The 57,671-nt window shown below is 63.8% G+C and carries 48 protein-coding genes (1 of these 48 running past the window's edge); 19 read left to right on the forward strand and 29 right to left on the reverse strand.

Annotated features, from left to right (window positions below; all coding sequences use genetic code 11):
- Positions 1–160: 160 nt before the first annotated feature.
- From GCT13_RS01805 to GCT13_RS01825, 5 genes are all read right to left on the reverse strand, one after another.
- The gene (locus GCT13_RS01805) at positions 161–853 is read right to left on the reverse strand and encodes a CBS domain-containing protein (protein WP_152755077.1); all 693 of its coding nucleotides are present in this window, start codon (positions 851–853) and stop codon (positions 161–163) included.
- Between the two features lie 534 nt (positions 854–1,387).
- On the reverse strand, positions 1,388–2,140 hold the full coding sequence (locus GCT13_RS01810) for a carbohydrate ABC transporter permease (RefSeq protein WP_227746702.1): 753 nt from the start codon (positions 2,138–2,140) through the stop codon (positions 1,388–1,390).
- A gap of 134 nt (positions 2,141–2,274) precedes the next feature.
- Positions 2,275–3,207 (reverse strand): carbohydrate ABC transporter permease, encoded by a 933-nt coding sequence (locus tag GCT13_RS01815; protein WP_152755079.1) that lies wholly within the window; start codon positions 3,205–3,207, stop codon positions 2,275–2,277.
- A complete protein-coding gene (locus tag GCT13_RS01820) occupies positions 3,204–4,241 on the reverse strand; it encodes an ABC transporter ATP-binding protein (protein WP_152755080.1) in 1,038 nt (345 codons plus the stop codon). The genes GCT13_RS01815 and GCT13_RS01820 overlap by 4 nt, the downstream gene beginning before the upstream one ends.
- A gap of 89 nt (positions 4,242–4,330) precedes the next feature.
- Complete coding sequence (locus GCT13_RS01825; RefSeq protein WP_152755081.1) at positions 4,331–5,725, reverse strand: ABC transporter substrate-binding protein; 1,395 nt, start codon at positions 5,723–5,725, stop codon at positions 4,331–4,333.
- Between the two features lie 298 nt (positions 5,726–6,023).
- On the opposite strand from GCT13_RS01825, the gene GCT13_RS01830 reads away from it, so the two are divergent.
- Positions 6,024–6,209, forward strand: coding sequence for a hypothetical protein (locus GCT13_RS01830; RefSeq protein WP_152755082.1), 186 nt, complete (start codon positions 6,024–6,026; stop codon positions 6,207–6,209).
- Between the two features lie 334 nt (positions 6,210–6,543).
- Complete coding sequence (locus GCT13_RS01835) at positions 6,544–6,951, forward strand: zinc ribbon domain-containing protein (protein WP_152755083.1); 408 nt, start codon at positions 6,544–6,546, stop codon at positions 6,949–6,951.
- A gap of 355 nt (positions 6,952–7,306) precedes the next feature.
- Here the strand turns inward: GCT13_RS01835 and GCT13_RS01840 are convergent, their stop codons facing one another.
- Positions 7,307–8,080 carry an SDR family NAD(P)-dependent oxidoreductase gene (locus GCT13_RS01840; protein WP_152755084.1) on the reverse strand — a complete coding sequence of 258 codons (774 nt, stop codon included), beginning with the start codon at positions 8,078–8,080 and terminating at the stop codon, positions 7,307–7,309.
- A 160-nt stretch (positions 8,081–8,240) separates the two neighbouring features.
- Here GCT13_RS01840 and GCT13_RS01845 point away from each other — a divergent pair, with 160 nt between their 5' ends.
- Together GCT13_RS01845 and GCT13_RS01850 are read left to right on the forward strand one after the other, a co-directional pair.
- Positions 8,241–8,831 carry a TetR/AcrR family transcriptional regulator gene (locus tag GCT13_RS01845; RefSeq protein ID WP_152755085.1) on the forward strand — a complete coding sequence of 197 codons (591 nt, stop codon included), beginning with the start codon at positions 8,241–8,243 and terminating at the stop codon, positions 8,829–8,831.
- A gap of 141 nt (positions 8,832–8,972) precedes the next feature.
- Positions 8,973–9,317 carry a hypothetical protein gene (locus GCT13_RS01850; protein WP_152755086.1) on the forward strand — a complete coding sequence of 115 codons (345 nt, stop codon included), beginning with the start codon at positions 8,973–8,975 and terminating at the stop codon, positions 9,315–9,317.
- An 18-nt stretch (positions 9,318–9,335) separates the two neighbouring features.
- Here the strand turns inward: GCT13_RS01850 and GCT13_RS01855 are convergent, their stop codons facing one another.
- The 5 genes from GCT13_RS01855 to GCT13_RS01875 form a co-directional block, all read right to left on the reverse strand.
- Positions 9,336–10,187 (reverse strand): carbohydrate ABC transporter permease, encoded by an 852-nt coding sequence (locus GCT13_RS01855; RefSeq protein WP_152755087.1) that lies wholly within the window; start codon positions 10,185–10,187, stop codon positions 9,336–9,338.
- A gap of 10 nt (positions 10,188–10,197) precedes the next feature.
- Positions 10,198–11,148, reverse strand: coding sequence for a carbohydrate ABC transporter permease (locus GCT13_RS01860; protein ID WP_321574162.1), 951 nt, complete (start codon positions 11,146–11,148; stop codon positions 10,198–10,200).
- Positions 11,149–11,236: 88 nt separating this feature from the next.
- Positions 11,237–12,508 (reverse strand): ABC transporter substrate-binding protein, encoded by a 1,272-nt coding sequence (locus GCT13_RS01865; RefSeq protein WP_152755089.1) that lies wholly within the window; start codon positions 12,506–12,508, stop codon positions 11,237–11,239.
- Between the two features lie 51 nt (positions 12,509–12,559).
- Positions 12,560–14,542: a beta-galactosidase gene (locus tag GCT13_RS01870; RefSeq protein ID WP_152755090.1), complete on the reverse strand. Its 1,983-nt coding sequence runs from the start codon at positions 14,540–14,542 to the stop codon at positions 12,560–12,562.
- Between the two features lie 11 nt (positions 14,543–14,553).
- The gene (locus GCT13_RS01875) at positions 14,554–15,705 is read right to left on the reverse strand and encodes an ABC transporter ATP-binding protein (protein ID WP_152755091.1); all 1,152 of its coding nucleotides are present in this window, start codon (positions 15,703–15,705) and stop codon (positions 14,554–14,556) included.
- Between the two features lie 234 nt (positions 15,706–15,939).
- Between GCT13_RS01875 and GCT13_RS01880 the strand changes: the two genes are divergently transcribed.
- Entirely contained in the window at positions 15,940–16,968 is a 1,029-nt protein-coding gene (locus GCT13_RS01880) for a LacI family DNA-binding transcriptional regulator (protein WP_152755092.1), read from the forward strand.
- A gap of 124 nt (positions 16,969–17,092) precedes the next feature.
- Here GCT13_RS01880 and GCT13_RS01885 read toward each other — a convergent pair whose 3' ends face one another.
- Positions 17,093–17,695, reverse strand: coding sequence for a lipocalin family protein (locus GCT13_RS01885; RefSeq protein WP_152755093.1), 603 nt, complete (start codon positions 17,693–17,695; stop codon positions 17,093–17,095).
- A 253-nt stretch (positions 17,696–17,948) separates the two neighbouring features.
- Here GCT13_RS01885 and GCT13_RS01890 point away from each other — a divergent pair, with 253 nt between their 5' ends.
- Positions 17,949–18,944 carry an aldo/keto reductase gene (locus tag GCT13_RS01890; RefSeq protein WP_152755094.1) on the forward strand — a complete coding sequence of 332 codons (996 nt, stop codon included), beginning with the start codon at positions 17,949–17,951 and terminating at the stop codon, positions 18,942–18,944.
- Positions 18,945–19,001: 57 nt separating this feature from the next.
- Here GCT13_RS01890 and GCT13_RS01895 read toward each other — a convergent pair whose 3' ends face one another.
- The 8 genes from GCT13_RS01895 to GCT13_RS01930 all read right to left on the reverse strand — a co-directional run bounded on the left by GCT13_RS01895 (position 19,002) and on the right by GCT13_RS01930 (position 29,667).
- A complete protein-coding gene (locus tag GCT13_RS01895) occupies positions 19,002–19,493 on the reverse strand; it encodes a YbhB/YbcL family Raf kinase inhibitor-like protein (protein WP_227746708.1) in 492 nt (163 codons plus the stop codon).
- 199 nt (positions 19,494–19,692) lie between these two features.
- The gene (locus GCT13_RS01900) at positions 19,693–20,490 is read right to left on the reverse strand and encodes an ROK family protein (protein ID WP_152755096.1); all 798 of its coding nucleotides are present in this window, start codon (positions 20,488–20,490) and stop codon (positions 19,693–19,695) included.
- Positions 20,491–20,550: 60 nt separating this feature from the next.
- Complete coding sequence (zwf, locus tag GCT13_RS01905) at positions 20,551–22,152, reverse strand: glucose-6-phosphate dehydrogenase (RefSeq protein WP_152755097.1); 1,602 nt, start codon at positions 22,150–22,152, stop codon at positions 20,551–20,553.
- Between the two features lie 178 nt (positions 22,153–22,330).
- On the reverse strand, positions 22,331–25,096 hold the full coding sequence (locus GCT13_RS01910) for an MGH1-like glycoside hydrolase domain-containing protein (protein WP_152755098.1): 2,766 nt from the start codon (positions 25,094–25,096) through the stop codon (positions 22,331–22,333).
- Between the two features lie 34 nt (positions 25,097–25,130).
- Positions 25,131–27,134, reverse strand: a complete 2,004-nt coding sequence (locus GCT13_RS01915; protein ID WP_152755099.1) for an amylo-alpha-1,6-glucosidase — start codon at positions 27,132–27,134, stop codon at positions 25,131–25,133.
- Positions 27,135–27,248: 114 nt separating this feature from the next.
- The gene (locus GCT13_RS01920; RefSeq protein ID WP_152755100.1) at positions 27,249–28,604 is read right to left on the reverse strand and encodes an ATP-binding protein; all 1,356 of its coding nucleotides are present in this window, start codon (positions 28,602–28,604) and stop codon (positions 27,249–27,251) included.
- On the reverse strand, positions 28,601–29,314 hold the full coding sequence (locus tag GCT13_RS01925; RefSeq protein WP_152755101.1) for a response regulator: 714 nt from the start codon (positions 29,312–29,314) through the stop codon (positions 28,601–28,603). The genes GCT13_RS01920 and GCT13_RS01925 overlap by 4 nt, the downstream gene beginning before the upstream one ends.
- Positions 29,315–29,373: 59 nt before the next feature.
- On the reverse strand, positions 29,374–29,667 hold the full coding sequence (locus GCT13_RS01930) for an EF-hand domain-containing protein (RefSeq protein WP_152755102.1): 294 nt from the start codon (positions 29,665–29,667) through the stop codon (positions 29,374–29,376).
- A gap of 342 nt (positions 29,668–30,009) precedes the next feature.
- Here GCT13_RS01930 and GCT13_RS01935 point away from each other — a divergent pair, with 342 nt between their 5' ends.
- The 6 genes from GCT13_RS01935 (at position 30,010) to GCT13_RS01960 (ending at position 38,095) form a co-directional block, all read left to right on the forward strand.
- On the forward strand, positions 30,010–30,396 hold the full coding sequence (locus GCT13_RS01935) for a hypothetical protein (protein WP_321574146.1): 387 nt from the start codon (positions 30,010–30,012) through the stop codon (positions 30,394–30,396).
- Between the two features lie 98 nt (positions 30,397–30,494).
- Positions 30,495–30,968: a ferritin-like domain-containing protein gene (locus GCT13_RS01940; protein ID WP_152755103.1), complete on the forward strand. Its 474-nt coding sequence runs from the start codon at positions 30,495–30,497 to the stop codon at positions 30,966–30,968.
- A gap of 327 nt (positions 30,969–31,295) precedes the next feature.
- Positions 31,296–32,891 (forward strand): efflux transporter outer membrane subunit, encoded by a 1,596-nt coding sequence (locus GCT13_RS01945; RefSeq protein ID WP_152755104.1) that lies wholly within the window; start codon positions 31,296–31,298, stop codon positions 32,889–32,891.
- A 193-nt stretch (positions 32,892–33,084) separates the two neighbouring features.
- Positions 33,085–34,236: an efflux RND transporter periplasmic adaptor subunit gene (locus tag GCT13_RS01950; protein ID WP_152755105.1), complete on the forward strand. Its 1,152-nt coding sequence runs from the start codon at positions 33,085–33,087 to the stop codon at positions 34,234–34,236.
- 11 nt (positions 34,237–34,247) lie between these two features.
- Positions 34,248–37,301 carry an efflux RND transporter permease subunit gene (locus GCT13_RS01955; RefSeq protein ID WP_152755106.1) on the forward strand — a complete coding sequence of 1,018 codons (3,054 nt, stop codon included), beginning with the start codon at positions 34,248–34,250 and terminating at the stop codon, positions 37,299–37,301.
- A 143-nt stretch (positions 37,302–37,444) separates the two neighbouring features.
- Positions 37,445–38,095 carry a LysE family translocator gene (locus GCT13_RS01960; RefSeq protein ID WP_152755107.1) on the forward strand — a complete coding sequence of 217 codons (651 nt, stop codon included), beginning with the start codon at positions 37,445–37,447 and terminating at the stop codon, positions 38,093–38,095.
- A 75-nt stretch (positions 38,096–38,170) separates the two neighbouring features.
- On the opposite strand, the gene rarD is transcribed toward GCT13_RS01960, so the two are convergent.
- Positions 38,171–39,058, reverse strand: a complete 888-nt coding sequence (rarD, locus tag GCT13_RS01965; protein ID WP_152755108.1) for an EamA family transporter RarD — start codon at positions 39,056–39,058, stop codon at positions 38,171–38,173.
- A 352-nt stretch (positions 39,059–39,410) separates the two neighbouring features.
- On the opposite strand from rarD, the gene GCT13_RS01970 reads away from it, so the two are divergent.
- The gene (locus GCT13_RS01970) at positions 39,411–40,199 is read left to right on the forward strand and encodes a sulfite exporter TauE/SafE family protein (protein ID WP_152755109.1); all 789 of its coding nucleotides are present in this window, start codon (positions 39,411–39,413) and stop codon (positions 40,197–40,199) included.
- A gap of 58 nt (positions 40,200–40,257) precedes the next feature.
- Here GCT13_RS01970 and GCT13_RS01975 read toward each other — a convergent pair whose 3' ends face one another.
- The 3 genes from GCT13_RS01975 to GCT13_RS01985 form a co-directional block, all read right to left on the reverse strand.
- Positions 40,258–40,512 carry a hypothetical protein gene (locus GCT13_RS01975; RefSeq protein WP_152755110.1) on the reverse strand — a complete coding sequence of 85 codons (255 nt, stop codon included), beginning with the start codon at positions 40,510–40,512 and terminating at the stop codon, positions 40,258–40,260.
- 275 nt (positions 40,513–40,787) lie between these two features.
- Positions 40,788–42,914 (reverse strand): D-(-)-3-hydroxybutyrate oligomer hydrolase, encoded by a 2,127-nt coding sequence (locus tag GCT13_RS01980; protein WP_152755111.1) that lies wholly within the window; start codon positions 42,912–42,914, stop codon positions 40,788–40,790.
- A gap of 585 nt (positions 42,915–43,499) precedes the next feature.
- A complete protein-coding gene (locus tag GCT13_RS01985; RefSeq protein ID WP_152755112.1) occupies positions 43,500–43,856 on the reverse strand; it encodes a BON domain-containing protein in 357 nt (118 codons plus the stop codon).
- Between the two features lie 585 nt (positions 43,857–44,441).
- Between GCT13_RS01985 and GCT13_RS01990 the strand changes: the two genes are divergently transcribed.
- From GCT13_RS01990 to GCT13_RS02000, 3 genes are all read left to right on the forward strand, one after another.
- Positions 44,442–46,013, forward strand: coding sequence for a TAXI family TRAP transporter solute-binding subunit (locus tag GCT13_RS01990; protein ID WP_152755113.1), 1,572 nt, complete (start codon positions 44,442–44,444; stop codon positions 46,011–46,013).
- Between the two features lie 156 nt (positions 46,014–46,169).
- The gene (locus tag GCT13_RS01995) at positions 46,170–46,814 is read left to right on the forward strand and encodes a DsbA family protein (protein WP_152755114.1); all 645 of its coding nucleotides are present in this window, start codon (positions 46,170–46,172) and stop codon (positions 46,812–46,814) included.
- Positions 46,815–47,137: 323 nt separating this feature from the next.
- Positions 47,138–48,088, forward strand: coding sequence for a LysR substrate-binding domain-containing protein (locus tag GCT13_RS02000; protein ID WP_152755115.1), 951 nt, complete (start codon positions 47,138–47,140; stop codon positions 48,086–48,088).
- Between the two features lie 119 nt (positions 48,089–48,207).
- Here GCT13_RS02000 and xdhC read toward each other — a convergent pair whose 3' ends face one another.
- From xdhC to xdhA, 3 genes are all read right to left on the reverse strand, one after another.
- Entirely contained in the window at positions 48,208–48,798 is a 591-nt protein-coding gene (gene xdhC / locus GCT13_RS02005; protein ID WP_152755116.1) for a xanthine dehydrogenase accessory protein XdhC, read from the reverse strand.
- 21 nt (positions 48,799–48,819) lie between these two features.
- Complete coding sequence (xdhB, locus tag GCT13_RS02010) at positions 48,820–51,183, reverse strand: xanthine dehydrogenase molybdopterin binding subunit (protein WP_152755117.1); 2,364 nt, start codon at positions 51,181–51,183, stop codon at positions 48,820–48,822.
- Positions 51,184–51,244: 61 nt separating this feature from the next.
- On the reverse strand, positions 51,245–52,762 hold the full coding sequence (gene xdhA, locus GCT13_RS02015; protein WP_152755118.1) for a xanthine dehydrogenase small subunit: 1,518 nt from the start codon (positions 52,760–52,762) through the stop codon (positions 51,245–51,247).
- Between the two features lie 398 nt (positions 52,763–53,160).
- Here xdhA and GCT13_RS02020 point away from each other — a divergent pair, with 398 nt between their 5' ends.
- The gene (locus GCT13_RS02020; RefSeq protein ID WP_152755119.1) at positions 53,161–54,372 is read left to right on the forward strand and encodes an MFS transporter; all 1,212 of its coding nucleotides are present in this window, start codon (positions 53,161–53,163) and stop codon (positions 54,370–54,372) included.
- A 77-nt stretch (positions 54,373–54,449) separates the two neighbouring features.
- Here the strand turns inward: GCT13_RS02020 and GCT13_RS02025 are convergent, their stop codons facing one another.
- Both GCT13_RS02025 and GCT13_RS02030 read right to left on the reverse strand, forming a co-directional pair.
- Positions 54,450–55,694 (reverse strand): pyridoxal-phosphate-dependent aminotransferase family protein, encoded by a 1,245-nt coding sequence (locus GCT13_RS02025; RefSeq protein WP_152755120.1) that lies wholly within the window; start codon positions 55,692–55,694, stop codon positions 54,450–54,452.
- Complete coding sequence (locus tag GCT13_RS02030) at positions 55,691–55,954, reverse strand: hypothetical protein (RefSeq protein WP_152755121.1); 264 nt, start codon at positions 55,952–55,954, stop codon at positions 55,691–55,693. Before GCT13_RS02030 ends, GCT13_RS02025 begins: the two co-directional genes overlap by 4 nt.
- 556 nt (positions 55,955–56,510) lie before the next feature.
- Between GCT13_RS02030 and GCT13_RS02035 the strand changes: the two genes are divergently transcribed.
- Positions 56,511–57,497, forward strand: coding sequence for a LysR family transcriptional regulator (locus GCT13_RS02035; protein WP_152755122.1), 987 nt, complete (start codon positions 56,511–56,513; stop codon positions 57,495–57,497).
- Between the two features lie 51 nt (positions 57,498–57,548).
- Positions 57,549–57,671, forward strand: partial view of a 2-hydroxyacid dehydrogenase gene (locus GCT13_RS02040; RefSeq protein ID WP_152755123.1) — the beginning only. It continues 882 nt past the right edge of the window; the window shows 123 of its 1,005 coding nt (coding positions 1–123); the start codon lies at positions 57,549–57,551; its stop codon lies off the right edge, out of view.

A 57,671-nucleotide genomic window follows, 5' to 3' on the forward strand; every position in this document is an offset into this window, starting at 1 on the left:
GAGCCGCAAACCGAGCGGGTTGAAACATGCCGGTCTTTGCGGAACATGGCGGGCGCAGTCCGTCGGGAGCGGCCCGCCGGTTTGAATGTCGCCGTCACTATCCCCGACGTCGTTCTCCGCGTGCGAATCGACCTGCGCGCAGCTTGCGACGGCGTGCGGACTACAGCGTTGGAATCACGCTCGGGAACTCCAGGTGGCTCTCCACGCGCTTGACGCCGGGCACGGCCTCGGCCGCAATGCGGATCGCGCGCTTTTCCTCCTCGGACTCAATCACGCCCCATAGATGCGCGACGCCGTCCTTGACGAGTACGCCCTGTTTCGGCAACCCCCAACGCTTCCCGYGCATTTCCAGGACTATCGCATCGCGCAGACTCGCATCGTCGTGCGAAGCCGAATCCACGGGCGGCGTGACGCTCGCGAGTGCGCGGATCAGGTTCGAGCGGCTCACGATGCCGACCAGCTTGCCGTCCTTCAGCACCGGCACGCGTTTGAGATGCCGGCGCTCCATGAGGTCTGCGATCTGATCGAGCGGCATGTCCTCGGATATCGAAATCACCTGGTCGCACATCACGTCGCCGACGACATGCCCGTGCTCCTTCACATACCTCGCGGCCTGCTCGCGGGGCGTTGACAACAGAAATTCGAGCCACCACGGACGCTTCCCGTAGCCGGTGTTGTTTTCCACGCGATGCAGCAGATCGCCCTGGCTGACAATGCCGACGACCTGTCCGTTCGCGCCGACGACGGGCATCCCACTGATACGGTGGTCGACGAACAGTCTTGCCGCGTCGTAGATCGTCATGTCCGGTGTGGCGGTGACGACGGACGGAGTCATGATGTCGAGTGCGCGCATGGTCGCCCCCTCAGCGTGACGCGACGGGTCCCCATCTGTCGCACTCGTCGCATGATTTCGGCAGACGCACCGGCGGCGGGCCGCGCGGTGCTGAGGCGCCTGAATCCAGTACTCTACAAAGGCTCGCGCCGTCAGGGATTCACGCACATGACGGACGTTGCCCTCTTCGCTGCGCAGCGCGATCGTGGCGACAAGTCTGCGCACGCCGTGCCTCGACAACATCCGCAATAGCGTGACCAGGCCTTCCCCGGGAATACGCCCGGGCTTGTTGCGAAATGCGCTACGCACTGAGTTTAGGTTAACTATTCCKAAAGGTGTGCCAGGCGCCGCGTACTCCGGGTGCACCGGATTGTAGTTGCGACGTAGGTCGAAACGGGGCGAATTTATATCCAGGCAAGTGGCGAAGCGAGCGGCTTCCGAGCAGGCGTGGAGGTCCCATGCGGCGGAAGTGCCTCCGAAGGGGTCCTTCGCTGGCGGCCTACCTCATGCCTGGTTCGAGGCACGATGGCGATCCAATGGCRCGTCACGGCACCGCTACTTCACAGCACCCTCGGTAAAAGCGGCCACGAAGCGGTCAAGGAAGACGTTGTAGAGCAGCGCGACCGGCACGCTGACGACAAGACATGCGCCCATCAGCGAGCCCCAGAAGTAGACGTCGCCGCGTACCAGGAAGGTCGGCACGCCAACGCTGACGGTGTACTGCGAAGAACTGGTGATGAACGTGAGGGCGTAGACGAACTCCTGCATCACCAGTGTCAGGGTGAAGATAACGACGGTCAGGATGCCGGCCGACGAAAGCGGTACGACAACCTTCAGGAATGCGCCGAAGCCACTCAAGCCATCCATCATTGCGGCTTCTACGATGTCGCGAGGCACCGCTTTGAAGAACCCCATCATCAGCCAGGTGCAGAAGGGCACGGTAAAGCTTGGGTACACGAGCACCAGCGACCACAGCGAATCCTGCAGGCCGAGCGCGCCGATGATGCGCGAAAACGGGATGAAGAGGATGGTGGGCGGGATCAGGTACGTGACGAAGATGGCGATCGCGAGTCGCCGCCCCTGCCGCCCGGTGAGCCGCGCCAGGCTGTAGCCGGCCGGTACGGCCAGCGCTAGCGTGATGATCACCACCACCACGCCCACCAGCAGCGTGTTGAGGAGCCAGCGCGCGTACTGGGTTTCCTCGAACAGGACGCGCAGATTCTCCAGCGTGGGCGGCAGATTGAAAAGGAACGGGTTGTTTGCCGTATTGATCAGGTCGTGCACGTCCTTGAAGGTGGTAATCAGCATCCAGTAGAACGGAAAGGCGCAGAACACGGCAAAGGCGGCCAGCGTCGCAAATGCCGCGATTTGCGCGCCGCGCGCGCCAGCGTGGGCTCATCCATCCGGCCTTCCAACCTCCCGTTGCCGAGTCGACAGGCATGTCAGATCACCTCGGCGCGATGCGCCACCGTTAGCAGCAGCACGACCACCGCCACCAGAAGCGGGAACAGGAAGAGCGAAATGGCCGCACCTTCGGCCAGGTCGCCGCCCTGGATGCCAGTGAAAAACGCCAGACTGGCCAGCACTTGAGTCGTATCGTAGGGGCCACCGCGCGTGAGCACGTAGATGATGATCATGTCGGTCAACGTRAAGACGAYGCCGAATAACAGCGCCACCAGCATGACCGGCATCAGCAGCGGAATGTCGATCCGGAAGAGCCGCCGCCAGAAGCCCGCGCCGTCCATGGCGGCAGCGTCGTGCAGTTCGTGCGGGATGCCTTGCATGCCAGCCAGGATGATGACGGTGGCGAGCGGAAGTAACCGCCAGACATCCACCACGATGACGGACGTCATCGCCAGATCGGGCTGGCCCAGCCATATCGGCCACACGCCGGGGCCGACCACGCCAAGCGCACGCAACGTCCAGTTGATGACGCTGTAGACCGGGTCGAATATCCACAACCAGCCGATCGACCCCAGCGAGATCGGCGCGACCCACGGCAGCAGGATCATGAGGCGCACCAGCCACTTGCCGGGAAAATCGCGCGCCAGCGCCAGCGCAAGTATTTTGGCGAGCACCACCACCAGTGCCTGCGAAATCAGCGTGAACACCAGTGCATTGCGCAACGACTTCCAGAACTGGGAACTTTGCACGACGTGCCGGAAGTTCTCCACCCCGACAAATCGAGCCACCTGACTGCCGACCGTTACATCAGTGAGGCTGTACCAGATCGACAACAAGAACGGGAAGGCGAGCAACAGCGCGATATAGACGAGCGCGGGCGCCAGCATCAGAGGACCAAGCCAGCGATCGTCCCACGGCGCGCGCGCAATGCGGCGGCCCGGAGTTCGTGAGGTGTTGGGAGACACGTTCATGGCGCATTGGGGACCGTGCCCAGGCTGGCGCCGGAACGCGCGTCAAAGCGGCACAGATCGACGAGTCGCACGGCGAAGAGGCGCCGTGTACCAGCCTGCAGCGCCACGTTTGCCGTACACGGTATCCGGGAGATGACCTTGACCGGGGGCTGCGGCGGCTCCAGCAGTCCGTACACGAGGCGATCGGCGCCAAGGTATTCGATGCGCGTGATGCTCACTGGGAAGAGCTCGAGTTGCGCATCGTTGTCGAAGAGTTCACGTGGCAGGAAATGCTCAGGGCGGAAGCCGGTTTCCACGTTGTCGCTGGCAATCAGGTTCATCGGGGGCGAGCCAATGAACGTGGCGACAAACCGATCGGCCGGATGCAGATAGACTTGTTGCGGCGTGTCGAGCTGGCGCATGCCGCCGTGGTCCAGCACCGCCACGCGGTCGCCGAGTGCCAGGGCTTCGATCTGGTCATGGGTCACGTAGATTGTCGTCGTGCCCAGGCGGCGCTGGATCTGCTTCAGTTCGTCGCGCGCAGAGGCGCGGAGTTTGGCGTCGAGATTGGACAGCGGCTCATCCAGCAGGAAGGTCACGGGATCGCGCACGACCGCGCGCGCGAGCGCCACGCGCTGGCGTTCGCCGCCGGAAAGCTCGCGCGGCTTGCGCGTCAGTAGGTGATCGATGCCGAAGAGCGTTGCGGCCCACTTGACCTTGCTCGCGATAGTCTTGTAGTGCATGTGCTGGGCCTCCAGCGGGAAGGCAATATTGCCGGCCACCGTCAGGTGCGGATACAACGCGTAGCTCTGGAAGACCATCGCCATGTTGTGCGCGCGCGGTGGGAGGCTGGTGACGATGCGACCGCCAACCAGGACATCGCCTGAGGTGGGCGTCTCCAGCCCGGCAATCATGCGCAGCAGGGTGGTTTTTCCCGAGCCGGACGGGCCGAGCAACACCAGGAATTCGCCCTCGCGCACAGTGAGGTCGATCGCGTCGACGGCGGTGATGTCGTCGAAGCGCTTGGTGAGCGAGCGGGTTTCCACTGTGGCCATGGCGGTCCGGATGGCGCTCTGAGCGGGGAGTGTTGCCAATCGCCGGGGACTGCTGGCGTCCTGCGACGCTGGCGACCGTCGACCGCCGTCTACACTAGCCCTCTGGCTTGCCATTTGGCGAAGATCCGCTTACAGGCGGCCTCGGCGTCGCGAATAGCGTCCTGTGGCGTGGCGTCGCCGGTTGCGGCCCTCGCATACATGGTGTTGAGTACCCAGGTATTGAAGATTTCGTCGATGGCGGCGTTGGCGTAGCCCGGGTAGCCGACATTGGTGGCCTGCACCATCAGGGCGCCCAGCACCTTGTATTTGTCGCCTGGCTTGGCCTTGGAGTCGTCCTCGATCATCTTTTTGAGGTCCGGCACGGTGCTGGGGAAGCATGGGAAGTTATAGAACTCGCTGCCGACGAAGCCCTGGCGGAAGTTGTCGATATAGTCGACGAGGAACTGCTTGGCGCCGGCAATGTTCTCGGCGAATTTCCAGATCACGTAGCAGTCCATTACATGTTCCAGGCAGATGCGTTGCGCGGGTCCGCGCAGGGCCTGCGTTAGCCAGATGTTGGGCGTGACGGGAATGTTCTTGTTTTCGCCTTCGCGCGTGATGGAAATGGCGTTCAGGCATAGCGAAATCTTGCCCGCCAGCATGGCGCGGTTGTTCGAGGATGGATCCCACGCCAACACTTCCGGCGTCATGGCGTCGCGATACAGTGCCTGGACGTACTTGACCGACTCCAGCGTGCTGGGCGAATTCAACACCACGTTGCCGTGCGTGTCCTGCACGGAACCGCCGAAGGCGTAGAGTATGGTGCGCATGGCCATGGCGGTATCCAGTTCGGACGACAGGCCGATGCCCACCGGAATGCCTTTTGTCTGCTTGATCTTGCGCCCAGCACTCAGTACGTCATCCCAACTGTCCGGTGGCGGCAACCCGGCTTCATCCCACAAGTCTTTGCGGTAATTCACAGGATCCGGCACGAAGCTATCGGAGAACGCGAAGTACTTTCGGGTCTTAGGGTTGTAGGTGCTGTGCACCGCCAGGTCAACCGGCTTGCCATGCTTGCGCTGGCACTCTTCATAGATCTCGCGGTGGTCGATCACCTGATCTTCATACACGGGAGGCGGTGAGAGGAACATGAATAGATCGTGCCCCTTCTGGGCCGAGACCTCGGCGGCGGCGCGCGTGGCCAGCGCCGGAATGCCGACGTGGTCGACGATGACCTCAGTATCGTGGCGCTGGCCCCACTCCTTCACGTAGGTGCCATCGAACCACTTGTCGTAGCCCGGCACGAAATGATTCCACTGGAGAATTCTGAGGGTACGGGTGGTGGCGGCACGCGCGGGGCGGGGACGGACCACAGGGGCGAGTCCGGTGGCGAGCGCGGCGGCTGCCGCCGCCTGAATGACGCGGCGACGCCGTGAATCGATGAGGGAACCGGCGCCGCGCGCGGGAAGGCGCCGGAGCCCGGCAATGCGGGGGTTGTTGTTCATGGCCGCCTCGCAAACAAGGATAGAGCCGCATGCGCTCTGTCTGCGTGGTTACGCCTGGGGCGCACGTGCCATCACTTTCAAGGATAGGGAACAATCACGGAAATACAATTAGCCTTCCTCAGCGTTGGCTACCGCCTTTCCAGAAGCAAGACTGGCCTGGGTAAAAGGCCCCGCGGCGGTAACAGTGGCAATCTGCGGCGCAGAAATGCTCCGACAAATGAAGCGCGGCTTCGACAGCCTGAGTCCGCGTCGCCAGCCTCACCCACGTACCAGGTCGTAATGATGCCGGATACTCGAGATGATCTTCGACGCGCTTTACGCATGGCAGGCCGTCGGCCGTGGTCAGGACCGCGCGGCACGCTCCTTCCGATTCGATGACACCCCAACAATGGACGACACTGTCGCTGACGATGAAGTTCTCCCGCGCAAAGGCCGAGGAAGCAACATTCGACTGCGCCAGTTGGACGGCCGTTTGCTGGATTGAGTCCGACGTCCGAGTGTCATAACGGCCGAGCGCGCGAATGACGGATCATGGCCGCGTACTGCCGCTCGCGACGAGAGCAGGCCACATCGTGCTTAACTCGGGCCAGTCCAACTAATTCGCGTCATCGATCCGGCGAATCTAGCGAATTCGGTCCGGTCTCGCCCGCCGGATGACCGAGTTGAATTTATGAGCAAGTTTTGATTTGCCTAGCTGGCTGATCTCAACAAATCCGAATCGCCGCACGAGGATCTGCAGATCCCTAACATGGTGAAGCGGCCGAAAGCGAAGTTCGACGAGTCCGCAGTGGCTTCGGAACGGTGCCGGTGCGAAGGCGGTGCCGAATCGCTCGATTCTCCAATCGTGCTGGGGCGCGATCCATCGCACACTGGCCTACAAGGCTGCACGACGCAACAAGCTGGTGGGCACGGTGCGCGCGGCCCATACGAGTCAGGAATGTTCCCGCTGCTGGCACATTCACCCGGACAATCGCGAGGGCGCGCGGTTCGTCTGTCGAAGCTGTGGTTTAGAGGCGCATGCTGATCATGACGCCGCGTGCAACATCAAGGAACGCGGTATCGAGCGACTGCGCGACGGCCAATACGAATCGGCCAAAACCCGCAAGCGTGTCGCGTTTCGACGCAAGGGCAATGCGACCGGCGGGCGGCCGGCGCATGCCTGCGAGGGCAAAGCCCCTCGACCAGAACATCGGGCTGAGCGGATACAAGACCGGATCGCGTCATAAGTCGCTCATTCGGCAATCCGCGTTGATGCAGGAAGAAGGAACCTCTTGCTGGCGAGGAAGCCCCGGCATTCATGCTGCATTCATGCCGGGGAGCGTCACCAAACGCAGAACGATCGGCGCCGGCCGTGCCCGTGCTCGTGCTCGTGCTCGTGCTCGTGCTCGTGCTCGTGCTCGTGCTCGGGTCGATCGTCGCGACTATCGTGGCGGGGCTCGCTTAAACGCTGCATTCGCGCTGATTCGCACGACGACGCGCGTTCGAACGACGAGGGCGATGCGCAGCCGCGAGGCTGAGCATCGCCCCCTTTTTTTCATCAGAACCTCGCGCGCGGAAGTTCGCGTTCACCACTTCGCTTGCTTATCCGCGAAACACCGGCGCCCCCATCGGCGCACCCGTGTTGCCGCCATCGACGACGATCTCCGCCGCCGTCATCCCCGACGATGCATCCGACGCGAGGAACATGGCCGCTTGCGCGACTTCTTCGGAATCGGCGAGCCGGTTCATCGGGATCATCGGCGTCATCGCGGCTTCGGCGGCGTCGAGCGTCGCGCCCGCGCGGTCGCCGCGCGTCCAGATCGGCGTGCGCGTCGCGCCGGGGATGACCGTGTTCACACGAATCCCGCGCGTCACCAGTTCGGACGCGAGCACACGGGCCATGCCGGAGATCGCGGCCTTCGAAGCCGAATAAGCCGCTGAGCCCGCACGCCCCAGTTCGCGCATCACCGAGCCGTTCAGCACGATCGAGCCTCCCTCGCCCATCAGCGGCACGGCCGCTTGCACCGTCAGGAACACCGCCGTGACGTTCGTGCGCATGATTGATTCGAACTTCTCCGCCGTCGTGCCGCCGACGGGCGTCGCGCCGCTCACGCCCGCATTCGCGAACACGATGTCGAGCTTGCCGAACGTCTCGCCGATCACCTTCATCACTTCATCGATGGCCTCCGGATCGTTCACATCCGCGCGGATCGGCAGCGCGTTCGGGCCGAGTTCGGCGACGGCTTCGTCGAGCTTCGCCTGGTCGCGGCCCGTGATCGCGACGCGCGCGCCCTGCGCGATCAGCAACCGCGCCGTCGCAAAACCGATACCGCTGTTGCCGCCCGTCACGAGCGCCGTCTTGTTTTCGAATGACATTCAATTCTCCAGAGTTGATAGATGAGGCGGACATCCGCCGGCAGCTGCTTTATAATTGCAACTGCAATCTTAAATTAATGATATCGATCGCAATGAATGCGTGTCAAGCGCTTTTTTGCGTTGGCTTTTGCGTCAGCATCGTTGGAAAGGTGGAACAGCCATGAAGGTAAGCAAGGAAAAGGCGGCGCAGAACCGCGCGGCCCTTGTCGAGACGGCCGCGCGGCTGATCCGCGAGCGAGGCATCGACGGCGTCGGCGTGGCCGAGATCGGCAAGGCCGCAGGGCTCACGCACGGCGCGCTGTACGCGCACTTCAAGTCGAAGGAGGCGCTCGCGGCGGAAGCGCTCGCGTACGGCGTGCAGATCAGCCACGAGCGAATGACGACGCCGCGCAACGGCCATATGCCGAGCCTCGGCGAGCTGCTCGACAGTTATTTGTCGGAGGAAAGGCGCGACGACATTGCCAATGGCTGTGCGATGGCGGCCTCGGCGAGCGAAATCGGCCGGCAGGACGAGACGATCAGCGCGCGCTACAGCGAAGGGATCGAGAACATGGTCAGCGTGTTCGAGAAACATTTGCACGCGCGCAAGACGAAGGGCAACGCCCGCGAAAAGGCGATTACGATCACGACGGCGCTGATCGGCGGCATCGCGGCGTCGCGTGCGGTGCTGAAGGCGCGACCGGAACTGGCGAATGAGATCTTGCGCGCGGTGCGGCGCACGGTTGGTGAGATTGCGGGAGAAAAGGTGTGAGAGCGATGTCGTGACGAACTGAAACAAATCCGCGACGCGTCCTGCACTACGGCGTGCTCGCTGCCTTGAACTCCTGCATGCGATGGCCAATAGTTTAAAGCGAACCGCGTCGCGTGAAGTTTGCGAGGCAAGTCCCTTCGCATGAGCGCGGCATCATCCACCAAGGAGTGCATCGTGCATAAGACCGGCGTTTCTCTTCATGTCGCCACAGCTCTTGCGCTAGCGTTGAGCGCGGGTCTATCACAGGCACAGGGGCTTTCTGTTTATGACGACGTGAACTCGCCGATCAACAACACGCGCCTGATGCCGACAGCGCCGCTCGGCAGCGAATATCCGACGCATGGCAACCAGCAGGCGGGCGAACTCAATCTGAATCCGATTGATCCGCGCGCGCAACTCGTGAACGGTCTGCCGAACAATGCGCACTCGGGCGGTTATGGATCGCCGCTTGCAGGGGTGCATCCGGCTGCGCAACCGGGCCAGTGACGTATCGCGATCGCAGGACTATCCCTTGGTAGCGCCGAACGTGAGGCCCGCAACGAAGTGCTTCTGCATCGCAAAGAACATCGCGACGGAAGGCAGCGCAGCGAGAATCGAACCGGCCGATACGAGATTCCACGCCGTCGTCCATTGGCCTTTGAGCGCGGCGACGCCCACTGTGATCGGCGCGGCCTCGTCGCCTTGCGTCAGGCACAGCGCCCAGAAGTAGTCGTTCCAGACGAAGGTGAAGACGAGAATCGCGAGCGCGGCGAGCGCGGGACGAATCAGCGGCAACACGATGCGAAAGAACACCGTCCATTCGTCCGCGCCTTCGATGCGCGCCGCCTCGACCAGTTCATACGGCAACTGCTTGATGAAGTTGCGCAGAAAGAGCGCGCAAAAGCCCGTCTGAAACGACACGTGAAAAAGAATCAGCGCGTACAGCGTGTTGAAGAGCCCAAGGCTCAGCGACAGGTCGCGCACGGGAATCATCAGGATCTGGATCGGCACGAAGTTGCCCGCCACGAATGTTGCGAAGAGCGTCGTGTTGCCGCGAAACCGGTAGACAGCCAGCGCGAAGCCCGCCATCGCCGCGAGCGCAATCGAACCGATCACGGAAGGTACCGTGATCAGCACGCTATTCCAGAAGTAGTGCAGCATCGGCGATGTGGTGAGCGCTTCGCGGTAGTTATCGAAGACAGCAATGTGCTTCGGCCAGCCCCAGTAATTGCCTTCGCTCAGTTCCTCCGTCGAGCGCACCGACGTGATGAGCACCGCGATCATCGGCAGCAGCCAGATCAAAAGCGCAATGGGCAACGACAGCTTGTACAGGCGCCGGTTGAGCGCCTTCCATTTCGCAACGGGCATCGGATACATGGTCCGCTCCTTACTGTTCGTGGCGCAGCATGCGGCGCAGGTGATAGACGATGTACACGAGCATGATCGCGAACAGCACGACGGCAATCGACGCCGAATAACCATTGCGGTAGTACTTGATCGCCTGGTCGTACATGTAATACGCGAGCACCGTCGAGCTTTCGAACGGGCCGCCGCCCGTCATCACCGAGATCAGATCGAAACTGCGCAGCGCACCGATCACCGTCACGACGATCGCCATGAACGTGACGGGCCGCAATTGCGGCAGCACCACGTGCCATAGCATCGACCAGCCCTTCGCGCCTTCCATGCGCGCCGCTTCGAGTTGCTCGCTGTTGAGCGTCGTGAGACCCGTCAGATAGAGAATCATGCAGTATGCCGTTTGCGGCCACAGCGCGGCGAAGATGATGCCGAAGGTCGCATAGCGCGCATCGCCGAGCACGGGCACGCCGTGTCCGAGGATCATCGCGAGCAGGCCGAATGTCGGATCGTAGAACCACGAAAAGATCAGCCCGACTACAACGCCCGACAGCACGAACGGCGCAAAGAACAGCGACTTCACGACGCGCATGCCCGCCACGGCCTGATTCAGATAGAGCGCGACGGCGAGTCCCATCGGCGGTGCGAGCAGGAACAGCAGGAGCCAGATCAGGTTGTTCTTTAACGCGGTGTAGAACGTCGGCGCCTGAAACAGCTCGATGTAGTTCGCGAGGCCGACGAAGGCCTTGTCGGTCATGCCGTCCCAGTTGTAGAAGCTGAGCCAGATCGACGACAGGATCGGCCAGACGACGTACACCGCGACCATCAGACACGCGGGCGCGAGAAACAGAAACGCGGCCTTGCGCTGCCGACGCGCAGAGGGCGACGGACCGCGCCGCCTGCCCGCCGCTCTGGGCGCAGGCGCGGCCTGCGGCGAAGGCGGCGTGGCGTTGATGTCCTGACGTGTGACCGAGTGCGACACGACGATGCTCCTCTTCATGCAAGCGGGCTGCTGACTTGCTGCGCGCCGGGCGGCGCACACATGCTTTCGTCGCCCGGCGCGTCCGCCCTTACTTCTTGTAGATGCGCTTACGCGTCTGTTCGAGCTGCGCGAGAATCGCGTCGAGCTTCGACGGATCGGAGACGAACTGCTGCATGCCCTTCATCCCCTCGTCGGCCATTTCCTTCGTCATATCGCGATCGTAGAACTGCGCGATGCCGCCCTTCGTGTTCGACAGAATCTGGAAGCCGATCTTCGAAATGGGATCTTCCGGTTCCGGCGACTTGCTGTTCGCGGACAGCGAGCCGAGACCCGCCGCGAGCTTCGCGCCCTGCTCCGGCGATTCGACGAACGCGAGGAACGTGTGCGCGTCGGCCTTGTTCTTGGCCTTCGCCGGAATGTGCAGCGACTCGACGGGGCCGTCCTCGGCAGTCGGCACGTTGGAATCGATGATCGGGAACTGGAAGTAGCTCATGTTCGGCTTCACGCTCGCCGGGAAACCGCCCGTGATGAAGGTGCCCATCAGCATCATCGCGGCCTTGCCCTGGAAGAGGAACGGTTGCGCCGCATCCAGATCGTAGGACAGCGAGTTGTCGATGAAATCGTGATCGTCGAGCATCTGCTTCCACGTCGTGTAGACCTTCTTCACGCGCGGATCGGTATAAGGCACTTCACCCGCCATCAGCTTCTGGTGGAACGCGTTGCCGTTCAGGCGCAGGTCCAGATAATCGAACCAGCCCGCGAGCGTCCATGCATCTCGGCCGGCCACTGCGAACGGCGTGATGCCCGCGGCCTTCAGCTTCTTGCACGCGTCCATCAACTGATCCCACGTCTTCGGCTCGGACGCGATGCCGGCCTTCTGGAACAGGTCCTTCCGATAGAACAGGCCCCACGAGTAGTACACGGTCGGCGCCGCATACTGCTTGCCGTTGTACGTCGACGATTCCTTCGTCGATGCATACATGCTGTCCCAGCCGTTCTTCTTCCAGTCGCCGCTCAGGTCTTCGAACAGGCCGCGCCGCGCGTAATAGGCCATGCGCTCGCCGTTGTGCCAGTTGACGACATCGGGCGCGACCGTCGACAGCCAGCCGGGCAACTGCACCTTGTACGCCTCTTCATCGACGAACGACACTTTCACGTCGATGTCCGGGTGCGCCTTCTTGAAGTCGTCGAGCACCGATTGCCACACCGCGCGCTGGCTTGCGCCCTTGAACGCGATGTTCATCGTCATCGTGCCCGCCTGCGCGACCGTGGTCGTCGCCGCGAACGACGATACGGCTGCCGCAACGGCGATGGCCATCGTCGCGAACGCCTTGCGCGGGTTGAACTGGCTTGCTGTCATCCTTTCGTCTCCTGTCATTTGTGTCTGGTTTTTACGTGCTGGATCACTTGCCTACTCGGTCCGATAAACCGCTACGCTTTGCGGCTCGACTTCACGCGTGCCGATCACGAAGCGCGATGCATCGACGCCTTCGATCACGTGCTTTTCGTGCGCATAGTTGAAGACATACGCGAGCTTGCCGCGCCGGCTGATGCGCACGCTGTCTCCACACGGCGCCGGCGTGAGCCAGGCTTCCGTCGCGATGCGCGCGAACAGCGACTCGGTGAGACGGTCGTCGAACAGGCTCGCGAAGTAATGAACGCGACCATGTTGCACATACGCGGGATGACCGTCGCCGAAACGCGCGTGCACACTGAACGTGCGTTCATCGACGGCATCGATCAGATCGCGCCAGTGACGCGCATAGCCTTCGCGCTGCGCATCGCCCGTGCCGTCGAGCCGCACCGGTTCCGTCACGTTGGGCCGCATCGATTCGACGCGCCACACGCGGATCGGCAGCAACGATGCGAGCGCGCCCGGCGGCAGGTTCGCGGGAATCTGCAGATCAGGGGTCTTCGAGCCCGTGCGCGGGCCGAGCACGATGTGCGCGCCCGATGCCGCGAGCCGCGCCGCAAAGTCGGCGGGCACGACGGGCAACGGCGGCACGACGATCATGCTGTAGCCGTCGAACGGCGCATTGGCGGAAATCACGTCGACATCGAAACCCAGCGAACGCAACGCCGAGTAGTATTCGAAAGCAAAACGCGGATAGTGGAAATCCGCGCCCTGCGGATGTATCTCGAACAGCCACTTCGCTTCGTAGTCGTAGATCAACGCGATCTTGCCGTGCACATCGGCGTTCGCATCCGCATCAGCCGACAACACATGCGCGATCTCCTGCGCGACCTTCGCCGCTTCGCTGCCGCCGATATCGATGCGATTGTCGGGCGTGTTCAGGCCCGCGTGCATCTGCTCCTGCGCGAACGGCGCCTGACGCCATCTGAAGTACGACACGCAGCCCGCGCCATGCGCGAACGCTTCCCAGCTCCACAGACGCACCATGCCCGGCAGCGGCGCGGGATTCCAGTGCGCCCAGTTGACGGGACCGGGCTGCTGCTCCATCACCCAGAACGGCAGCTTCGACATGCCGCGATACACGTCGTGATTGAACGACGCGAAATCGGGATGCCCCGTGCGCAGAAACTTCGCCTTGATCTCCGGCGCGTACCACTGCTCTTCAAGCGCGCCAAGCGGATAGCTGTCCCACGTCGCCACATCGAGATCGCGTGCGACCTTGTAATGATCAAACTCGGTGAAAAGCTGCATGAAATTGTGCGCGACGGGCCGCCCCGGCGAATGCGCACGAATGATCTCGACCTGCATCCGGTTGTAGCGCGCGACTTCATCGGAAGCGAAACGCCGGTAGTCGAGACGATGCGACGGATGAGCCTCCGTCACCGTCGCAACGGGCGCGTCGATTTCGTCGAAGTTGCGGTATTCCATGCTCCAGAACACGGTGCCCCACGCACGGTTCAACGCGTCGATGGTTTGATAGCGCTCCTTGAGCCACACACGAAAGCGCGCGACGGCAGCAGGCGAATAGCTGACCACCGTGTTGTGGCAGCCGAACTCGTTATCCGTCTGCCAGTAAGCGACGGCAGCATGCTTGCCATAACGCTCGGCTACGGCCGTGCAGATCTTGCGCGACGCCTCGAAATACGACGGCGACGAAAAATCATAGTGACGTCGCGAGCCGAACGCGCGCGGCCGGCCATCGGCACCCACGGGCAGAATGTCGGGATGACGGTCGATCAGCCACTTCGGCGGCGTGGCCGTCGGCGTGCACATGACCACCTGCAAGCCCGCATTGCCGAGCACATCGACGGCGCGATCGAGCCAGCTCCAATCGTATTCGCCCGGCGTGGGCTCGATACGGCTCCACGCGAACTCCGCGATTCGCACCTGTTCGATGCCGAGCGCCTTCATACGGCGCGCGTCGTCTTCCCACATCGATTCCGGCCAGTGCTCCGGGTAATAGCAGACTCCAAGGCGCATGCGCATGTCCCTTATGCGTAGTGTTCGACGGTGTTAAGCGCCTTCACGGCGAATCCGTCATCGGTGAAAAGATGGCAGGCGTTGGCGGGCGCCTCGAATACCGCACGCTCGCCCTGCTCGATGCGCGCATTGCCGGGCACTTTCGCGACCAGCACATCGCCGCCGGCTTGTTCCAGATGCGCGTAGCTGTGCTCGCCCAGATGCTCGACGAGCGAAACGGTGCGCATAAGCGTTGCCTCACGTCGTGATACATCGGCAGCGATGAGCCGGAGATGTTCGGGACGCACGCCGAGCATCACCGGCTGAGCGCCTTGCAGCGTGCTGCCGTCGACGAGAACGCGCACGGCTTCATTCGTGTGATCGAGCGTGACGTCGACGCCCTGCGCGTCGATCGCCGTGACCCTTGCAGGCAGAAAATTCATGCGCGGCGAGCCGATGAAGCCCGCGACGAAACGGCTCCTGGGCCGGTGATACAACTCAAGCGGCGCGCCGATCTGCGCGATGCTGCCGTAGCGCTCCGTGTCCTTGCCCGTATGCAGCAACACGATCTTGTCGGCGAGCGTCATCGCTTCCGTCTGATCGTGCGTCACGTAGACGACGCTCGCCGACGCGAACTGCCTGTGCAGCCGCGCGATTTCGATGCGCGTCTGGCCGCGCAGCGTCGCGTCGAGATTCGAAAGCGGTTCGTCGAACAGAAACACGCCAGGCTCGCGCACGATGGCGCGGCCAATCGCGACGCGTTGCCGCTGCCCGCCTGACAACGCACGCGGCTTGCGGTCGAGCAGCGCTTCCAGTTGCAGGATGCGCGCGGCCTCGCGAACCTTGCGGTCGATTTCGTCTTTCGGCTTCTTCGCGAGCTTCAGGCCGAAGGCCATGTTCTCGTACACGCTCATGTGCGGAAAGAGCGCATAGCTCTGAAACACCATCGCGACACCGCGCTCGGCAGCAGGCACGTCGTTGACGATGCGCCCGCCAATCGACAGGTCGCCGTCCGTCACATCCTCGAGCCCTGCGATCATGCGCAGCAGCGTGGACTTGCCGCAGCCCGACGGACCGAGGAACACGCAAAATTCGTTCTCGCCGATCTCCAGATCGACGTTGCGGATCACGGGCGCGTTGTCTCCGTACGCTTTCTGCACGCCCTTCAACGAAATGCTCGCCATCGCTTCGACTCCGTGATTTAATCAGCGCGAAGCGGAGATTAAGCGCTTAATCTGAATGGCCGAAAAAACGCGATCGCATCGCGACCGCGGCTCGCTGGCCTTTCCGTTGACCCTTGCCGTGGGCCGGTCAACGTTGTCTCCGATCATCGTTCTGGTGTTTCGCGCATGGTGCCCCGCCTTCGTAGCCAATGCAAATGATGAACGTCTGTCCCATATATTGAAGACGCACAAACCATGTCTACTCTCAGCGAAGTCGCGCGGCGCGCCGGCGTCACGTCGGCCACGGTTTCGAATGTGCTGCGCAATCGCGGACGCGTCGGCGAGCAGACGCGTCAGCGTGTGCTCGAAGCCGTCGAAGCGCTCAACTATCGTCCGCATCTTGCCGCACGCGCGCTCGCCGAAGGCCGCGCGCCCACGATCGCGCTGATGGTGTCGAGCATCGCGAATCCGTTCTATCCCGAGTTCGCGCTCGCCGTCGAACGCGAGGCACGCAAGAGCGGCCACTTCGTCATCATCTGCAACACGAATGAGGACCCGCACGCGGGCCGTGCGTATCTCGACCAGATCGCAGGCACGCTCTCCGAAGGCGTGCTCGTGATGAACGCCAATCTCGACTTCGACGACCTGCACAAGACGCAGGCGCGCGGCGCGCCCGTGGTGCTGTGCATGTGGGAACGTCCCGACGATCCGCCGGGCTTGCCGTGCATCGCCGTCGACTTTCGTCTTGCGGGCCGGCTGGCCGCGAAGCATCTGATCGAACTGGGTCATCGGCGCATCGGCGCGATTGTCGGCAGCAAGCCTTCGGGGATTCACGCGTCGCGTTACGAAGGCTTCATCGATGCGATGCGCGAAGCGGGCCTGAAGGTGCCCGCCAAAAACGTGCGTTACGCGCCCGACACGATCCAGGGCGGCTATACGGCCGCGCGCGATCTGCTGGAGCACGACGCGAACATGACAGCCATCTTCGCGACGAACGACCTGCCCGCGCTCGGCACCATTCATGCCGCCGCCGATCTCGGGCGCAACGTGCCGCGCGATCTGTCCGTGGTCGGCATCACCGACATCCAGCTCGCGCAGCAATCGCGCCCGCCGCTGACGACCGTCGCCGTGCCGACCGTCGAAGCCGCCGAGCTTGCCGTGACGCTGCTGCGCGATCTGATCGAGCGGCCGACACGCAAGCATGGTGCGCATCAGAAGACGCCGCGCATTTGCGTGACGTCGGAGCCGCGACTGATCGTGCGCGGGTCGACGCAAAAGCGTTGACGTCGACCACGCATGACAAGCGTGGCAAAGAGCAAAACTTACCGTGAAGCGGCGTTCAATAGCGCAACGCAGGCAATAAGCCGGCAACCGCTTCGCAGAAGCAGAAAAATTTTCAGCCGCGCTTTCAGTGCTGCGTGCGGCGCAACATCGAAAGGTCATAGCCGAGCGCGCGCACGCGTTCGAGCAGCGCGTGTTGCAGTTCCCCCGTCGGCTTCGCATCACGCGTCAGTATCCATAGATACGCGCCGCTCGGCTCGCCGATGATCGACCATCGGTAGTCGTCCGCGTGATCGAGCACCCAGTAATCGCCGACGTAGAACGGTCCGAAGAAAGACACTTTCAGTTTGGCGTTGTCAGAGCCGGGCATCACGCGCGCCTTGCCTCTCGCAATGCGCCGCACGCCGTTCGCGCCGTCGCGGACCGTGTTGATCACGCTGAGCGAGCCGTCATCGCGCTTCGCGTAGTTGGCCGTGACGAAATCGCGGCCCCGTTCGAAGTGATTGTCGTAGCGCGCAAACTCGTACCAGTGCCCCGTGTAGCGGTCCAGATCGACGCTCTTCGCAGGCTCGGGCACGCGCGCATTACCCTTTTTGCCTTTCAACCGGACTGCGTACGTGACGGCAATCCCTAAGGCCACGACTCCCACGACTGCAGCGGCGACGATCGCACTACGCGCGGAGAAACTGCTTTGCTCGATATTGTCGTTGACGCTTCGTTCGACACTCATCGGACATCAACCTCGACTCGATGTCAAAGCCGTTTAGACCTTACGTGAATGAAAAGTTTTCGCCATTACGTGACGAAGGAAGGACAAAGCGGTGTCGGCGATCGACTGCGCACGGCTGCGGATGACTTCGCATGACAGCCCAGCGACGCGAATCCGCGATAGCCGCTATGCTTCTTCTTTTGTCGCGCTTTCGTGCTCGCGTCCTGCCGCACACCACCCGATTACTCAAAGTTCTCTTCTCGCGGAGTCGATCATGCAATACCGCAAATTCGGCAACACCGGCCTTACTGTCTCGCGTTTGTGTCTCGGTACGATGACCTTCGGCTTGCAAACCGAAGAAGATGTATCGCGTGGCATTCTCGACGAGGCGACAGAAGCCGGCGTGAATTTCATCGATACGGCTGATGTCTATCCGCTCGGAGGCACTGAAGGTGTCATAGGCCGCACCGAGGAGATCGTCGGGCGCTGGCTCAAGGGCAAGCGCGACCGCTTCATTCTCGCGACGAAAGCTGTCGGCAAAGTTGGCCCGTCACCGTGGGACCAGGGTGCGTCGCGCAAGCATCTGCTCGATGCCATCGATGCATCGCTGCGCCGTCTGGGCACCGATTACGTCGATCTGTATCAGCTGCACTCCGATGACCGCGACACGCCGCTCGACGAAACGCTCGAAGCACTCGATGTGATCGTGCGTTCGGGCAAGGCGCGCTATATCGGCGTGTCGAACTATCTAGCGTATCGGCTCGCGCGCATGCTCGGCCGCGCGGACGTGCTGCGCACCGCGCGCTTCGTGTCGGTGCAGCCGCGCTACAACCTGCTGTTCCGACAGATCGAGCGCGAACTGCTGCCGCTCGCGGATGAAGAAGGTCTCGCGGTGATGCCGTATAACCCGCTCGCAGGCGGCCTGCTGACGGGCAAGCATCGTCACGACGCGAAGCCGGCGGACGGACGCTTCACCGAAACAGTTGGCAAGGCAGGCGCGATGTACTCGGAGCGCTACTGGCACGGGCGAGAGTTCAAGACCATCGATACGCTGCGCGAAATCAACGCGAAAACGGGCGAGCCGATGACGAAGACGGCGATCGCGTGGGTGCTTGCGAACCCTGTCATCACATCGGCGATCATCGGCGCGAGCCGGGTCGACCAACTGAACGATTCGCTCGCCGCTGCCGACTACACACTCGCCCCCGAACTCAAGACGCAGCTCGACGAGGCGACGGTCGAATACCGTTGGGGCGATGCGCCGCGATAAGCATCAAATAAGCAGCAAATAAGCGGCAAACGCCGTGCAAAGGGCGTGCGTCGCGCGCTAGCGTCCGTAGCGCAGCACGGTGCTGCTCGCGGCCAGCACATGATTGTTGATGGCCGCGAGAAACTGATCGTGATTGAGACCGGGCTGCAGCGCGTCCTGCGAGAGATCGAGCGCGTAGACCTGCAGCACATAGTGATGCGGCACGTCGCCGACGGGCGGACACGGCCCGTAATAGCCGGGCTTCCCGGTGCGGTTGATGCCGCTCACGCTGCCCTCGGGCGCGGACGCGCCGTGTGCCAGCGACGTCAACGATGCGGGTATCCCGTACAGCACCCAATGGATCACGCCCAGGCCTTTCGCGCCGTCGGGATCGAACAGCGTCACCGCGAAACTGCGCGTGCCCGCGGGCACGTTACGCCACTGCACGGCGGGCGACTGGTTGCCGCCGCCGCAATTGTTCGCGCTTGCCGCATGGCTCGAATCGACCGTGCCGCCGTCGGGCGTACCCGGCGACGTCACTTCGAAAGCGTCCGCCGCGAGGACCTGCATCGCGCCCGCCGACAACGCGACACAGAGCGCCGCGCGCGCCAGCCGTGCATAAGGGGATGTTTTCATCGACCGGCTCCGTTGACCCCGGATGAACAAACTGCGGCCACGCATTCGCGGCCGCCAGAGAACAAACGGAATACCTTGCCCCGTTATTCCGCAGCGCGACGTTCGGGGCATTTCAGGGCCTTCGTGCGGCGCGCTATTTGAACGCGCCTTTCTTGCGGCTCGGTTCGGGCAACTGGCGCGACTCGCGCACCGACCTCGGATGCCAGAGACTCGCACCGCCTTCGATGCCCGCAGCGTTCGACACGATCGCGACATTCGGCGGCAACTCGAACGTGAGCCTCGACGCATTGCCGCCACCGATCCACAGCTTGTCGTAGTTGACGAGCGAAGCCAGGATGCCGAGAACTTTTTCGACGCGCCGGTTCCAGCGCTTGTTGCCCGCCTTCTCGCGCGCCGCGTTGCCGATGTACTGGTCATAGGTGCGGCCCTTGCTGACGGGATGATGCGCGAGTTCGAGATGCGGCATCAGCTCGCCGTCGCGAAAGAGCGCGGTGCCCGCGCCCGTGCCGAGCGTCAGCACAAACTCTATGCCGTGCCCTTCGATCGCAGCGAGACCCTGCATCTCGGCATCGTTGATCATGCGCACGGGCATGCCGCCGACACGCGCGATGAGATTGTCCGCGAGGGGAAAACCGCGCCAGCTTTCATCGCCGATATTCGGCGCGGTAAGAATGCGGTTGTCACGCACGACGCCGGGAAAGCCGATCGACATCAACGCGGGATGATGTTCGTCGACAAGCGGCTGCACGAGTTTGGCGAGCGTATCGACGAGTTGCTCCGGCGCGCACGGATGCGGCGTCGGCACGCGCACGCGCTCGCTTTTCATGGTGCCATCCGCATCGAGCACGGCCGCCTTCAAGCCCGTGCCGCCGACATCGATCGCAAGTATCCGTTCTTCGCGGCTTGCTGCTTCTTTCCTGCTCGTAGCCAAGTCGTTCCCCTTTCTCTGGTTCTTGTTCAGTGCGGCTGATTCAGTGCGCCATTCAGCGTGCTATTTCGCCGAGCCGCTTTTCTCCAGCGGCCGCCACGCGCGGCCATCGCGGGCTAGCATTTCATCCGCTTGCGCCGGGCCGCTGCTGCCCGCCGGATAGCCATGCACCTGCAACGCGGCGCCCTGAGGATGCAGCACACGGTCCACCGCGCACCAGCTCGACTCGATGCTGTCCGCGCGCTGAAACAGCGTCTCGTCACCGCGCATGCAGTCGTACAGCAGCGTTTCGTAGCCGACGTTCGCGCTTTCCTCGAAGTAGTCGTTGTAGTCGAACGCGGAGCGCGCCGCGCCGATCTGCATTGTCGGTCCGGGCACCTTCACGTTGAAGTCGAAGCTCGTGCCGTGCGCGGGATCGATGCGCAGCGTGAGCACGTTCGGCGTCAAAGCATGGACGGGCGTATCGCGGAACATCAGAAACGGCACGCGTTTCAGATGCACGGCGATTTCCGTGCGCTTCGCCGTCATGCGCTTGCCCGTGCGCAGATAGAACGGCACGCCTGCCCAGCGCCAATTGTCGATGAACACGCGCGCAGCCGCATACGTTTCCGTCTTGCTGTCGCGCGCGACATCCGGTTCGTCGCGATAGGCCGCCTTCGCATCGCCCTTTTCGTATTGCCCGAAGACGACATCGTTGGGCGTCAGGGGCTCGATTGCATCGAAGAGTTCCGCTTTCTTGTCGCGTACGGCTTCGGCATCGAATGATGTGGGCGGCTCAAGCGCGACCATCGCGAGCAACTGGAACAGGTGGTTCGGCACCATGTCGCGAAATGCGCCCGTCTGCTCGTAGAACTTTCCGCGCCCTTCGACGCCGAGCGTTTCGGCCGCCGTGATCTGCACGTTGTCGATGTACTCGCGCCGCCATACCGGCTCGAACAACGCATTCGCAAAGCGCACGGCAAGAATGCTTTGCACCGTGTCCTTGCCGAGAAAGTGATCGATGCGATATACCTGCTTTTCCTTTGCGAAATGCAGAATGTGCGCATTCAGATCGCGTGCGGAAGCGAGGTCGGTGCCGAATGGCTTTTCGATCACGAGACGTCGGAAGCCGCCATGACCTTGCGGATCTTCCTTGAGCAAGCCGTGCGTGCCGAGCCGCTCGACAATCGGCTTGAAAAAACGCGCGCCTACGGCGAGATAGAAGATCGCATTGCCGTCGGGCGCCTTGTCGATGCGTTGCTTGATCGCCTCGTAAAGCGCGTCGTCTTCGAATTCGCCCGCCATGTACTCCATGCGCGACGAGAGCCACTGCCATGCCTTGTCGTCGATCTTGCCGGTATGAAACTCGCTCGCCTTGTCCGCGGCGAACCGTTGCAACGACTGGCTGAGATCATCGACCCACGCCTTCGTTTCGCGCTCGCCGTGATTGACGCCGATGACGTTCATGCGATCGTCGAGCAGGCCGTCGACCGTCAGGTTGTAGAGCGAGGGCGTCAAGAGCCGTTTGGTGAGATCGCCGCCCGCGCCGAAGATGACCAGCGTGCACGGCGGCGCGCGATGCTTGCCCGCAGGCCCCGGCGAAGCGGGATGCGGCCCGGCGTCGAGCTTGCTGCTCGAGGGCTGTTTGGCGGATGAAGCAGTGGGGTTAATCGCGTCATTGGACATGGCACTCTTCCCTGTTCCCTGAATGAACCAGACGAAGTGGCGATATCTGAAAGACACGCGGCTAGGCCGCGGGGTTCAATCAAAGCCAGTCGATGCGTTCAACAATGCAAACCTGGCGACGCGTCAAGCACGCGTCGGCCGTGTGCAAGACAAACGCAAGTCGGTCGTAATACGTGCGCTATTTCACCGCAGCGGGCGCTGGTGCGTCAACGGTAGCGGGAGCGGCCGCGGCGGCGGATTGAGCAACGCCTGCCGCGGCGGGCACGTTCCCCGAGCTTGCGGCTTCGCGCGGTTGCAACAGCAACGCGACGAGCCCTGTCCAGCCCGTCTGATGCGATGCACCGACGCCGCGTCCGTTGTCTCCGTGAAAGTACTCGTGAAAGAGCACGAGATCCTGCGAGCGCGGGTCCGCCTGCAACAGCGGATACGCGGCCATCACGGGACGCTCGCCGTTCTTGTCCTTGAGAAAGAGCGTGGTCGTGCGCCGCGCGAGCGCATCGCCGATTTCGGCCAGCGACAGCTTGTTGCCCGAGCCCGTCGGATACTCGACGCGAAAATCGTCGCCGTAATAGCGGTGGAATTCGTAGAGCGACTCGATCAGCAGATAGTTGACGGGCATCCACACGGGCCCACGCCAGTTCGAATTGCCGCCAAACACGCGCGAATCCGATTCAGCAGGCAGATACTTCACACAAAAGCTCTGGCCGTTGTGCCGGTAGACGAACGGATTGTCGCGGTGCACACGCGACAGTGCGCGCACGCCGTGATCGGACAGGAATTCGGCCTCGTCGAGCGCACGCCTGAGTAGCGCTTTCATCCGGTGTCCGCGCAATAGCGAAAGCAGCAGCGCATTGCCGCGTCCCGGCTCGTTCCAGCGCGATACCAGCCGCGCGAGATCGGGGCGGAAACGCAAGAACCATACGAGGCGATCGCGCAAGCCCGGCAGCGAGCCGTGCAGGCGTTCTTCGAGCACATGCACCGCGATCAGCGGAATCAGGCCGACGATCGAGCGCACGCGCATCGGCGTGCTGGAGCCGTCGGGCAAGCGCAGCTTGTCATAGAAGAACTCGTCCTCGCTGTCCCACAGGCCCGTTTCGGAATTGTCTTCGCAACTGACGGCCTGCGCGATATACAGAAAGTGCTCGAAGAACTTCACGCCGATATCGACGAACACATGGCTTGCAAACGCAAGTTCAAGTGCGATGCGCATCAGGTCCAGTGCATACGCGGCCATCCATGCGGTGCCGTCCGCCTGATCGATACGGCCGCCCGTCGGCAGCGGCGACGAGCGGTCGAAGATGCCGACGTTGTCGAGGCCGAGAAAGCCGCCCTGGAAGATATTGCGGCCATCGGCGTCCTTGCGGTTCACCCACCACGAGAAGTTGAGCAGCAGCTTGTGAAAGACCAACTCCAGAAAATCGCGGTCGCCCTTGCCCGTCAGCGCGCGATCGATTTCATAGACGCGCCACGCGGCCCACGCATGCACGGGTGGATTCGCATCGCTGAACGCCCATTCGTATGCGGGGATTTGCCCGTTCGGATGCATGTAGCGGTCCTTCACGAGCAACAGCAATTGGCGCTTCGCGAACGCGGGATCGATCAATGCGAACGCCGCCGCATGAAACGCGAGATCCCATGACGCGTACCACGGATACTCCCACTTGTCCGGCATCGACACGATGTCGGCATTGCACAGATGCCGCCAGTCGCGGTTGCGGCCCTGCTTGCGCGAGTCGGGCGGCGCGGGCTGCGCGGGATCACCGTCCATCCAGCGCTGCACGTCGAACTGGTAGTACTGCTTCGACCACAGCATGCCCGCCAACGCCTGACGCTGCACGAGCCGCTCGTCCGCGCCGTCGATGTCGCGCTGCAACGCTGCGTAAAACGCATCGGCTTCCGCGATGCGCTGCGAGAACAGCTCGTCGACGTCGAGCGGCTCTTCGTCGACGGCGAACTCGGGCCGCCAGCGCAGATAGACGACAGCCGTGCCATGCGGCGGCAGATTCAACGGCACATGCGCGGCCGCCTTCGTGCCCGCGTCGCGGCGAATCGCGTCGGCGTCGCCATGCGCGAGGTATTCGTTGAAGCCGTCCTTGAACGGACCCGTCGACTCCATGTTGAAATGACGCCGGACGTTCGTATCGTTCTCGCAGAAAATCCATTCGAGCACGGTCGTATCGGGAGACCATGCCGTCACGACAATCGGCTCGTGGCCCGGATGCGTTCCGAGCAGACGCGTGACGCCGTGCACCGTTTCCTTGACGAGCTTCGGCCGCTCGTCGACGTCCTTCCACGACCACTTGTTGCGCGCCCAGAACTGCGGCAGAAGATCGAACGCCGCCGATTCGTCCGCGCGGTTCTCGACGGTGACGCGCATCACGATGTCTTCGGGCGTGTTCTTTGCGTATTCGACGGTCACATCGAAATAACGCAGATCGTCGAACACGCCTGTATCGAGCACTTCGTACTCGGGCATATCGCCGCCGCGCCGCGCGTTTTCCTCGATGAGATCCTGATACGGAAACGCGGCATGCGGGTACTTGTACAGCATGCGCATATAGGAATGCGTCGGCGTCCCGTCCAGATAGAAGTACAGCTCCTTCACGTCCTCGCCGTGATTGCCTTCCTGATTCGTGAGGCCGAAAAGACGCTCTTTCAGAATGGGATCGGCGCGATTCCACATTGCAATCGACACGCACCAGTTCAACGTTTCGTCGCCGAATCCTGCAATGCCGTCTTCGCCCCATCGATACGCGCGACTGCGCGCGTGATCGTGCGGGAAGTAGTCCCATGCGGTGCCGTTCGGGCTGTAGTCCTCGCGAACCGTGCCCCATTGACGCTCGCTGAGGTAGGGACCCCAGCGCTGCCACCGCGCGCACTCGGCGGAATGCAGACGTGTTCCTTCGACCGTGGAAAGCAGATTCGCAGCGCGCAGCGCAGGCATGACGGCGTCCTTCCTCTCGTGGTGACGGCAGGAGTCACATCGTAGCGCGGTTGGGGGGGTCGCGTGGCGCAGCAGGCATATCGGCGCTTACGCGTTCCCCAAGCAACGCCCCCACACGCAACCGTTCCCCAAGCGACCACGCCTGAAACGGCGTGCCGCCCGGCGCATGAGGCGCGTCGCCGTCCGCGACTTCCGAAATGTGATCGAGGCCCGCGCGGTCCAGATGCGCATCGAGCGGCGCGAGAAAGCGCGTGCGCGCCGCGTCGCGTGCGGCGGCATCGGGACGTTGCACGCGCAGCCATGCTTCGACGAACGGACCGAGCAGCCAGGGCCACACGGTCCCTTGGTGATAGGCGCCGTCGCGCTCGAGCGGCGTCCCCGCATAGCGCCCGCGATATGCGGGATCTTCCGGCGAGAGCGTGCGCAATCCCAGCGGCGTCAGCAGATGCGCTTCCACCTGCGCGACGACGGCACGCGCCGTCTCGCCTTCGACGAGCGCGAACGGCAGCCCGCCGGCAGCGAAGATCTGATTGGGCCGCACGGAGCGATCGACGGCACCGCGCACGTGATCGACATCGACGTTGTCGAATAGCGCGCCCGTTTGCGGATCGATGAAGCGCCCGGCAAACGACTGCGCCGCACGGATGGCAGGCTCGCGCCAGCGAGCATTCCATTGCGCGGCAATGTGCAACGCGTTGAACCACAATGCCTGCACTTCGACGGGCTTGCCGATGCGCGGCGTCACGATCCAGCCGCCGACCTTCGCGTCCATCCATGTGAGCTGCACGCCGGGCACGCCGGCGCGCAACAGGCCGTCGTCGTCGGCGCGTATGCCGTAGCGGGTGCCTTGCGTGTAGCCGGACAGAATCGTATCGACGGCTTCATGCAAGCGGTCTCGTGTTTCGTTCGACGCGTGTCCCGTCGCCAGATAATCGTGCACGGCGATCGCGAACCAGAGCGATGCGTCGACCGAGTTGTACTCGGGCTCGCCGCCATAGTCGGGAAAGCGGTTCGGACACATGCCCTCGGAAATCGTGCCCGCCCATGCAAGCAGGATCGATTCGGCCTGAGCATGGCGTCCTGTGGCGATGAGCAGGCCGCGCATCGCGATGAACGTATCGCGGCCCCAATCGGTGAACCACGGAAAGCCCGCGACGATCGTATGGCCCGTCGAACGCGAGACGACATAGGCATCGGCGGAACGTTGCAGGCGCGATGACAAACAACCGCGTCGCGCTACCTCCGTCTTCGCAAGCGCATCGGCGTGAGCGCTTGCCGCTTGCATGTCGGACGCCGCATGACCCATGTCCGCGCCCAGCACCATGACGGCTGCATCGCTCAGAAGATCGAAGCTGAAAACGCCGGGCGTCGCGAGATCTTCCGTGTAGTCGAGGCCGCGCTCGCGTTCACGCACATAGCAAAAGTTGCGATACCAGTCGGGCGCATGTCCGTACGTGCCGTTCGTCAGCGCGCGAATCGCGGGCAGATCGCGATAGGGCTGCCACTGCACGCGCTCGCCATCGACGCGAGGGGTGAAATCGAATGCGCCGTTCTCGTGATGCAGCGCGTGATAGTCACGGCCCGACAGCAGCGGGCGCACGTGCAGCGTGATCGTGCGATCGCGCGGCGCATCGTGTTCGAACTCCGCTCGGCAGCGCAGCACCGTTTCGCACGTCGCTTTCGCAACGAACGCTTCGACGATCACGCTTGTTTGTGCATCGATCCGGAAACGCCACGTCGGCCACGGCGTCGTATCGAATGAGATCAGGCTCGCAGCGATATCGGGATAAAGAATGTCGGGCGCGTAGCGCTGCATCGTGAGCGGATAGCGCGCTCCGTTCGCTTCGATCCACGCTTCGATGCCGTTGACGAGCACCACGCGCCCCGCAGGCGCGCGCGTCGCCGTCAGCAGCAGCGCGTGATAACGGCGCGTGCGCAACGTGCCCACCGTGCCCGACGCAAAGCCGCCGAAGCCATCGGCCTCGAGCCATTCGTCTTCCAGACGTTCGATATCGAAGGGGCGTTCGACGCGTGTCATCGCAGATCCGCTTTCCGCTGGCGTGGCCGATCAAGACTGACGACAGATTAGCGGCTCGCGCGGGAAAAGTCTCGCGCAGTGCCGAGTCACGTGTAGGGGCCGACAGCGTGAAGATCACGCAGCCGGTTGCGCCGCCACGCTTCGCTGAATCGGCAGCACGGCCCACACTTCGAGCCCGCCGCCTTCTCGCGGATGAAACTCCAGCGTGCCGCCATGCAAGCGCGCGATGCGCTCGACGATCGCAAGCCCCAGCCCTGTGCCCCCCGTCTTGCCGTGCGCGTTCTTGCCGCGCTGGAACGGCGCCTTCAGCCGTTCGAGTTCTTCCGCGCTCAGTCCCTTGCCACGGTCCCCGACAGCCACACGGATCGCATCCGCATCGGCCCATGTCCTGACGGCAAAGCCCGTCTGTCCATATACGACCGCGTTCTGCATCAGGTTCATCACGAGCCGCATCATCGTGATCGGCCTGAACGCGTGTTCGGGAAGCTCGCCGAGCGACAGCTCGAACTCGTGCCCGAGTCCCGCGAAGTCCGCGGCAAGCTGGCTGATCAGCGCGTTCAGATCGCCGGGCTGCGGCGTCTCGCGCTCGCCGCTTCCCGCGTAGTCCATGAACTGTTGAAGGATCGTGTCGATCTGGTCCAGATACGACTCCGCCGCGCCGGCGAATGCTTCGTCGCCGCCCGTATCGTTCGCCATCGCCATCGCGAGACGCAGCTTCGTGAGCGGCGTGCGGATGTCGTGCGAAACGCCCGCGAGCATCAGCGCGCGTGTCGCCTCGGCCTGCTGCAACGCCTGCATCATCTGATTGAACGCGCCGCTCACCTGCGCGATTTCGGTCGGACCGTCGACAGGCAAAGGCGGCGGCGTTTCGCCCGCGCTCACGCGGCGCGCCGCATGCGCGAGTTCCTGCAACGGACGGTTCAAATAGCTTTGCAGCGCGAAGCCCGTCAACGCCGCCAGCATGCCGAGCCCCAGCGACAGCAACACGGCCGTCAGCATGCCGCCGCCCTGCGCTTCTTCCGGCACCTGCAAGCCGATCCAGTACGGCTTGCCCGCGACGTGCATGCGTATCCACATGCGCGGACCAGCTTGTTGCCAACGCACTTCCGTGCCCGACGGAAGATAGTGGCTCAGACTTTCCAGAAACACCCGCAACTGATGAAGCCGATAGAACGCGAGCAGTCTGACGCGCGGCTCTGTCACCGCATCGGCGGGCGGTTCGTCGCGCGCGTCGAGCCGTGCGACGAGCGTGTCGCGCGCACTCTCGGGCGACGCGGTGAGCGCGTTGTCCAATGTCTTGATGTACGTGCCGAACACGGCAGCGGCGCGCTCGGTGCGCGGGCTTTGCACATAGTGGATCAGCACGCTCAGCGCGCAGACCTGGCTGATCGCCATCAGCACGATCAGCAGCATGATGTTGCGCGCGAGAACGCTGCGCGGCAGCAGGCGCGACAGGGTGCGCGCGTTCATGCGTCGACGTCGGCGACGAGCATATAGCCGACGCCCCATACGGTCTTGATGAAACGCGGCTTCGACGGATCGCTTTCGATCGCCTGCCGAAGACGCAGAATCTGCACGTCGATGCTGCGATCGAGCGCATCGTGGTCGCGCCCTCTGGCGCGCGCAATCAGATTGTCGCGGCTCACTGCGCGATTCGGCGACGCGGCGAGCGCCGTCAGCAGCAGCATCTGCGCGGAATGCAGTTCGACAGGCGCATCGACCCGATAGAGACATTGCTTGCCCACATCGAGCCGGAAGTCGCCGAAGCGCAGCGTTTGCGTAGTGACAGTCGGGTCGCCCGCTGCGATCTTCTGGCGGCGCAACAGCGAATTGATGCGCGCCACCAGTTCGCGCGGCAGGAAGGGTTTCGCGAGGTAATCGTCGGCGCCCGTTTCGAGCCCGATCACGCGGTCGAGCGGATCGCCCTTGGCCGTGAGCATCAGGATCGGCATCGTATGGCCTTCCGAGCGCAGGCGCGCGCAGATCTGCAAGCCGTCTTCTTCGCCAATCATCAGATCGAGCACCAGCAGGTCATACGGTTCGCGCTGCAGGTAGCGTTCGAGCCGCTTGCTGTTTTCGACGGCGCGGACTTCGAAGCCATGTCCGCTCAGGAAGCGCTGCAGCATGTTGCGCAGTTCCGCTTCGTCGTCAAGCACGATGATGCGGGCGGGTCGGTCCATGCGGAGACTCCTTTCGCTACCGTTGCAACAGTTTAGCTTCAGGCCGACCCGTTTTTCCGTCAGTGCGATCCCGCGCGCCGCGCCATGAATTGCTCGATCTGTCCGAGCGTCACATAGCCCTGTTTCTGCGTGTCAATCTCGTCGAAATACTGCGCGACGCGCGGCATACCCGTCTGCGCCTGCGCAAGCGTCAGTTTGCCGTCATGTGTCGTGTTGGCGGCGGCAAAGCGCTGCTGCAACTCCTGCATCATGCGCTCCATGCGTGGCGATGCGGCCATCGGCTGCGGCGCCGTTTGCGCCATCACGCCCGTCGATGCAATGCACAAAGCAAGCATGGCGATCCACTTCTTCATTTCCATCTCCAATCGGTTCATTCAACTTCTTCGCTCACGTGGTGTTGCGATTCTTCGTTGGCGAAGCGAATTCTTGCTGTCGGGGAGGCCGAGGGCAATTTCAAAGTTATGTCGCCGCATTTCATGCGAGCCGTGCGTTCACGTGCGTTTCCGAAACGTCTTTGCATCGCGATAACGCAGCAAACGCTTCAAGCATGAGCGTGCTTTTTTTGCGACATCGGATGAAACAAGTTATCGCTGCCCATTCGAGGATGCGTTGCGTATCGTCTGAACGTCGGCGGTCATGTGAGGACTTCGCATTGCATCCGTCGGCTGTCCGCTCGTCCGCCCGAGGAGTTTGATGTGAACATTCGCTCTGCCTATACGTCCGCGATCGCCGCGATGGGTATCGCCTGCTCGACCAGCGCCTTCGCCGGCACTGTGTTCGTCCATGCGGCCTATGTGCCCGCCGTCGTCTATGCGCCGCCGCGCACGCTCTATTACGTGCCGCCGCAACCGCCCTATGTCGTGCCCGTCGTCGCGCGCGTGCCCGTGGCGCCTGTCGTGCCCGTGGTGCCCGTGGTGCCTTACGTCGCCGTCGCGTCATCGCCCGCGCCCGCGAAGCCCTTGCCTTATGCGACAGTGGCCGTGCCCGTCGTCGCCGCGCCTGCTTACGCCGTGCCGCCGGCGAGAAGCATCGTGTATGCGCAGCCGCTCGCCGTCGTGCCTGGCGTCGTCGTCACGCGCTGATTGCATCGCCGGGCCGATTCACTTGATCTTTGGAAAGCCGAGGCCAACAATGAAAGCCTTTGTCTAACCGGCATTCGACGAGCTTTGCGGAGGGCGCTATGTCAGAGATCGAAAAGGACAAGGTCATTGCCGTGCTCAACCAGATTCTCGAATCCGAGCTGGCTGGCGTGGTCCGTTACACGCACTACTCTTTTCTGGTGTTCGGCTTTGGCCGCATCCCGATCGTGTCGTGGCTGCGTCAGCAGGCTGACGAATCGCTCGCGCATGCGCATCTCGCGGGCGAATGGATCACGACGCTCGGCGAGTATCCGTCGCTTGGCATCGGGCCATTGCTCGATTCGCATACGACCGATATCGCGTCCATTCTGCGCGAGTCGCTTGCAGCCGAAGACGTCGCGCTCGGCCTGTATCGCGATCTGCTCGCGCTCGTGCGAGACCGCTCCGTTGCGCTCGAAGAATACGCGCGGCAAATGATTTCGGTCGAAGAGATGCACGCGGGCGAGGTCGACAAGATGCTGCGCAGGCCGGGCACGGTCGCGACATCGGGCGAGCGCGGCTCGGATACGCATTAGCTTCGACGCTTGCATTCGCGCACGCGTTGTTGAGCTTTCAATTCGCCGCCACGCCGATTTTCGATCGCTCACCGAATAGTTCTTCCACCTGCACATCAAGGGCACGGCATGCATCATGTTTCGATGCATGCCGTGCCCTTTCTTTTATTGCATGCGCGCTCGATGCATTTAACGTTTGCCAGCATTAACGCGCGTCTAATCCCCTAAATCTTCTGCATGCATCGCGGAGTTTGCAACGACCCATGCTAGGCTATGCGCGGCATCATGCTGTTGAATTCTGCAGCCGCTATTTCGTTCGTAGTCCGCGCAGTAAAACAAGGTGGATCGATGATCGAAGACGTCAACCGCAGCTTCAGTCGCAGTCGATGGCACCGGCATTCGCGCGGTGCGTTTCGCCGCCGCCCAACGTATGAGAGCTTTGCGCGCGCCGCATCGATCGCTGTCCTGATCGCGTTGTCCGGCTGCATGGTCGGCCCCGATTACCGCACGCCCGCCCCGCCCGCCACCGAGACCTACACGCCCACGCCGCTGCCCGATCGAACGGCGTCGTCGCCGGGCGCATCGGGCGTCCCGCAACAGTTCGTGGCCGGCCAGGACATTCCGGCGCAGTGGTGGACGCTCTTTCATTGCGAGCCGCTCGACGCGCTGATCCGCGAAGCGCTCGTCAACAGTCCCAACGTCGCCGCGGCGCAAGCGGCGCTCAGGCAAGCCGGGGAGAATCTGCGCGCGCAAATGGGCACCACGCTGTATCCGTCCGTCGATGCGAAGGCCAATGCGACACGCGAGAAATTCAACGGCGTCACCTTCGGCCAGCCGGGACTCACGGAAGTGCTGAACCTCTATAACGCATCGGTGAGCGTGTCGTACAACCTCGATGTGTTCGGCGGCGGGAGGCGCGAACTCGAATCGCTGCGCTCGCAGGTCGATTACGAGGGCTTTCAGTTGCAAGCTGCGTATCTCGCGTTGTCGGCGAACATCGTGACGGCGGCCGTCAAGGAAGCGTCGCTGCGCGAGCAGATCGAAGCGACCGAACGCATCGCCACTGACGAAGACGCGCAGCTCGGCGTGTTGCGCAAGCAGTTCGAGCTTGGCGGCGTGAGCCGCGCCGCCGTGCTCTCGCAGGAAACGCTCGTCGCGCAGACGCGCGCGACGTTGCCGCCGCTGCGTCAGTCGCTCGATCAGACGCGTCATCAGTTGGCCGTGCTCGCGGGCAAGCCGCCGAGCGACACAGGCGTGCCCGAGTTCACGCTGTCGATGTTCACGCTGCCGCAGAGCTTGCCCGTCAGCGTGCCGTCGTCGCTCGTGCGGCAGCGCCCCGACATCCTCGCCGCCGACGCCACGCTGCATCAGGCGAGCGCGCAGGTCGGCGTGGCGACGGCGAACATGTATCCGCAGCTCACGCTGTCGGCAAGCTATGGCCCGCAGGCGCTGACGCCGGCGGGTCTTCTCAAGTATGCCGACATGATCTGGAGCATCGGCGCGGGCGTCACGCAGCCGATCTTTCATGGCGGCCAGCTGAGCGCGCAAAAGCGCGCAGCCGAAGCCGCCTTCGATCAGGCCAATGCGCAATACCGGCAGACGGTGCTGCTCGCGTTCCAGAACGTCGCCGATACGTTGCGCGCGCTCGAACACGATGCCGCCGGCCTGCGCGCGCAAACGGAAGCATGGCGCGCGGCCCGCGATTCGCTCGATCTGACGCGCGGCCAGTTTCGCATCGGCGGCGTCAGCTATCTGGCGTTGCTCGATGCACAGCGTCAGTACCAGCAGACCGTCGTGAATCTCGCGCAGGCGCAGGCCGCGCGCTATGCGGACACGGCGGCGCTGTTGCAGGCGCTCGGCGGCGGCTGGTGGAACGACACGGCGACGAGCCAGGCAGCGCAGGCCAAGCCGGCGGCAGCCCCGGCGTCTGCCAGGCCGCAGTGAATCCTTTCGCAGTAGCCGCACGTCGCATGCGATCAGACGGCAGCGCCGCCGGACGAGTTTGTGCTTCATGTCGACGGGAGTTAGCGCTTTAGCGCTTACTCCTGTCCCATGCAGAGCGGTCGACGGCAGTTAGCGCTTTAGCGCCTACTCCCGTCCCACGCAGAGCAGTTTGCCGTACAAGGACAAGACGACGATGACAACGAAAAGACCGATGACCAAGCGGATGATCATCATGCTGATCTGCGTGGGCGTACTGCTCGGCGCGCTGGTCGGCTTCAATCTGTTCAGGGCGCACATGCTCAAGAAGTTCATGGCGAGCAATGCCGTGCCGCCCGCGACCGTCACGGCCGCTGTCGCAAGCTATCAGACGTGGCAGCCGCAGCTTGCCGCCGTGGGCAGCCTGCGCGCGGTGCGCGGCGTCGACGTGACGACGGAAGTGGCCGGGCTCGTGCGCGAAATCGCGTTCAGCTCGGGCCAGGAAGTGAGGGCAGGCCAGGTGCTCGTGCACCTGAACGACGATTCGGACCGCGCGCAGCTCGCATCGCTGCAAGCCGCTGCGGAACTCGCGCAAACCGTCTATAAGCGCGACAAGGCTCAGTTCGACATTCAGGCGATTGCGAAGGCGCAACTCGACGCCGATGCCGCCGACCTGAAGAGCAAGAAGGCCCAGGTCGATCAGCAGGCCGCGCTCGTCGAAAAGAAAACGATACGCGCGCCGTTCGCGGGACGCGTCGGCATCACGACGGTCAACCCGGGCCAGTACATCAATCCGGGCGATGCGATCGTCACGCTGCAAGCCATCGACCCGATCTACGCCGATTTCTATCTGCCGCAACAGCAACTCGGGCAATTGCAGGTCGGCCAGGCCATCGTCGTCGATACGAATGCGTTCAGCAACCGCACGTTCGACGGCAAGATCCGCTCGATCAATCCGCGCGTGGACAGCACGACGCGCAACGTGCAGATCGAAGCGACCGTCGACAACCGCGAGCGCAAGCTGCTGCCCGGCATGTACGCGAACGTGAAGATCGACGCGGGCACGGTGCAGCGCTATCTGACCTTGCCGCAAACGGCGATCACCTATAACCCGTACGGCGCGACCGTGTTCGTCGTGAAGCCCGGCGCGCAAAAGAATGCGCAAGGCAAGGTCATGCCCGTCGCGCAGCAGGTGTTCGTCACGCCGGGGCCGACGCGCGGCGATCAGGTCGCGATTCTCAAGGGCATCAGCGAAGGCACGCAGGTCGTGACGAGCGGCCAGCTGAAGCTGAAGAACGGCACGCCGCTCGTGATCGACAACCGCGTGCTGCCCGCGGACAACCCGAACCCGACGCCTCAGGAACAATAAGAGGCCGCCCGATGAAATTCACCGACATCTTCATTGAACGCCCGGTGCTCGCATCGGTGGTGAGTCTGCTGATCCTCGTGCTCGGCTTGCGGTCGCTATCCGCGCTGAAGGTCGGCGAATATCCGCAGACCGTAAACGGCGTGGTGACGATCAAGACGTCGTACTACGGCGCGAGCGCCGACACGATGGCCGGCTTCATCACGCAGCCGCTCGAATCCGCGATCGCACAGGCCCAGGGCATCGACTACATGTCGTCGACGAGCAGCACGGGCGTCTCGACGATCACCGCGACGCTGCGCCTGAACTACGACTCGAATCGCGCGCTCACGGAGATCAACACGCAGATCGCATCGGTGCGCAACCAGTTGCCGCCGCAAGCGCAGCAGCCGGTGCTGACGGTGCAGGCGGGCCAGACCACCGACGCCATGTACATGGGCTTCTACAGCGACGTGCTGCCGAGCAACAACGTCACCGATTATCTTTTGCGCGTCGTGAAGCCGAAGCTCGATTCGATCCAGGGCGTGCAGACGGCGGAGATTCTTGGCGGCCGTCAGTTCGCGCTGCGCGCGTGGCTCGATTCGAACCGGCTCGCCGCACACAACGTCACGGCCGCCGATGTCTTCACGGCCCTCGGCAACAACAACTATCTGGCGACGCTCGGCACGACCAAAGGCCAGATGATCAGCGTCGATCTCAACGCGGGCACGGACCTGCATTCCGTCGACGACTTCAAGAAGCTCGTCGTCAAGCAGAAGAACGGCGCGATCGTGCGCCTCGAAGATGTCGCGAACGTCGTGCTCGGTGCGGACAACTACGATTTCAACGTCGCGTTCAGCGGCAAGCGTTCGGTGTTCATCGGCATCAAGGTGGCGCCCGATGCGAACGTGCTCGACGTCGCGAAGCGCGTGAAGACGATCTTCCCCGATCTGCAGAAGCAGTTCCCGACAGGCATGACGGGCGACATCGTCTACGACGCGACCGACTTCATCAACACGGCGATCGAAGAAGTGGTGAAGACGCTCGTCGAGTCGCTGCTGATCGTGACGGTCGTGATCTTCCTGTTCCTCGGCAGTTTCCGCGCGGTGATCGTGCCCGTGATCGCGATGCCGCTCTCGCTGATCGGCACGTTCTTCGTGATGCAGCTGCTCGGCTATTCGATCAATCTGCTGACACTCCTTGCGCTCGTGCTCGCGATCGGGCTCGTCGTCGACGATGCGATCATCGTGGTTGAGAACATCGACCGGCATATGAAGGAGGAAGGCAAGCAGCCTTTCGAAGCCGCGCTGATCGCCGCGCGCGAACTCGGCGGACCGATTCTCGCGATGACGGTCGTGCTGGTTGCCGTGTATTTGCCGATCGGTTTCCAGGGCGGACTGACGGGCGCGCTCTTCACCGAGTTCGCGTTCACGCTGGCGGGCGCCGTGACCGTATCGGGCGTGATCGCACTGTCTCTATCGCCGATGATGTGCTCGCGTTTTTTCCGCACGGACCAGGAGTCGGGCCGCTTCGCGCGCTTCGTCGACCGGCAGTTCGAGCGCGTGCATCGCGGCTATGGGCGTCTTTCGCATGCGATGCTCGACACGTGGCCCGTATTCATCGTGATGGGCGCGCTGCTGTTGTGCGGCACCGTGTATCTGTTCATGACGTCGAAATCGGAGCTTGCGCCGCAGGAGGATCAGGGCATCGTGCTGTCGCAGATCCAGGGGCCGCCGAACGCGACGATCCAGCAGATGCAGATTTACGCGGACCAGGTGTTCGATATCTCGAAGCAGTTGCCCGAGTACTCGCAGATGTTCCAGCTGACGGGCGCGCCGACGCTGAACCAGGGCATCGGCGGCGTGCTCTTCAAGACGTGGGACAAGCGCAAGAAAGGCGCGACGCAATTGCAACAGGAATTGCAGCAGCAGTGGAACGGCATTGCGGGCGCGCGCGTCGCCGCGTTCCAGTTTCCGCCGCTGCCGGGGGCGCAGGGCTTGCCCGTGCAGTTCGTCATCAGCACGACGGAGCCGTTCGAGAACCTCAATGAAGTGTCGCAAGCCGTGCTGCAAAAGGCGCGCGAAAGCGGCATGTTCTTCTTCGTCGACAGCGACCTGAAGATCGACAAGCCCGAAAGCGTGCTGCTCGTGGACCGTGACAAGGTTGCTTCCCTCGGCCTGTCGCAAAGCGATGTCGGGCAGACGCTGGGCGCGGCGCTCGGCGGCAACTACGTCAACTACTTTTCGATTGCGGGCCGCTCGTACAAGGTGATTCCGCAAGTGCTGCAAACGGACAGGCTGAACCCTTCGCAAGTGCTCGACTACTATTTGCGCACGCCCGATGGCAGCGTGATTCCCGCATCGACGGTCACGCATCTGAAGCAGACCATCGTGCCCGAGTCGATCAATCACTTCCAGCAGCTCAATTCAGCGACGATTTCCGGCGTGCTTGCGCCGGGCATCTCGCAAGGCGAAGTGCTCGACTTCCTGCGCAAGGCCACTTCCGATGTCGCGCCGACGGGCTATACGGCCGACTACTCGGGCCTGTCGCGGCAGTTCGTGCAGGAGTCCGGCGGCTTCGTGATCACGCTGCTGTTCGCGACGATCATCGTGTTTCTCGCGCTCGCCGCGCAGTTCGAGAGCTTCCGCGATCCTGTCGTGATTCTCGTGTCGGTGCCGATGGCGCTGTTCGGTGCGCTCATCTTCATCAACATGGGACTCTCGACGCTCAACATCTACACACAGGTCGGTCTCGTCACGCTGATGGGCCTCGTCAGCAAGCACGGCATTCTGATCGTGCAGTTCGCGAACGAGCTGCAACGCGCGGGACGCGGCAAGCGCGAGGCGCTCGAAGAAGCGGCCGGCGTGCGCCTGCGGCCGATCCTGATGACGACGGCGGCGATGGTGCTGGGCGTGCTGCCGCTCGTGATCGCGTCGGGTGCGGGCGCGGCGGGCCGCAATGCGATGGGGCTCGTGATCTTCACGGGGCTGTCGATCGGCACGCTGTTTACGCTCTTCGTCGTGCCGTCGATGTATATGTTCCTCGCCGCGGATCATCATCGGGACAGGGAGCATCCGGTGGAGGCATGAACGACTGGAGCAGCGACGCGCACGCTTTCGCCAGAAACGTGCGGCCATTTTCGTCCGCATTGCCGGGCCATGCGCCGCACGGCTATGCTTGCGGATGGTCATCCGCCGTGGCCCTCACTCACATCAAATACACAGGAGCATCGATGTTCAGTCCCGGTCTTTTTCTCACGGCAGCGGGCGTGGGTCTCGCGGTCGCGGCGCCTGTCGGCCCGATGGGCATGCTGTGCATTCGCCGCACGCTCACCGATGGTCCGCGCGCCGGTCTCGCGATCGGCTTCGGCATTGCGGGCGGCGATGCGTTCTACGGCATGATCGCCGCGCTCGGTCTCGTGAGCGTGTCGCGGTTCATGCTGGCGTATGACAAGCCGCTGCATATCGTCGCGGGACTCTTTCTGCTGTACCTCGGCATTCGCACGATGTTGCAGAAAGTGCCCGCCGATAATGGGAACAACAACGGCAGCAACGGCGAAGGCAGGCTCGCGGGCATCGGGCACACCGGCGCGCTGAAGGCTTTCGCGAGCGCGCTGCTGCTCACGCTGACCAATCCGCAGACGATCATCATGTTCGCCGCCCTCTTCACGACGCTCGCGCCACGCGGACCGTTTTCGTCGAGCGTCGCGCTCACGACGGTGCTGGGCGTGTTTTGCGGATCGATCGCGTGGTGGTGCTTTCTCGTGACGGCCGTGTCGCTCGCGCGTCATGCGATCGGGCACAAGCTGCGCGTCGTCATCGACCGCATTGCGGGGTTTGCATTGGCCGCGTTCGGCGTCGCCGAAGTGCGCCGCGCGATCTGACGCGAACGCGTCCTTCCATCTCCTTGCAGCGAAGTCCTTTGCAGCAAGCCAGGCCGCCTGCGGGCGGCCTTTCGTTTATCGCGTCGCCGTCACGCCCGCGAAGCGCGCGCGCCACAAGCCGTCGAGCGAATAAAGGGCGAGCGCGATCCATATCGCGCCATAGCCGACCAGTTGCATGTGTCCGAACGGCTCCTGATAGATCAGCACGCCGATCAGCAGTTGCAGCGACGGCGTCACGTACTGGATGAGCCCGAGCATCGACAGCGGAATGCGCCGCGCGCCCGCTGCGAACAGCAGCAGCGGCACGGCCGTGATCGGCCCGGCGAGCGCGAGCAGCACCTTCACGCCGAACGACGCGGCGCCGAAACCGCTCGCCCCATGCGACGACGCGACGAACAGATACAGCGCGGCAACCGGAAAGAGCAGCACCGTTTCGAGCGTCAGCCCTTCGAGCGCGCCGAGTTGGGCCGTCTTGCGCAGCAGCCCATAGCCCGCGAAGCTGAACGCGAGCGTGAGGCTGATCCACGGCGGATGGCCGTTTTCCCACGTGAGCCACAGCACGCCGCACGCGGCAACGGCCACCGAGAGCCACTGCACGCGACGCAGCCGCTCGCCGAGAAACACGAAGCCGAACAGCACGTTGATCAGCGGATTGACGAAGTATCCAAGGCTCGCCTCGACGATATGCCCCGCGTTGACGGCCCAGATATAGATGCCCCAGTTCGTCGACAGCAACAGCGCACTCGCGGCGAAGCGTCCGAGCAGCTTCCGGTCGCGCAGCACGGGCCCGAGCCAGCGCCATTGCTGCCGCACGGCCAGCACGATGAAGAGAAACAGCATCGACCACACCATCCGGTGCGCGAGCATCTCGATCGGCGAAATCTGGTGCAGCGTCTTGAAGTAGACGGGAAAGAGTCCCCAGATGGTGAATGCGAGGACTGCGTAGGCGACGCCGTAGTTCATTTTTGTCGGTCTGCGGATGGAGAGGCGCGGGCAACGCATCGCACGGCGCGCATCGTCGACGCCCCCTTTAAGCGCCGTCCGACGCGCCCGCGGCGCCCGAAACGCTATTGTAAGCGGGTGGCTGGAGCCGGCATCATTGCGGACATCGGCGGGCATCAGGACGCTGCGCCGCCGGTTTTGCGACAATAGCGGTCTTTCGCCGCGTCGCAGCCCGATGGAACCGCCTGACGGACTGCCCGAGCCTCCGCCTGAAGAACCGCCTTCAGGCACAGCCCGCGCGCGGCTTCTGGCGACAGTACCGGCAAGCCTGCCCGCAACCGAATCCTTTAAAAGACCGTCCGCGGTCCGAGCAATGGCACTTCCCCACATCGATCTCCTGTATTCCGCGTCGGGTCTCTTCGTCGGCTTTCTGGTCGGGCTGACGGGCGTCGGCGGCGGCTCGCTGATGACGCCGATCCTCGTGCTGCTCTTCAACATCCATCCGGCGACGGCCGTCGGCACGGACCTGCTGTACGCGGCCGCGACCAAGGCCACGGGCACGCTCGTGCACGGCGTGAAGGGGTCGATCGACTGGCAGGTGACGCTGCGGCTGGCGGCGGGCAGCGTGCCCGCCGCGACCGTCACGCTGATCCTGCTGCATCGCTACGGGATGGAATCGCAGCGCGGCGGGCATCTGATTTCCATCGTGCTCGGCGTCGCGCTGCTGATCACCGCGATCGCGCTGGTGTTCAGGCCGCAGCTCACCGCGTTCGCGGCCTCGCGCACACGCGCGACAGACCGGGGCAGCACGCTCGCGCTGACGATGCTGACGGGCGCCGTTCTCGGCGTGCTGGTGTCGCTGACGTCGGTGGGCGCGGGCGCGATCGGCGTCACGGTGCTGCTGCTGCTCTACCCGATGCTGCCGACCACGCGCATCGTCGGCTCGGACATCGCGCATGCCGTGCCGCTCACGCTGCTCGCGGGCGCGGGCCACTGGCTGCTCGGATCGGTCAACTGGTCGCTGCTCGCGTCGCTGCTGGTCGGCTCGATTCCGGGCATCATGATCGGCAGCTATCTGTCGTCGAAGGCGCCCGACAAGCTGCTGCGCAATCTGCTCGCGGCGACGCTGACGCTCGTCGGCGTGAAGCTCGTGATGGCGTGATGCGTCGCGTCGGTGCGCGCGATGTCTCCAACGCACATCGCGCGCACCGACTCGACGATCATTTGAAGAAGCGGCAGTTGAGGTCGGTTTCGAACTGGCGAATCCAGTGGCCTGCCTTGTCCTCGTGATACGACTGCGCCCAGCCGCCGCGCCGTATCGTCAACAGGCGCGCGTGATGTGAAACGTCGTCGGGATCGTCGGTGGCGGTGATGTCGAAATGCGCGGGCGCAAAACCATGCCGCGCGCACACGAGTTCGAACGCGGCGCGTTCGCCGATCGGGAGATCGGTGTAAATGAAGGCGTGTCTGTCCATGGCCGTCGCTCCGGAAGCGTCGATACTCCACAGTACCTCACGCGACGGGTAAACAGTGTGTCACGGCGAACAAGCACGATGGTCCGTCGCGTTTAAACGATGCATGAGATAGGGTGCTCGCAAGGCGCCATGTGTCCGGCTCCATTCGTTGTGCGTCGTTGCGACGGCATCTCGTGCGCACGTCACACCGCTCGCGTCATTTCTGCACTGACAGGAGCGGCGTAATCGTTGCTACGACAAGCGGCCCTTCATGCGCTTCATGCCCTTCATGCTCTTCACTTGGGCACGTTCACCGCGCCCGCTCCCACCTGAATCGCATTCGCACCCGGGCTCATCGAGATCGCGGGCAGATTCGCCGTCGTCAATGCAGGCGCAGCACCCGGCGTGCCACCGCGCGGCACCGCGCGAATCACCTGCGACGGCGGCAGCGGCGCGCCGCTCTTCAGGTAATTCCACATCAGGTCGAGTGCCTGGATGTTGTAGTAGTGAACCGGGATGAAACGCGTGTCGAAGCCGGCCGTGCTCAGGAACGCGTCGAAGTGCTGGCCGTTCATCACTTCATAGAACGACAGCTGGCTCTTCGATCCCTCCGTGATGTTGTTCATCGCCAGATACGCGCGCGATGCGTGATTCACGGGCACGAGCGCATCGCTGCGCCCCTGCACGATGATGGCCGGCTTGCCATGCAGATTCGCGGTCACGCGGATCGCGTTGACGTTGTCCTGCATGCGCTGATCGCCCGTCGTCCACAGCGCGCGCAGACACGCGGCGCCCGTGAAGCTGGCGTCGGCCGTCGCGAGCCGGTGGTCCGCTCCGCCCGGCGCCGACGCGTTGTTGTAGACGAGGTTGACGCCGTTGGTCGGCGGCACGCCGTTGCCCAGGCCGAAGATGGAGAACATCGGCGGCGCCGTCGGGGGCACGCCCGCTGCGCCCGTCGTCGCATTCGTCGTGCCGAAGCTGAAGCCGCACAGATTGTCGATCACGCTCGACTTCGTGTACGCGTTCGCATACGTGACGGCGACAGCGGGCACGGCCTGCGAATCCCACATCGGCGCGTGCAGGAGGTCCGAGTCGGTTTCGTAGCCGGCCGCGTGCAGACGGTCGAGCGCATCGTTGGCCCGGCTCGTTTCGTCCGCACCGCTCACGAAGCCGCCCGCCGCCAGTGACGCGCAGCGCGCCGCGCGGATCGCCTGGGTGGTCGCGAGCGGCAGCGCCGTCAGATACGGCGAGCCTGCCGCCGCCGTCGCGGCCGCCGCGCACGGCTGCAGCATGTTCGCGTAGGTCATGTAGTCGGCCAGCGGCGCGCCCGCTGCGGGAATGGGGACGGCGCCCTCCAGCACCTTCGCCGACGACGCCATGCGCAGGTTGATCTGCGGCTCGCCGACGACGACAGCCGTGATCCATCCTTGCGTGTCCTGCTCGGCCGCCGCGAGCGACGCGCCGCCGCCATTGCTGACGGACGCCGCAATCGTCGTGATGCTGCCGGGGCTGTAGCGCACGCCGTGCTGCTGTCCGTTGTTATCGACGGTCGGCGCGAACTGCTGGTTGAGCGCCCAGTATGCGAACTGGACGGCTTCGAGCGTGTTCTTGCCCCAGTCCTGCTCGGGGTTCTGCTGCGAGTGCGCATGCTTGAACGCGTAGCGGTTCGGGAACCCGATGTTGAACGTCGACAGCGCGCTCGACGACACGTTCGCCGTGAACAGGCTCTTCGTGCCCGCCGCCGTTGCCGCCGCGACCGTGCCGTTCATCAGCGTGACGAGGCTCGTCGCCAGCTCGTGCGCGCCGTTGCCGCCGCCCTTGTCGGTGTAGGCGACCGCGCAGCCGCGCTTGAGGCCCCACTCGCCCGCCGCCGAAATCGCGCCGTACACGCCGCGCGATCCCGACGATGTCGCCGTGACGATGCACGGGTTGTTCGGGTCGAACGTGGACGGCACCTGCACCATCAAGGTCACGTTCTGCTGGCCGGTGCCGTTGTCGGCAAAGGCGAGATATTCGGTGCCGGCGATCTTACCCTCGCCGAGCGTGTCGTTGCCGTTCAGGTCGACGTTGGGCCCCCAGAAGCGCCCATAGCCGCCGTTCGCCGACATGTCGACGAGCGCCCGGTAGTTCGACCAGATCGCAAGGCGGCGCAACTCGGCGGGCGTCGGCGCGGCGGAGTTCGCGAACGAAGGCGGCGTTGCCGAGCCGAGGCCCGTCTTGCCGAGGCCGCCCGTCAGCAGGTCGTCGCTGTTGCCGTCATAGGCGGTCGTGGTGACGCTGCTGGAAACCACGAACGAAGGCAGCGCGTTGGTGGTCGGGTTGTTGTGGTGATCGTCGCCGTGGCCACACGCGGCGAGCAGTATCGCGGACATCGTCGTGCAAAGAGCAGTGGCGGCACGTCTGAACGGCACTTTCCCTGTCATCGTCGTCTCCATTGTCCTGTTGTGTCGGCGCCTGGGCTCATCCGCTGCCGTCAGTCGAAGCACGCAGCGGGCGAGCCGACGGCGGCTGCTTCAATGCAAGTTTCGCGCCGAATCCACGGATGTCGCGCCGCGCGCGCTGCCGTGCAGGTTCACTGGGGGTTCGCGCGATTCAGAAGCGCGAACGCGAGCCACGTGGGCCGTCTTGCGCCGGAGACAGTCCAGCGGCGGCAACACCCGCCTCGAGACGCCCGCATGACTTGGAATATCGGATGGATGCGGCTTTCGAGGCAACCCGCTGTCCGTGTACGCACGGAGACGGCGGTCGAGCCATCCCGTTTCGTGGAAACGGGGGCCTTCGCACAGCCGTTTGCCGCGCGGCCCCCCGGCTTGCCGAACGCACGCGCAGCGCAACGCCGCGCAAATCGCACAAAGCGAAACGGGCTTCCGTTCGGCACGGAAGCCCGCTTGTCATTCTGACCGGTAAGGGCGCCGCAAGATGCACGGTGCCGCCCGTCGCGCTGTCCGTCATCCGCTACCCGCGCCATCCGGACCGCGGTCCGTCCGGCGCGAGCGAGGCGGCATCGCTTACTGCTGCTGGACGTTGATCTTGTTCGACACGGAAGTCACGCCCGCCACGCCCTTCGCCACTTCGCCAGCCTTCTGGATCTGGTCGTTGTCGGGCGCGGTGCCCGTCAGCGTGACTGCGCCGCCACGGGCGCGGACGTTGATCGCCGATACGTCGAGGCCTTGCGTCTTCGCGAGCGCCGCGCGGACCTTCTTGCCGAGCGCGCGGTTCTCCTTCTTGGCTTCCTTCGAGTTGGCGGCGGGCGCTGTCGCCATCGTGCCGCTGGACATGGAGTCGCTTGCCTGGGCATACGTGTGGCATGCGACGACCATTGCGACAACACCACCCAGTGCCTTCAGAAAATCGACCGATTTCATGACTTCTCCTTTTTGCTTTGGTTTGGACCGCGTTTGGCTAGCGGCTTGGTTACGACTGCGGGCGACCCGATTGCACGCGGCGCTCAAAGGCGCAACGAGGCAATGGCGGGCCTGGAGCGTTGTCACGGTCTGCGAGAGAGGCATTGGAAGGTGCGACGGCCGGCGCTACTGATGCGCAGCGGTTCATTTACGCTGGCCGTCCGCCGCGCGCCGGCAACGCGCCCTGGTCTCGTGAGTCCGGCCGGGTCGCGCAGCGCAAACGTTGATTCGCGGCAGCGATGCCAATGTAATCTAGCCGCGCAAGTTCTGCAAAGGATATCGCGCTTTCGTCGCGCTTCGCGTTGGAACTTCGCGCTTCGTTGCCCCCGCGCGCAACAGATGTCGAATGAATGCCGCGCGTTTGTGGCACCGCGTCTCGGTTGCGCGCGCCGCCGCGCCTTCAATCTCATGTACCATCGGCGCGAACGTCGAAACGGGCGGGCGGTATTTGCAGCAGATGCAGCCGATGCAGCAGACGGGCGCGAGCCGTTGCGCCCAGAGAGCCCGCCCGACATCATTGAACCAACCTGACCGCTACGCATTCCCATGAAGCCTTCCGACGGACGTCCACCGGAACGCACTCCTCGCCGCAAGCAGCCCCACCTCGTCGCCCGCTTCGTGGCGATCTCATGGCGCGATCTCGCCGTGTCGTTCGGCCCGATCCTGCTGATCAGCGCGATCGCGATCTACATCGCCGTGCGCCTGATCCAGCCCGCGCCACCCGACACGCTGACGATGGCGGCCGGCCCGAAAGGCAGTACCTTCTGGGTGGCCGCGCAGAAGTACAAGGCGATCCTCGCGCGCAACCGCATCACGCTCGACGTGCTGGAGACGGAAGGCTCCGCCGACAACCTCAAACGTCTGACCGATCCGCATGCGAACGTCGATGTCGGCTTCGTGCAGGATGGCATCGCGCCATCGAAGGCGACGACGGACGGGCTGATGTCGCTCGGCAGCGTCGCGTATGTGCCCGTGGCGATCTTCTATCGCGGCGCGATGGTCACGCTGCTGTCGGAGTTCAAGGGCAAGCGCATCGCGATCGGCGCCGAAGGCAGCGGCACACGCGAGCTGGCGCTGCAGCTGCTGAAGGCCAACGGCATCACGCCCGACGGCCCGACGAAGCTGCTGCCGCTGTCCGGCGACGACGCCGCGCAGGCGCTGATCGCGGGCAAGATCGACGCGGCCTTCCTGACGGGCGACAACGCGCAACCTCCCGTGATGGGCAAGCTGTATCGGACGGCGGGCGTGCAGTTCTACGATTTCACGCAGGCGGGCGCGTATGCCCGGCGCTTTCCGTTTCTGACGCAGCTCGAAATGCCGATGGGCTCGTTCGACCTCGGCAAGAACCTGCCGTCGACGACGCTGCACATGATCGCGCCAACGGAAGAACTGGTCGCGCGCGATTCGCTGCATCCGGCGCTCTCCGATCTGCTCATCGAAGCGGCGCGCGAGGTGCACAGCAAGGCGAGCGTGATGCAGAAGGCGGGCGAATTCCCTGCGCCGCTCGCGCACGACTTCCCGATCAGCGACGATGCCGCCCGCTACTACAAGTCGGGCAAGGGCTTTCTCTACCGCATGCTGCCGTTCTGGCTCGCGAGCCTCGCGGACCGGCTGCTGGTCGTGCTGGTGCCGATCATCGTCGTGCTGATTCCGGGGCTGAGGCTCGTGCCGTCGCTGTATGCGTGGCGCGTGAAGTCGCGCATCTACCGCTGGTACGGCGCGCTGATCGCGATCGAGCGCGAGGCGCTCAACGATACGTCGGCGGCCGAGCGCGAGGCGCTCGTCGAACGGCTCGACAAGATCGAAGAGTCGGTCAACGGGCTGAAAATGCCGCTTGCCTATGCGGATCAGTTCTATGTGCTGCGCGAGCATATCGGCTTCGTGCGGGCGCGCCTCACGCGCGATTCGGAAGCGGTGGCGGCGGCCGCCGCGCGTGACGTGACGGGCGAAACGCAATCGGCCGATGCCAGCGGCTCGTCCGGTTCGCCGGACGCGGCTGACAAGGGACGCGCCCATGACGGTGGCGCGATCAGCCGCGCCGAAGCACGCGCCGCCAGTCATGAGGCTCATGAGGGCCACGAAGGGTCGAGCCACGAAGAGCCGGGCCGCGACACGTGATCGCTCCTGCGGACGCCTGCCCAAGAGCCGCACGCAACAGCGTCATTTCATCGAATGATGCGAACGGGGCGTGCTTTGCGTAAGATCGAATCAACCAGAACGGGCTGACGCGCGGCATCCGCGGCAGCCCGTCGACTCAGGAAACCGGGAGACATCATGACCGATGGCATCGACGCCACGCAGCCACTGTGGTTTTACGACTTTGTCTCACCGTTTTCATATCTGCTGCTCGAACAGCACGATAAATGGCCGGAGCTGCCGTTCGTGGTAACGCCCGTGTTGCTGAACGATCTGTATCGCCACTGGGGGCATCGCGTCGCCTACGACGTACCCGCGAAGCGCATCTTCACGTACCGCTATGCGCTCTTTCGCGCCGAGCAACTGGGCATTCCGTTCCGGATGCCGCCCGCGCATCCGTTCGACTCGGCCAAGCCGATGCTGCTCGCGACGGCGCTCGGCGCCGACCTGAACACGGTGCGCGAGATCTTCCGCTTCATCTGGCGCGACGGCCGCGATCCGTCGACGGCGGACGGCTTTGCTGCGCTGTGCAAGCGCCTGAACGTGCCCGACGGCGAGGCGCTGGTCGCGCGCGAAGCGACGCGCGCGCAACTCGCGCGTAACAGTACCGACGCGATCGCCATCGGCGTATTCGGCGTGCCGACGTTCTGGCTGAACAAGCAGCTGTTCTGGGGTGAAGACGCGCTGCCGATGGCGCTCTACTGCGCGCGCACGCCGAACTGGCTCGAATCGAAGGAAGTGAAGCGCATCACGTCGCTGCCGTCGGGGCTCGCGAAGGCCTGAGCGAGCGGCGTTTCGTGCGGGGCGCGCCGTAGCGAGGCGACTGCTGCACGGCGGCAAGGCGCGCGATGCTTGCGACGCACGTCGTGCCTGGCGCGGCACCTGTTGCACGGCACCCGCTGCACGGCGCCCACAAGTTGCGTGGCACACGGTCCGTGATGCCCGTCATACCGCTTGCGCTATGGCCGGCGCGGGGCAAACGGGCCTAAGGTTATAGCTTCGCGCGTGCGGTGCCACGCCGGCAACGGGACCACTGCCCCCGCGCGATGCACGGTTCGACACCGCATTCGAATGCCTTCAACGGGCCTTCCCCGCCCCGCCGATTCATGGACGACAACGCCGCCGCCTCACTCGATATCTGGCTCGTGCGTGTGCTGCGCACGCTGCTCGTCGAGCGCAGCGTCACGCAGACCGCGTTGCGGCTGAACCAGACGCAGCCCGCCATCAGCACCGCGCTGCGCAAGCTGCGCGAAACGCTGAACGATCCGATCCTCGTGCGCGGCAAGGCGGGCATGGTGCCGACGGAATACGGTGAATCACTGCTCGCCTCCGCGCAGAAGGTGCTGCGCGACGTGGATTTCGTCGCGACGCCTCACGGCGACTTCGATCCCGCGCGCTCGCGCCGCACGTTCCGCATCGCCGCGCCCGATTATCTGAACGACTTCTTCATGCCGACGGTGATCGCGCAGTTTCGCGAGGCGGCGCCCCACGCGCGGCTCGAAATAGAATCGCTCGGGCCGCTGCTCGATCATGTGTCCGCGCTCGATGCCGGCGAGCTCGACCTTGTGATCGGCAACTGGCCGAAGCCCGACACGCGCTTCGAGCGCAGCGACCTGTTCTCCGATACCGTCGTGTGCATGATGCGCGCCGATCATCCCCTCGCGAAAGCGCCGCTGACGCGCGACGCATATCTCGCCGCGCCGCATCTCGCACCCGCGCACTACAGCGGCTCGCGCGGCGGCGCGATCGACACGGGGTTCAAGCGCGCGAACGCGTCGCGGCGCATCGTTGCCACGCTGCCCTACTTCGGGCTCGTGCCGCAGGTGCTGCTGCAATCCGACCTGATCTTCACGACGACGCGCCGCTTCGCGCGGCATTACGCGGAGATGCTGCCGCTCGCGGTCGTCGACGTGCCGATTCCGTTTCCGCGCATTAAGTGCTATCAGATGTGGCATCCGCAGCCGGACCGGCCAAGCGACATCGCGTGGCTGCGCGGGCTGATGGCACAGGTGTCGGAGATGCTGGTGGCGACGAAGGGGCGGCGGGGGACGAAGTAAAGCGCCGCGAGATCATTCGCAGGTGCTCGCACGAAGCGAAGCAAGAGAAAGAAGCGAACGCAAAAAAACAGGCGCGGCAAGCCTCCTCGCCGCGCCCGCTGGAGGAATCGACGGCCGCTTCAAACGCCGATACAGGTCGCGTTCTGAGCCGAGCCAAAATTCGCGAGAGAAACCTGCTGCGTACGCACTTGCAGCAGCTCAGCACACACGGCCACCGCGATCGACGACGGTGCCTTGTCGACGATCCCCGGCACGCCGATCGGACAGGTCATTTCAAAGAGACGCTCCGGTTCGACGCCCCGATCGATCAAACGACGCTCGAACTTCACGCGCTTGGTCTTCGATCCGATCAACCCGAAGTACGCGAAATCGCGCCGCCGCATAATGCGCTCGGTCAGCGAAAAATCGAGCGCGTGATTGTGCGTCATCACGAGGAAGTACGCGCCCGGCGGCGCCTCGTCGACGATGGCAGCGGGCGTGTCGGTCGCTTCGACCTGCACGTTCGCGGGCACTTCGTCGGGAAACAGTTCGTCGCGTTCGTCGACCCATTGCACGACGCACGGCAAACGGCCAAGCAGCGCGATCAGCGCATGACCGACGTGGCCCGCGCCGAACAGCACGATATGCATCGGTGGCGGCAACTTCGTCGCGTGGCCGCTGCGCCGTCCGATCTGAACGGGCATGTCTGAGAAAGACGGAACGCGCGTCATGGCGAGCCTTATAACTCGAGTTTAGTGCCGGTCCAGGCGGGCGACACGGACCGCGCCGATCGCCTTCAGGATTTCTTCGCCGGTCGCGGGCGCGTTCAGCGGCGGATTCACCTTGTAATCGCCGACAGCGGCCACCGCATCACGGATCGCGAAGAACACGGAGAAAGGCAACAACAGCGGCGGCTCGCCCGTCGCCTTCGAGCGGTGAATGCTGTCCTCCGCGTTGCGATTCTTGAAGAGACGCACGCGGAAGTCAGGCGGCGTGTCATTGACAGTGGGAATCTTGTAGGTGGATGGCGCGTGCGTCATCAGCTTGCCGCCCGCGTTCCACCACAGTTCCTCCGTCGTCAGCCAGCCCATGCCCTGAATGAAGCCGCCTTCGACCTGGCCCACGTCGATGGCCGGGTTCAGCGACGCGCCCACGTCGTGCAGCGCATCGGCGCGCAGCACGCGCATTTCGCCCGTCAGCGTGTCGATCACGACTTCGGAGACGGCCGCGCCATACGAGTAGTAGAAGAACGGCCGCCCTTGCAGCTTCGCCTGATCCCAGTAGAGCTTCGGCGTCGCGTAGAAACCGTCGGACCACAACTGCACGCGCGCGACATACGCTTTCGCAATCACCTCTTCGAACGGCACGATGGCATCGCCGACCAGCACGCAATCGCCCGCGAATCGCACCTGCGATGCCGTCACTTCGCCCGCGCCGAACTTGTCGGCGGCGAACGCGGCGAGACGCTCGCGCAACTGGCGCGCCGCATCTTGCGCGGCCTTGCCGTTCAGGTCCGAGCCCGTCGATGCCGCCGTCGCCGACGTGTTCGCGACCTTCGACGTATCGGTCGCCGTCACGCGCACGCGATTGAAGCTCACGCCCAGTTCGTGCGCGACCACCTGCGCGACCTTCGTGTTGAGCCCTTGGCCCATTTCCGTGCCGCCGTGATTCACGAGCACCGAGCCGTCGGTATAGATGTGAACGAGCGCGCCCGCCTGGTTGAAGTGCGTCACGTTGAACGCGATGCCGAACTTCACGGGCGTCAGCGCGAGGCCCTTTTTCAGCACCTCGTTGTTGCGGTTGAATTCGAGCACTTCGGCACGGCGCTTGCGATAGTCGCTCGTCGCTTCGAGTTCGTCGATCAGCTCGTGAATCACGTTGTCTTCGACGATCTGGCCATACGGCGTCTGGTTGCGCCCGGTCTTGCCGTACAGATTGCGGCGGCGCACGTCGAGCGAGTCCTTGCCGAGCGAACGCGCGACATCGTCGATAATGTACTCGATCGCGAACGCACCCTGCGGGCCGCCGAAGCCCCGAAACGCCGTGTTCGACTGCGTGTTCGTCTTGCCGCAGAAGCCGTCGATGGCCACATCCGACAAGTAGTACGCGTTGTCGAAGTGACAGACGGCGCGCGTCATCACGGGGCCGGACAGGTCGGCGGAAAAGCCGCAGCGCGACGTCATGTCGACGGACACGCCTTCGATCACGCCTTCGTCGTCATAGCCGACGTCATACGTATAGTGGAAATCGTGGCGCTTGCCCGTGACCATCATGTCGTCGTCGCGATCGGGACGCAGCTTGACGGGACACAGCAGCTTCCACGCAGCAAGCGCCGCGCAGCACGCGAACAGCCCCGACTGCGATTCCTTGCCGCCGAAGCCGCCGCCCATCCGGCGGCATTCGACCAGCACGTTGTGCGAGTGGACGCCCAGCATGTGCGAAACGAGGTGCTGCATTTCGCTCGGATGCTGCGTCGAGCACCACACGTGCATGCCGTCGTCGTCCTTCGGCACCGCGTATGAAATCTGGCCTTCCAGATAGAACTGCTCCTGGCCGCCGAGCAGCATCTCGCCCGCTTCGCGATGCGCCGCGCGCGCAAGCTTGGAGGCAGCATCGCCGCGCGCGAGCTTCATCGGCGGAATCACACTCTGGTTCGCGGCGCGCGCTTGCTGCGCCGTCAGCACGGCAGGCAGTTCCTCGAATTCGAATTCCGCACGACGCGCGCCGAGGCGCGCCGCATCGTGCGACGTCGCGACGACGATGAACATCGGCTGACCGACGTATTGCACGACGCCGTCCGCGAGAATCGGATCGTCGCCTTTGACGATCGGCGCGCAGTCGTTGTGGCCGGGAATGTCGTCGGCGGTAAAGACGGCGACGACGCCGGGCGTCGCACGCACCTTGTCGAACTTCATCGACACGATCTTCGCGTGCGCTTTCGGCGACAGCCCGAGCGCCGCGTGTAGCGTGCCCGCGAGTTCGGGGATGTCGTCGGTGTAGGTTGCGCGGCCGCTCACGTGCAGATGCGCGGATTCATGCGGACGCGACACGTGCACTTGCGTGAAGTCGGCGAGTTCCGTGGCGTCCTTCAGGAACGGTTCGGCTTGCTGGTTCATTCTGCTGGTTCTCCGTCCTTGCCGACCAGAGTTACTCTGGTTCCAAGCAGGGCTGTTTGCGTTAAGCCGTGGCGCCGGCTGCTTCAACTGCACGCACATCGAGCGCGCTCTTTTGCAGCGGATCGTTCGGGCGCGTTTCGAGCCAGAAGCGGTACAGCGTGTTCTTCGCGGCTTCGAGGCGATAGCCGCTCGTCGCGCGCATATCGGTGAGCGGCTCGTAGTCCTTCGCGAGCGCGATCATCGCGGCCTGCGCGGTGGCTTCGTGCCAGTCGGCATCGGCGAGCGCGGCTTCCGCATGCGTCGCGCGCTTCGGCGTTGCCGCCATGCCACCGAACGCGATGCGCGGCTCGCGAATCGTGTCGCCGTCCGCGACGAACGAAAACGCAGCGCAAACGGCGGAAATATCCGAGTCGAAGCGCTTCGAAATCTTGTATGTGCGGAACGTGAAATGCCTGCGCGCTTCGTTGCGCGCGGGCACCTTCAGGCCCACGACGAACTCATGCTCAGCCATGTCCTTCTTCTGATACGCGACGTACAGGTCTTCGAGCGGCAGCTCGCGTTCGACGTCGCCGCCGCGCAGCACGACACGCGCGCCGAGCGCGATCAAGCCGGGCATCGAATCGCCGATGGGCGAACCGTTCGCCACGTTGCCGCCGAGCGTGCCCGCGTTGCGAATCGGCAGCGACGCAAAGCGCAGCCACATCTCGGTGAGTTCGGGATACTGCTTCGCCAGTTCGGCATACGCGCCTTCGACCGTCACGCCCGCGCCGATTTCGATCCAGTCGTCGTTTGTCTCGACTTTCTGCATCTCGGTGACCTGGCCGACATACACAATGTGGCCCAGGTCGCGCATCATCTTCGTGACCCACAGGCCGATGTCGGTGCTGCCCGCGAGAATGCGCGTCGTCGGCGCATCGGCCTTGATCTTCGCGAGCGCGTCGATCGTGCGCGGCGCATCGAACGTCTGGCCGTTGAATTCGTAGTGGAAGGTTTCGCCGCGCTCGAGCGTCGCGAGCTTTTCGGCCAGCGCTTTCACGTCGACGGGCGCTTTCGGCGCGGGCAGCTGGAACATGCGCTCGGCCGCATCGACGATCGGGCGATAGCCCGTGCAGCGGCACAGGTTGCCCGTCAGCGCGTTGGCGATCTCGGCGCGGTCCGGCACGGTCCGGTTCGCGCACACATGCTCGTGGCCATGCTTCTCGTACATCGACCACATCGACATCACGAAGCCGGGCGTGCAGAAGCCGCATTGCGAGCCGTGGCACTCGACCATCGCCTCTTGCACGGGATGCAGGCCGCCGTCCGGCTGGCGCAGGTCTTCGACGGTGAAGAGACCTTTGCCGTCGAGCGTCGGCAGAAACTGGATGCACGCGTTGACAGCCTTGAAGCTGACGCCGCCCGCTTCATTGCGCTCGCCGATCACCACCGTGCACGCGCCGCAATCGCCTTCCGCGCAGCCTTCCTTGGTGCCCGTGCAGCGCGCGTCTTCGCGCAGGTATTGGAGAACCGTGCGGGTGACGGGTGCGTCGGTGATCTCACGGATCGCGTTGCGATGATAGAAGCGGATCGGCTGGCTCATGTCTCGTGCTCATTTCGGTTATTCGCATCCGCATGGGGAATGCGGACGGTGCGGCTGACGGTTCGAAAAGTAGCATCATCAATAATCACAACCCATAGGCTCGATCGCATGGGGGACATACAGCTGGAGCGATAAATTGAGACGGCGACGGGCCGCTGCGCTTATGTCGCCAAGTCCGTTTCGAGCTATTTTCATTACCACTTGCTCATATCGGACAGCCTATGCGCTGACAGTGCGCGATCAAAACCCGCCAGAAGCCGAGAAAATTGACGGGAACCCGTCAGAACCACCGTTCAGCCCCGTTTCATCGGTGCGAAAAATATTGAGCAGGGTCGGCAAAGGAATCGGTTCCATGGGAAAATCATGCCTTTGCGCCGATTTCAAGTCTCGTTTTCCCCATGTCCGTCAACTCCGCTACGCCGCGCAGCGAATTTGCGACCACGTTGCAGATCATTCCCGTCGTCTTCTTCACGTTCCTTTGCTACCTGACGATCGGCATTCCGCTCGCGGTGCTGCCGGGCTACGTCCACGACGATCTCGGCTACAGCGCCGTGCTCGCGGGTCTCGCGATCAGCGTCCAGTACTTCGCGACGCTCGCGTCGCGGCCACTGGCCGGCCGGTCCGCCGACACGCTCGGGCCGAAGAAGACGGTGACGATCGGCCTGATCGGCTGCGGCGCGAGCGGCGTGCTGCTGCTCGTGGCCGTGCTGCTCGGCCGCTGGCCGGCGCTAAGCCTCGGTCTGCTGGTGCTGAGCCGCCTCGTGCTCGGCTTCGGCGAAAGCCTGTGCGGCACGGGCGCGATCCTGTGGGGCATCGGCCGCGTCGGCACGACGAACAATGCGCGCGTGATCTCGTGGAACGGCATCGCCACTTACGGCGCGCTCGCGATCGGCGCGCCGCTCGGCGTCGCGATTGCGCATGCCGTCGGGTTCTTCGCGCTCGGCGTCGTCGTGATCGCGCTCGCGGCGCTCGGCTACTACCTCGCGCGTCTGATCGCGCCCGTGCCCGTCGTGCATGGCGAACGCATGTCGTATCGCAGCGTGTTCACGCGCGTGCTGCCGCATGGCATCGGGCTCGCGCTCGGCTCGGCGGGCTTCGGCTCGATCGCGACGTTCATCACGCTCTTCTACGCGGCGAACCACTGGCCGAACGCGGCGCTGTCGCTGACGGTGTTCGGCACGCTGTTCATCGGCGCGCGGCTTTTGTTCGCCAACACGATCAAGACGTACGGCGGCTTTCGCGTTGCGATTGCATCGTTCTCGTTCGAATGCGCCGGCTTGCTGTTGCTGTGGCTCGCGCCCGTGCCGCACGTCGCGCTGGCGGGCGCCGCGCTGACGGGCTTCGGCTTCGCGCTGGTGTTCCCGGCGCTCGGCGTCGAAGCGGTGGGACTCGTGCCGCCCGCGAGCCGTGGCGCTGCGCTGTCCGCGTATTCGGTGTTCCTCGATCTGTCGCTCGGCGTGACGGGGCCGCTGGCGGGCTATATCGCCGGCGAGTTCGGCTACGGCTCGGTGTTTCTGTTCGCGGCCGTCGCCGCCACAGCCGCCGTCGCGCTGTCGACGATGCTCTACTTGCGCAACGCGCGCACGCCGAACGCGCCGGCAGCGGCGTGACGGCCGTCTGAATCCGGATCGAAAAAAAGCGACGCCGCGTGCGTCGCTTTTTTTCATCGGCGGCCCGCTTTCGCCGATCAGGCGTTCAGCGCTTCGCCCTTCGCGCTATTCGCGAGCGACCGCTCCAGCGCCGCGACGCCTGCGGGCAGATCGACATTCACGCCCAGATCGATCATCGTCCGCCCGAACGCGTGCAGCGTGCGGAACAGGTTGTGTTCGCGGGCCTGCTCCCCCATCTGGCCGATTCGCACGATCGGCAAGCCGAACGACCCGGAAATCTCGACCTGATGATGACGCGAGATGTGCCCGCAGATGTCGCCGGGCGTGAGATCGGGTCGGTCTTTCGTCGGCACTTCGATGCCGACCACGGAGTTCAGCCGGCACGCGGCGGGCGCGTACAGTTGCAGACCCATTGCGCTGATCCCCGCCTGCAGCGCGAGCGAGCACTTCAGATGCCGCGCGAAGCGCTTTTCTAGCGTCTCCGCGCACACGAGCCGCAGCGCCTCGTGCAGCGCGAGCACGCCCGACACGGGTGCCGTGTAGTGATAGCCCGCGTTGTGCCAGAAGTTCTCGGCCAGCGATGCGTCGAGGCACCAGTGCGCGCTTGCATGCGAGCGTCCTTTCACGCGCTCCCACGCCGCATCCGAAAACGCGATCAGCGATACGCCCGGGATCGACGACAGCCCCTTCTGCCCGCCCGTGATGACGGCATCGATGCCCCATGCGTCCATTTCGAGCGGCATCGTCGACAGCGTGCACACGGCATCGACGACGACCAGCGCGCCCGCCTTCTTCGCGAGCGCCGCGATGTCCTTCAGGTGATAGTTCCAGACGGTGTTCGAGGTCTCGCCCTGAACGATCGTCACGATCTCGGGACGCACGCGGCGAATCGCCTCCTCGACCTGTTCGAGCGTCGCGACCGTGCGGTCCGCGACTTCGAGCAGGGACACATCCGCGCCGACGCGCCGTCCCATTTCGGCCATCCGCGCGCTGAAGAAGCCGTTCTTGATGCTGAGCACGCGCGTGCCGGACCACGCGAGATTGGAGATCGCCATTTCCATCGCCGCCGAGCCCGGACCCGCGACGCCCAGCACCCACTTCGAGTTCGTCTGGAACACGTAACGCGCCATCGTCTTCACCTGTCCGACCACCTTGGCCATCGTGCCGCCCAGATGGTTGATGACGATCGCATTCGCCTTCGCGACGGCGGCGGGAATCGGCACGGGGCCGGCGCCCATCATCAGAAGCGGTTCTTCGGGAAGAATTGCATCGAGCGATTCGACTTCGGGACAGGGAACGACGTTGGACGTTGTAGGGGTCATGACGGAGACGCACGAAAAATGAACGTTGCAGGAAAACGGCCCACCGCGCGCAGCAGCACCTGCGCACGGCGGGCCATCTTTCGATCATTCACCGATATTCGCGCTTGCGCAAGCGTTCGGAGAAATTCAATGACGGATCCGGGAGAGCCGTCGTTACTCGATGTTGGTCGCTTGACCTCTCTTCTCTCAAACGCGTCCTCGTCGTCGAATGCGATGCCGATGTCCTCGTACAGCGCACTTGCGGCTGCGAACCCCATCATTATGGATTTTCGTATGAATATTTTTAAAAATTATGCGCGCATTAACTCGTCCATCGGATTAACTGGATTAATTGGAAGGTGCGCACGAATAACGACAGGGATTAACCCGTGTCATCCGAAACGGGAGGTAATGCGACGTATTCGTATCAGCCACCGGTATTGGCGCTTTTGACCGATATCAAATCAGCCCGTGCCGCTTCCTTTCAGCCAGACATTGTTCCCTCGCAAAGCCGTCGAACGGCGCGAAAACCATTTTTCAGCCGATGACTCTTTTATGTCCGCATTTGAAGCTTGCGAAATCGCCTAGTCTGATTCCGCCAGGCTAAAGCAAGTTGGTTTTTACAATTGCGAAATAACATCGTTCATTCGATAAATATTGAAATTCCCAGCCACTGTCAATACTATTTTTTTGGACGACCTGGTAAAAATTCCAGAACCGGCAATCGTTTGTAATCGGCCGGTACACCGCCAGCGAGGCCGATGCGGAAAGCACACTGCCGCACGCCACGCCGGGTCAACGACGCGCGGCTAAACCGCGCTTTGCGAGGGCGCTACCATGAATCAGATCTACGCTATGCGGGTCTTCGTCCGGGTTGCGGAGACACAGAGCTTCAGACGCGCGGCCCAGCAGCTGAAGGTGTCGAACGCGCTGGTCACACGTTCGATCGCAACGCTGGAGGCGCATCTGCATGCGCGCCTCATCAATCGCACGACACGCAATCTTTCACTCACAGAAGCGGGCACACACTATCTGGAGGGTTGCCGCGGCCTGCTCGAAGAACTCGATCTTCTGGAAGGCTCGGTGGCGGGCACCGAGCGCGAGCCCAGCGGCACGCTGCGCGTCGTCGCGACAGCCGCACTGTCGCCCCAAGCCCTCACGCAATTGCTCGACGGCTACCGGCGGCGTTATCCAAAAGTGTGCATCCGGCTCACGCTCACCGAGCGCGCGCCGCATCTGCTCGAAGACGGCTACGACGTCGGCATCTTCATCGCGGAGCATGGATCGTCGGGGCATAACGCGGAGATCGACAGCGTCGAACTGTCGTTCGCAACACAGCGACTCGTGCCGTGCGCCGCGCCCTCTTACCTCGCGCTGCGCGACGAGCCGCGCCATCCCGAGCAACTGGCGCTGCACTCGTGCATCGCGACGCCGGCCGAGCAGCGCGGCCCGATAGCATGGCATTTCGTCGATGGGGATGGCGACCCGCGACCCGTCGCGTTCGAACCGTCGTACACGGTGAACAGCCGGCTACTTGTGCGGCTCGCCGCGATCGCCGGCATGGGCGTCGCGGTGCTGCCCGAAACGCTCGTCGCCGACGACTTCGCGACGGGTGCATTGAAGCGCATCATGCCGGACTATTCGGTCGATGAATCGCGGGCGAAGGTGTCGCTCGTCTATCCGCGCCGCCGCCACCTGCCGACGAAGACGCGTACATTCATCGATTACACGGTCGAGCATGCGGGATGCGCGGAGCCGGAGGTTCCCACGAACGCGCATGCGATGATGGCGCACGAACTGCACGTCGTGCGGCACGCGTCATAGGCAGCGCGGCGTCGCCAACACGCCGGCGGTGCCCACAGGAGTCCGGAATCCATGCGCATGATCCTGTTCAGCAGCCGGCAGTACGACATCGACACGTTCACCGAGGCGAACACCGCGTTCAAGTACGAGTTGCACTTTCAGGAGTCGCATCTCGATGCGGACACAGCCGTGCTC

It is taken from the genome of Paraburkholderia franconis (assembly GCF_009362735.1).
GTDB classification, from domain to species: domain Bacteria; phylum Pseudomonadota; class Gammaproteobacteria; order Burkholderiales; family Burkholderiaceae; genus Paraburkholderia; species Paraburkholderia franconis.

What these genes read in the sequence shown, in the direction of transcription:
- GCT13_RS01810 (WP_227746702.1), bottom strand. Translation starts at nt 2,140, where the DNA reads ATGCTGATTACCACCTTCAAGGACGTGCACGACCTGATCAATACGGCA.
- GCT13_RS01820 (WP_152755080.1), bottom strand. Translation starts at nt 4,241, where the DNA reads ATGGCCACAGTGGAAACCCGCTCGCTCACCAAGCGCTTCGACGACATC.
- GCT13_RS01825 (WP_152755081.1), bottom strand. Translation starts at nt 5,725, where the DNA reads ATGAACAACAACCCCCGCATTGCCGGGCTCCGGCGCCTTCCCGCGCGC.
- GCT13_RS01830 (WP_152755082.1), top strand. Translation starts at nt 6,024, where the DNA reads ATGATCTTCGACGCGCTTTACGCATGGCAGGCCGTCGGCCGTGGTCAG.
- GCT13_RS01840 (WP_152755084.1), bottom strand. Translation starts at nt 8,080, where the DNA reads ATGTCATTCGAAAACAAGACGGCGCTCGTGACGGGCGGCAACAGCGGT.
- GCT13_RS01845 (WP_152755085.1), top strand. Translation starts at nt 8,241, where the DNA reads ATGAAGGTAAGCAAGGAAAAGGCGGCGCAGAACCGCGCGGCCCTTGTC.
- GCT13_RS01850 (WP_152755086.1), top strand. Translation starts at nt 8,973, where the DNA reads ATGAGCGCGGCATCATCCACCAAGGAGTGCATCGTGCATAAGACCGGC.
- GCT13_RS01855 (WP_152755087.1), bottom strand. Translation starts at nt 10,187, where the DNA reads ATGTATCCGATGCCCGTTGCGAAATGGAAGGCGCTCAACCGGCGCCTG.
- GCT13_RS01865 (WP_152755089.1), bottom strand. Translation starts at nt 12,508, where the DNA reads ATGACAGCAAGCCAGTTCAACCCGCGCAAGGCGTTCGCGACGATGGCC.
- GCT13_RS01870 (WP_152755090.1), bottom strand. Translation starts at nt 14,542, where the DNA reads ATGCGCCTTGGAGTCTGCTATTACCCGGAGCACTGGCCGGAATCGATG.
- GCT13_RS01875 (WP_152755091.1), bottom strand. Translation starts at nt 15,705, where the DNA reads ATGGCGAGCATTTCGTTGAAGGGCGTGCAGAAAGCGTACGGAGACAAC.
- GCT13_RS01880 (WP_152755092.1), top strand. Translation starts at nt 15,940, where the DNA reads ATGTCTACTCTCAGCGAAGTCGCGCGGCGCGCCGGCGTCACGTCGGCC.
- GCT13_RS01885 (WP_152755093.1), bottom strand. Translation starts at nt 17,695, where the DNA reads ATGAGTGTCGAACGAAGCGTCAACGACAATATCGAGCAAAGCAGTTTC.
- GCT13_RS01890 (WP_152755094.1), top strand. Translation starts at nt 17,949, where the DNA reads ATGCAATACCGCAAATTCGGCAACACCGGCCTTACTGTCTCGCGTTTG.
- GCT13_RS01895 (WP_227746708.1), bottom strand. Translation starts at nt 19,493, where the DNA reads ATGCAGGTCCTCGCGGCGGACGCTTTCGAAGTGACGTCGCCGGGTACG.
- zwf (WP_152755097.1), bottom strand. Translation starts at nt 22,152, where the DNA reads ATGTCCAATGACGCGATTAACCCCACTGCTTCATCCGCCAAACAGCCC.
- GCT13_RS01910 (WP_152755098.1), bottom strand. Translation starts at nt 25,096, where the DNA reads ATGCCTGCGCTGCGCGCTGCGAATCTGCTTTCCACGGTCGAAGGAACA.
- GCT13_RS01915 (WP_152755099.1), bottom strand. Translation starts at nt 27,134, where the DNA reads ATGACACGCGTCGAACGCCCCTTCGATATCGAACGTCTGGAAGACGAA.
- GCT13_RS01920 (WP_152755100.1), bottom strand. Translation starts at nt 28,604, where the DNA reads ATGAACGCGCGCACCCTGTCGCGCCTGCTGCCGCGCAGCGTTCTCGCG.
- GCT13_RS01925 (WP_152755101.1), bottom strand. Translation starts at nt 29,314, where the DNA reads ATGGACCGACCCGCCCGCATCATCGTGCTTGACGACGAAGCGGAACTG.
- GCT13_RS01930 (WP_152755102.1), bottom strand. Translation starts at nt 29,667, where the DNA reads ATGAAGAAGTGGATCGCCATGCTTGCTTTGTGCATTGCATCGACGGGC.
- GCT13_RS01940 (WP_152755103.1), top strand. Translation starts at nt 30,495, where the DNA reads ATGTCAGAGATCGAAAAGGACAAGGTCATTGCCGTGCTCAACCAGATT.
- GCT13_RS01945 (WP_152755104.1), top strand. Translation starts at nt 31,296, where the DNA reads ATGATCGAAGACGTCAACCGCAGCTTCAGTCGCAGTCGATGGCACCGG.
- GCT13_RS01950 (WP_152755105.1), top strand. Translation starts at nt 33,085, where the DNA reads ATGACAACGAAAAGACCGATGACCAAGCGGATGATCATCATGCTGATC.
- GCT13_RS01955 (WP_152755106.1), top strand. Translation starts at nt 34,248, where the DNA reads ATGAAATTCACCGACATCTTCATTGAACGCCCGGTGCTCGCATCGGTG.
- GCT13_RS01960 (WP_152755107.1), top strand. Translation starts at nt 37,445, where the DNA reads ATGTTCAGTCCCGGTCTTTTTCTCACGGCAGCGGGCGTGGGTCTCGCG.
- rarD (WP_152755108.1), bottom strand. Translation starts at nt 39,058, where the DNA reads ATGAACTACGGCGTCGCCTACGCAGTCCTCGCATTCACCATCTGGGGA.
- GCT13_RS01970 (WP_152755109.1), top strand. Translation starts at nt 39,411, where the DNA reads ATGGCACTTCCCCACATCGATCTCCTGTATTCCGCGTCGGGTCTCTTC.
- GCT13_RS01975 (WP_152755110.1), bottom strand. Translation starts at nt 40,512, where the DNA reads ATGGACAGACACGCCTTCATTTACACCGATCTCCCGATCGGCGAACGC.
- GCT13_RS01980 (WP_152755111.1), bottom strand. Translation starts at nt 42,914, where the DNA reads ATGACAGGGAAAGTGCCGTTCAGACGTGCCGCCACTGCTCTTTGCACG.
- GCT13_RS01985 (WP_152755112.1), bottom strand. Translation starts at nt 43,856, where the DNA reads ATGAAATCGGTCGATTTTCTGAAGGCACTGGGTGGTGTTGTCGCAATG.
- GCT13_RS01990 (WP_152755113.1), top strand. Translation starts at nt 44,442, where the DNA reads ATGAAGCCTTCCGACGGACGTCCACCGGAACGCACTCCTCGCCGCAAG.
- GCT13_RS01995 (WP_152755114.1), top strand. Translation starts at nt 46,170, where the DNA reads ATGACCGATGGCATCGACGCCACGCAGCCACTGTGGTTTTACGACTTT.
- GCT13_RS02000 (WP_152755115.1), top strand. Translation starts at nt 47,138, where the DNA reads ATGGACGACAACGCCGCCGCCTCACTCGATATCTGGCTCGTGCGTGTG.
- xdhC (WP_152755116.1), bottom strand. Translation starts at nt 48,798, where the DNA reads ATGACGCGCGTTCCGTCTTTCTCAGACATGCCCGTTCAGATCGGACGG.
- xdhB (WP_152755117.1), bottom strand. Translation starts at nt 51,183, where the DNA reads ATGAACCAGCAAGCCGAACCGTTCCTGAAGGACGCCACGGAACTCGCC.
- xdhA (WP_152755118.1), bottom strand. Translation starts at nt 52,762, where the DNA reads ATGAGCCAGCCGATCCGCTTCTATCATCGCAACGCGATCCGTGAGATC.
- GCT13_RS02020 (WP_152755119.1), top strand. Translation starts at nt 53,161, where the DNA reads ATGTCCGTCAACTCCGCTACGCCGCGCAGCGAATTTGCGACCACGTTG.
- GCT13_RS02025 (WP_152755120.1), bottom strand. Translation starts at nt 55,694, where the DNA reads ATGACCCCTACAACGTCCAACGTCGTTCCCTGTCCCGAAGTCGAATCG.
- GCT13_RS02030 (WP_152755121.1), bottom strand. Translation starts at nt 55,954, where the DNA reads ATGATGGGGTTCGCAGCCGCAAGTGCGCTGTACGAGGACATCGGCATC.
- GCT13_RS02035 (WP_152755122.1), top strand. Translation starts at nt 56,511, where the DNA reads ATGAATCAGATCTACGCTATGCGGGTCTTCGTCCGGGTTGCGGAGACA.